Annotated in this window: 49 protein-coding genes and 1 pseudogene (2 of these 50 cut by a window edge); 17 read left to right on the forward strand and 33 right to left on the reverse strand. The window is 59.4% G+C overall.

The window, feature by feature from the left end; genetic code table 11:
* The 3 genes in view from ACWJJK_RS04800 to ACWJJK_RS04810 are tightly spaced (at most 7 nt apart) and all read left to right on the forward strand, a layout consistent with a single transcriptional unit that may run on beyond the window.
* On the forward strand, positions 1 to 367 hold the end of the coding sequence (locus tag ACWJJK_RS04800; protein ID WP_086133114.1) for an ATP-binding protein. The gene continues 1,157 nt to the left of window position 1, outside the view; 367 of the gene's 1,524 nt are visible here — the last part of the coding sequence; the start codon falls outside the window, past its left edge; it ends in the stop codon at positions 365 to 367.
* 7 nt (positions 368 to 374) lie between these two features.
* Entirely contained in the window at positions 375 to 947 is a 573-nt protein-coding gene (locus ACWJJK_RS04805) for a hypothetical protein (protein WP_077729321.1), read from the forward strand.
* 4 nt (positions 948 to 951) lie between these two features.
* Positions 952 to 2,313, forward strand: a complete 1,362-nt coding sequence (locus ACWJJK_RS04810) for a sigma 54-interacting transcriptional regulator (protein WP_077729322.1) — start codon at positions 952 to 954, stop codon at positions 2,311 to 2,313.
* Between the two features lie 214 nt (positions 2,314 to 2,527).
* Here the strand turns inward: ACWJJK_RS04810 and ACWJJK_RS04815 are convergent, their stop codons facing one another.
* From ACWJJK_RS04815 to ACWJJK_RS04830, 4 genes are all read right to left on the reverse strand, one after another.
* Positions 2,528 to 3,379, reverse strand: a complete 852-nt coding sequence (locus ACWJJK_RS04815) for a universal stress protein (RefSeq protein WP_077729323.1) — start codon at positions 3,377 to 3,379, stop codon at positions 2,528 to 2,530.
* Between the two features lie 14 nt (positions 3,380 to 3,393).
* Positions 3,394 to 4,866, reverse strand: coding sequence for a SulP family inorganic anion transporter (locus tag ACWJJK_RS04820; RefSeq protein ID WP_454128704.1), 1,473 nt, complete (start codon positions 4,864 to 4,866; stop codon positions 3,394 to 3,396).
* 663 nt (positions 4,867 to 5,529) lie between these two features.
* Positions 5,530 to 6,099, reverse strand: coding sequence for a nicotinamidase (locus ACWJJK_RS04825; protein ID WP_454128705.1), 570 nt, complete (start codon positions 6,097 to 6,099; stop codon positions 5,530 to 5,532).
* A gap of 56 nt (positions 6,100 to 6,155) precedes the next feature.
* Complete coding sequence (locus ACWJJK_RS04830) at positions 6,156 to 6,707, reverse strand: macro domain-containing protein (RefSeq protein WP_077729326.1); 552 nt, start codon at positions 6,705 to 6,707, stop codon at positions 6,156 to 6,158.
* Between the two features lie 433 nt (positions 6,708 to 7,140).
* Between ACWJJK_RS04830 and cysZ the strand changes: the two genes are divergently transcribed.
* On the forward strand, positions 7,141 to 7,911 hold the full coding sequence (cysZ, locus tag ACWJJK_RS04835) for a sulfate transporter CysZ (RefSeq protein ID WP_086133118.1): 771 nt from the start codon (positions 7,141 to 7,143) through the stop codon (positions 7,909 to 7,911).
* Here cysZ and mtaB read toward each other — a convergent pair.
* The 3 genes from mtaB to ACWJJK_RS04850 all read right to left on the reverse strand — a co-directional run bounded on the left by mtaB (position 7,854) and on the right by ACWJJK_RS04850 (position 13,060).
* Positions 7,854 to 9,173 (reverse strand): tRNA (N(6)-L-threonylcarbamoyladenosine(37)-C(2))-methylthiotransferase MtaB, encoded by a 1,320-nt coding sequence (mtaB, locus tag ACWJJK_RS04840; RefSeq protein WP_434130898.1) that lies wholly within the window; start codon positions 9,171 to 9,173, stop codon positions 7,854 to 7,856. The two genes, cysZ and mtaB, sit on opposite strands and share 58 nt — an antisense overlap.
* Positions 9,174 to 9,178: 5 nt before the next feature.
* Entirely contained in the window at positions 9,179 to 10,411 is a 1,233-nt protein-coding gene (locus ACWJJK_RS04845) for a nucleoside recognition domain-containing protein (protein WP_442777798.1), read from the reverse strand.
* Positions 10,412 to 10,657: 246 nt separating this feature from the next.
* Positions 10,658 to 13,060, reverse strand: coding sequence for a DNA translocase FtsK (locus tag ACWJJK_RS04850; protein WP_086133121.1), 2,403 nt, complete (start codon positions 13,058 to 13,060; stop codon positions 10,658 to 10,660).
* Positions 13,061 to 13,144: 84 nt separating this feature from the next.
* Between ACWJJK_RS04850 and trxB the strand changes: the two genes are divergently transcribed.
* Entirely contained in the window at positions 13,145 to 14,104 is a 960-nt protein-coding gene (trxB, locus tag ACWJJK_RS04855) for a thioredoxin-disulfide reductase (protein ID WP_434130893.1), read from the forward strand.
* A 102-nt stretch (positions 14,105 to 14,206) separates the two neighbouring features.
* Entirely contained in the window at positions 14,207 to 14,377 is a 171-nt protein-coding gene (locus ACWJJK_RS04860) for a rubredoxin (protein WP_077729473.1), read from the forward strand.
* 175 nt (positions 14,378 to 14,552) lie between these two features.
* Here the strand turns inward: ACWJJK_RS04860 and ACWJJK_RS04865 are convergent, their stop codons facing one another.
* Both ACWJJK_RS04865 and ACWJJK_RS04870 read right to left on the reverse strand, forming a co-directional pair.
* On the reverse strand, positions 14,553 to 16,232 hold the full coding sequence (locus ACWJJK_RS04865; RefSeq protein WP_077729330.1) for a GTPase: 1,680 nt from the start codon (positions 16,230 to 16,232) through the stop codon (positions 14,553 to 14,555).
* Between the two features lie 3 nt (positions 16,233 to 16,235).
* Complete coding sequence (locus ACWJJK_RS04870) at positions 16,236 to 18,143, reverse strand: GTPase (RefSeq protein ID WP_434130891.1); 1,908 nt, start codon at positions 18,141 to 18,143, stop codon at positions 16,236 to 16,238.
* 414 nt (positions 18,144 to 18,557) lie between these two features.
* On the opposite strand from ACWJJK_RS04870, the gene ACWJJK_RS04875 reads away from it, so the two are divergent.
* Together ACWJJK_RS04875 and ACWJJK_RS04880 are read left to right on the forward strand one after the other, a co-directional pair.
* Positions 18,558 to 20,009 carry an alginate export family protein gene (locus ACWJJK_RS04875; protein WP_156880659.1) on the forward strand — a complete coding sequence of 484 codons (1,452 nt, stop codon included), beginning with the start codon at positions 18,558 to 18,560 and terminating at the stop codon, positions 20,007 to 20,009.
* A 262-nt stretch (positions 20,010 to 20,271) separates the two neighbouring features.
* Positions 20,272 to 22,644, forward strand: a complete 2,373-nt coding sequence (locus ACWJJK_RS04880) for a tetratricopeptide repeat protein (protein WP_454128706.1) — start codon at positions 20,272 to 20,274, stop codon at positions 22,642 to 22,644.
* 268 nt (positions 22,645 to 22,912) lie between these two features.
* Here the strand turns inward: ACWJJK_RS04880 and ACWJJK_RS04885 are convergent, their stop codons facing one another.
* Both ACWJJK_RS04885 and ACWJJK_RS04890 read right to left on the reverse strand, forming a co-directional pair.
* Positions 22,913 to 24,373 (reverse strand): arylsulfatase, encoded by a 1,461-nt coding sequence (locus ACWJJK_RS04885; RefSeq protein WP_077729479.1) that lies wholly within the window; start codon positions 24,371 to 24,373, stop codon positions 22,913 to 22,915.
* Positions 24,374 to 24,546: 173 nt separating this feature from the next.
* Complete coding sequence (locus ACWJJK_RS04890; protein WP_454128707.1) at positions 24,547 to 26,241, reverse strand: sulfatase-like hydrolase/transferase; 1,695 nt, start codon at positions 26,239 to 26,241, stop codon at positions 24,547 to 24,549.
* 287 nt (positions 26,242 to 26,528) lie between these two features.
* On the opposite strand from ACWJJK_RS04890, the pseudogene ACWJJK_RS04895 reads away from it, so the two are divergent.
* The 4 genes and pseudogenes from ACWJJK_RS04895 (at position 26,529) to ACWJJK_RS04910 (ending at position 31,147) form a co-directional block, all read left to right on the forward strand.
* Positions 26,529 to 28,940: pseudogene (locus tag ACWJJK_RS04895) on the forward strand (arylsulfatase).
* A gap of 185 nt (positions 28,941 to 29,125) precedes the next feature.
* Positions 29,126 to 29,956: a substrate-binding domain-containing protein gene (locus ACWJJK_RS04900; RefSeq protein ID WP_156880660.1), complete on the forward strand. Its 831-nt coding sequence runs from the start codon at positions 29,126 to 29,128 to the stop codon at positions 29,954 to 29,956.
* A 128-nt stretch (positions 29,957 to 30,084) separates the two neighbouring features.
* Positions 30,085 to 30,336, forward strand: coding sequence for a GlsB/YeaQ/YmgE family stress response membrane protein (locus tag ACWJJK_RS04905; protein ID WP_156880661.1), 252 nt, complete (start codon positions 30,085 to 30,087; stop codon positions 30,334 to 30,336).
* Positions 30,337 to 30,556: 220 nt separating this feature from the next.
* Positions 30,557 to 31,147, forward strand: a complete 591-nt coding sequence (locus ACWJJK_RS04910) for a hypothetical protein (RefSeq protein WP_156880662.1) — start codon at positions 30,557 to 30,559, stop codon at positions 31,145 to 31,147.
* Positions 31,148 to 31,397: 250 nt separating this feature from the next.
* On the opposite strand, the gene ACWJJK_RS04915 is transcribed toward ACWJJK_RS04910, so the two are convergent.
* Positions 31,398 to 32,825, reverse strand: a complete 1,428-nt coding sequence (locus ACWJJK_RS04915; protein WP_240502442.1) for an amino acid permease — start codon at positions 32,823 to 32,825, stop codon at positions 31,398 to 31,400.
* A 417-nt stretch (positions 32,826 to 33,242) separates the two neighbouring features.
* Positions 33,243 to 33,692 carry an SRPBCC family protein gene (locus ACWJJK_RS04920; protein ID WP_077729339.1) on the reverse strand — a complete coding sequence of 150 codons (450 nt, stop codon included), beginning with the start codon at positions 33,690 to 33,692 and terminating at the stop codon, positions 33,243 to 33,245.
* A 687-nt stretch (positions 33,693 to 34,379) separates the two neighbouring features.
* On the opposite strand from ACWJJK_RS04920, the gene ACWJJK_RS04925 reads away from it, so the two are divergent.
* Both ACWJJK_RS04925 and ACWJJK_RS04930 read left to right on the forward strand, forming a co-directional pair.
* A complete protein-coding gene (locus ACWJJK_RS04925; RefSeq protein WP_280859364.1) occupies positions 34,380 to 34,754 on the forward strand; it encodes a GNAT family N-acetyltransferase in 375 nt (124 codons plus the stop codon).
* Positions 34,755 to 34,928: 174 nt separating this feature from the next.
* Positions 34,929 to 35,372 carry a UPF0158 family protein gene (locus ACWJJK_RS04930; protein WP_156880664.1) on the forward strand — a complete coding sequence of 148 codons (444 nt, stop codon included), beginning with the start codon at positions 34,929 to 34,931 and terminating at the stop codon, positions 35,370 to 35,372.
* Between the two features lie 143 nt (positions 35,373 to 35,515).
* Here ACWJJK_RS04930 and ACWJJK_RS04935 read toward each other — a convergent pair whose 3' ends face one another.
* The 10 genes from ACWJJK_RS04935 to ACWJJK_RS04980 form a co-directional block, all read right to left on the reverse strand.
* Positions 35,516 to 35,794, reverse strand: coding sequence for a hypothetical protein (locus tag ACWJJK_RS04935; protein WP_156880665.1), 279 nt, complete (start codon positions 35,792 to 35,794; stop codon positions 35,516 to 35,518).
* A 122-nt stretch (positions 35,795 to 35,916) separates the two neighbouring features.
* Positions 35,917 to 37,026 (reverse strand): CgeB family protein, encoded by a 1,110-nt coding sequence (locus tag ACWJJK_RS04940; RefSeq protein ID WP_077729344.1) that lies wholly within the window; start codon positions 37,024 to 37,026, stop codon positions 35,917 to 35,919.
* Between the two features lie 2 nt (positions 37,027 to 37,028).
* Entirely contained in the window at positions 37,029 to 38,213 is a 1,185-nt protein-coding gene (locus ACWJJK_RS04945; protein ID WP_156880666.1) for a glycosyltransferase family protein, read from the reverse strand.
* Positions 38,214 to 38,224: 11 nt separating this feature from the next.
* Complete coding sequence (locus ACWJJK_RS04950) at positions 38,225 to 39,361, reverse strand: glycosyltransferase family protein (RefSeq protein ID WP_156880667.1); 1,137 nt, start codon at positions 39,359 to 39,361, stop codon at positions 38,225 to 38,227.
* A 21-nt stretch (positions 39,362 to 39,382) separates the two neighbouring features.
* A complete protein-coding gene (locus ACWJJK_RS04955; RefSeq protein ID WP_347258470.1) occupies positions 39,383 to 40,543 on the reverse strand; it encodes a glycosyltransferase family 4 protein in 1,161 nt (386 codons plus the stop codon).
* Positions 40,540 to 41,568 carry a Gfo/Idh/MocA family protein gene (locus ACWJJK_RS04960; protein WP_156880668.1) on the reverse strand — a complete coding sequence of 343 codons (1,029 nt, stop codon included), beginning with the start codon at positions 41,566 to 41,568 and terminating at the stop codon, positions 40,540 to 40,542. The genes ACWJJK_RS04955 and ACWJJK_RS04960 overlap by 4 nt, the downstream gene beginning before the upstream one ends.
* Positions 41,565 to 42,572 (reverse strand): zinc-binding dehydrogenase, encoded by a 1,008-nt coding sequence (locus ACWJJK_RS04965; RefSeq protein WP_208110112.1) that lies wholly within the window; start codon positions 42,570 to 42,572, stop codon positions 41,565 to 41,567. Before ACWJJK_RS04965 ends, ACWJJK_RS04960 begins: the two co-directional genes overlap by 4 nt.
* 868 nt (positions 42,573 to 43,440) lie before the next feature.
* Positions 43,441 to 44,601, reverse strand: a complete 1,161-nt coding sequence (locus tag ACWJJK_RS04970; RefSeq protein ID WP_156880669.1) for an NAD-dependent epimerase/dehydratase family protein — start codon at positions 44,599 to 44,601, stop codon at positions 43,441 to 43,443.
* Complete coding sequence (locus tag ACWJJK_RS04975; protein ID WP_156880670.1) at positions 44,598 to 45,713, reverse strand: NAD-dependent epimerase/dehydratase family protein; 1,116 nt, start codon at positions 45,711 to 45,713, stop codon at positions 44,598 to 44,600. The genes ACWJJK_RS04970 and ACWJJK_RS04975 overlap by 4 nt, the downstream gene beginning before the upstream one ends.
* Positions 45,714 to 45,827: 114 nt before the next feature.
* Positions 45,828 to 46,820 (reverse strand): NAD-dependent epimerase/dehydratase family protein, encoded by a 993-nt coding sequence (locus ACWJJK_RS04980; protein WP_156880671.1) that lies wholly within the window; start codon positions 46,818 to 46,820, stop codon positions 45,828 to 45,830.
* A 557-nt stretch (positions 46,821 to 47,377) separates the two neighbouring features.
* Between ACWJJK_RS04980 and ACWJJK_RS04985 the strand changes: the two genes are divergently transcribed.
* Complete coding sequence (locus ACWJJK_RS04985) at positions 47,378 to 48,250, forward strand: SDR family oxidoreductase (protein ID WP_133717404.1); 873 nt, start codon at positions 47,378 to 47,380, stop codon at positions 48,248 to 48,250.
* A gap of 289 nt (positions 48,251 to 48,539) precedes the next feature.
* Here the strand turns inward: ACWJJK_RS04985 and ACWJJK_RS04990 are convergent, their stop codons facing one another.
* The 10 genes from ACWJJK_RS04990 to ACWJJK_RS05035 all read right to left on the reverse strand — a co-directional run bounded on the left by ACWJJK_RS04990 (position 48,540) and on the right by ACWJJK_RS05035 (position 56,258).
* Positions 48,540 to 48,962 carry a CBS domain-containing protein gene (locus ACWJJK_RS04990; RefSeq protein WP_205780699.1) on the reverse strand — a complete coding sequence of 141 codons (423 nt, stop codon included), beginning with the start codon at positions 48,960 to 48,962 and terminating at the stop codon, positions 48,540 to 48,542.
* A 59-nt stretch (positions 48,963 to 49,021) separates the two neighbouring features.
* Positions 49,022 to 50,044, reverse strand: coding sequence for a YihY/virulence factor BrkB family protein (locus tag ACWJJK_RS04995; RefSeq protein WP_133717405.1), 1,023 nt, complete (start codon positions 50,042 to 50,044; stop codon positions 49,022 to 49,024).
* A 182-nt stretch (positions 50,045 to 50,226) separates the two neighbouring features.
* Positions 50,227 to 51,444 (reverse strand): DUF3618 domain-containing protein, encoded by a 1,218-nt coding sequence (locus ACWJJK_RS05000; protein WP_156880672.1) that lies wholly within the window; start codon positions 51,442 to 51,444, stop codon positions 50,227 to 50,229.
* Positions 51,445 to 51,573: 129 nt separating this feature from the next.
* On the reverse strand, positions 51,574 to 52,023 hold the full coding sequence (locus ACWJJK_RS05005) for a DUF2383 domain-containing protein (RefSeq protein ID WP_077729361.1): 450 nt from the start codon (positions 52,021 to 52,023) through the stop codon (positions 51,574 to 51,576).
* A 48-nt stretch (positions 52,024 to 52,071) separates the two neighbouring features.
* Positions 52,072 to 52,494 carry a phage holin family protein gene (locus tag ACWJJK_RS05010; RefSeq protein WP_077729363.1) on the reverse strand — a complete coding sequence of 141 codons (423 nt, stop codon included), beginning with the start codon at positions 52,492 to 52,494 and terminating at the stop codon, positions 52,072 to 52,074.
* Between the two features lie 91 nt (positions 52,495 to 52,585).
* Positions 52,586 to 53,068, reverse strand: a complete 483-nt coding sequence (locus ACWJJK_RS05015; protein WP_454128708.1) for a hypothetical protein — start codon at positions 53,066 to 53,068, stop codon at positions 52,586 to 52,588.
* 596 nt (positions 53,069 to 53,664) lie between these two features.
* A complete protein-coding gene (locus ACWJJK_RS05020; RefSeq protein ID WP_156880673.1) occupies positions 53,665 to 54,696 on the reverse strand; it encodes an SDR family oxidoreductase in 1,032 nt (343 codons plus the stop codon).
* Between the two features lie 136 nt (positions 54,697 to 54,832).
* Complete coding sequence (locus ACWJJK_RS05025; protein WP_077729367.1) at positions 54,833 to 55,273, reverse strand: DUF2383 domain-containing protein; 441 nt, start codon at positions 55,271 to 55,273, stop codon at positions 54,833 to 54,835.
* Positions 55,274 to 55,316: 43 nt separating this feature from the next.
* Positions 55,317 to 55,835 carry a hypothetical protein gene (locus tag ACWJJK_RS05030; protein ID WP_077729368.1) on the reverse strand — a complete coding sequence of 173 codons (519 nt, stop codon included), beginning with the start codon at positions 55,833 to 55,835 and terminating at the stop codon, positions 55,317 to 55,319.
* A gap of 231 nt (positions 55,836 to 56,066) precedes the next feature.
* Positions 56,067 to 56,258, reverse strand: coding sequence for a CsbD family protein (locus tag ACWJJK_RS05035; RefSeq protein WP_077729369.1), 192 nt, complete (start codon positions 56,256 to 56,258; stop codon positions 56,067 to 56,069).
* 273 nt (positions 56,259 to 56,531) lie between these two features.
* Here ACWJJK_RS05035 and ACWJJK_RS05040 point away from each other — a divergent pair, with 273 nt between their 5' ends.
* On the forward strand, positions 56,532 to 56,690 hold the full coding sequence (locus ACWJJK_RS05040; protein ID WP_077729371.1) for a DUF1674 domain-containing protein: 159 nt from the start codon (positions 56,532 to 56,534) through the stop codon (positions 56,688 to 56,690).
* Positions 56,691 to 56,787: 97 nt separating this feature from the next.
* Positions 56,788 to 57,059, forward strand: partial view of a succinate dehydrogenase, cytochrome b556 subunit gene (sdhC, locus tag ACWJJK_RS05045; RefSeq protein ID WP_077729372.1) — the 5' portion only. 97 nt of this gene lie beyond the right edge of the window; the window shows 272 of its 369 coding nt (coding positions 1-272); it begins with the start codon at positions 56,788 to 56,790; its stop codon lies beyond the right edge, outside the window.

The following is a 57,059-nucleotide window of genomic DNA, read 5'->3' on the forward strand; positions in this document are numbered from 1 at the left end:
GCCGGTCGAACTCGACGGCAACCCGGATCAATTGCGTACCGTTGTTGATAACCTGCTGTCAAATGCAGTTAAATACTCGCCCGTCGGCGGCGAGATCTGCGTGACGCTCCGCCAAAACGGCGGCCATATGGAGTTGGAAGTAGAAGATGACGGCCCGGGCATAGAGCCCGACGAGCGTAAACACGTTTTCGAGCCGTTCTTTCAGGGAAAAGCTGCCCGAGAGGACGGCATCGCGGGGACGGGCATGGGATTGGCTATTGTCAGCGAATGCGTTTCCGGTCATCATGGCAAGGTCGAAGCCTTGGAGCCCCGCCCGAACAAAAAAGGCGCCCGTATTCGGGTGCAAATACCTTTACGGCTAGATTAAGCGATACATGAAATTCCCCTCCCGCGCTACAGCTCTGATCGTGCTGTTTGCTATCACGGGTTGCGCAGGATTCAGAAGCAAGGAGAGTGCTGATACTGCACCCAAAGCGTCCGAGCAGAAATACGCCAGCTATGCGTTCGAGGATCTCCTCAGTTTTGCCGCCGAGATTGCCCGCCTGCCTCCGGCCGAGCGGCTATCCGAATGTCAGCAACTGTTGCAGCGTTACCAGGCCGATCGCAGCTTAGGCGTACGTCTGCATTTTTTCTTTGCCCAGGCGGCGACCGAGGCCTGTGGCGACATCAGGAATGCCTCCGTGATCGTGGACGCCTCTTTGGCCGAACTTCAGGACGAACGGCTTAAAGCCTTGTTGATTTATCAGAAAGAAATTTTGAGCCGTCTCGACAACGAAATCGAGCGGCGAAAACACTCGGAGCGTCAGGTCTCTCACACCGTATCGAAAGAAAAGAAAGTGCACCGGCGGCTGAAAACGCAAGAGAGCGAGCTGAAAGAGCTTCAAGAGAAGCTGGATGCGCTCAAAGCTATCGAGCAGCGTTTAGACGAGCCAGACAGCGGACAATAATCCTATGAACACTGCACGTAAACGTGTCCTATTGGTGGACGATGATCCGGATCTGTTGCGCCTGGTGGCCCTGCGTCTCACCTCAGCGGGATTTGAACTGGAAACCGTGAACAGCGGACCGGCGGCCATTTCGAGGGTCTCCGTGTTTCGCCCCCATGTCGTCGTGACGGATCTGCGTATGGAGGGCATGGACGGCCTGGCGTTGTTCGACTTTCTCCATGAGCAATATCCGACGCTGCCCTTCATCATCATGACGGCCCACGGCACGATCAGCGATGCCGTCAGCGCGACCAAGCGGGGCGTGTTCGGCTTCGTGTCCAAACCTGTGGACAAGAACGAACTGGTCAAGCTGGTCAACCAGGCCATGCGGATCGGACTGACCAGCGGCGTCACGGTGGATCAGGACGCTTGGAGACAACACATCGTCACACAGAGCCCTCTCATGGAGGAGTTGCTGAGCCAGGCCAATCGCGTCGCACAGAGCAAGGCGAGCATATTTATCGGCGGCGAGAGCGGCACTGGCAAGGAGTTGCTCGCGCGCGCGATTCACGAGGCCAGTACGCGGGCGGACGGGCCGTTCGTGGCGGTCAATTGCAGCGCGATTCCGGAAAATCTCTTCGAATCCGAACTTTTCGGGCATCGCAGGGGCGCGTTCACAGGCGCCACCCGCGATCACAAAGGGCTCTTCCGTGCCGCGGACGGCGGCACTCTGTTTCTGGACGAAATCGGCGACATGCCCAAGTCTTTTCAGGCCAAGCTGTTGCGCGCGCTCCAGGAGATGAAGGTGCGCCCGGTGGGCGCCACCGATGACGAGCCGGTCGACGTGCGCATCATTTCCGCAACTCACGCGGATTTGGATAAGGCCATGGCGGAAGGGAACTTCCGCGAAGACCTTTATTACCGGCTCAATGTCGTCACCTTGATGCTTCCGCCCCTATCCAAGCGGCCCGAGGATATTCCTTTGTTGGCGATGCATTTCCTGAGGGATCTCGCGGAAACCTACGGCAATCGGGTCAAGGGATTTTCGCCGGAGGCCATGGAATGTTTCGTGAATTTCGAATGGCCCGGAAACGTGCGGCAACTCCGTAACGTCGTGGAGCAGTGCGTCGCGCTGTCCTCGACGCCACTCATCCCGGTGACGCTGGTGCAACGGGCGTTGCGGGACGAACCGGCGTCGTTCCTGTCCCTGCAGGAAGCCAGGGAACAGTTCGAGCGAAACTATCTGATCCGGCTGTTGCAGATGACCAACGGCAACGTAACTCAAGCCGCCAAGCTGGCCAAGCGCAACCGGACCGAGTTCTACCGCTTGCTCAGCCGGTACGGCATGAATCCGTCGTTGTTCAAGAGTTCCGACGTAGCGCCTTAGGGCAGTAGGATGGGTAGAGCGATAGCGAAACCCATCGATCGCGAACCGGCAGGGCAAGCAGGCAGGCCGGAAAGGTCTGCCCCGGGTCGCCCGAGAAGCGGAAGCTTCTTCGTGCGGGTTCCCAAACAGGAGTTTGCGAACGAGAAAAAAACTAAGAAAAAATAGCCTTATTTTTCTTCCTGCCGGTTCCATCGCTTACCTTTTCGATTTTTCGTTATCGCAGCACCAGCACGGGAAGCGAGGCATTGGTGAGCATGCTCGTCGTCGTGCTGCCCACCAGGAACTCGCGTATCCTGGAGTGGCCGTAGGCGCCCATGATCAACAGGTCGATGCCATGCTCTTGCCGGTACCGCTCGGAAACGTTGATGACGTCGCCCTCGCGGATTTCGGCCGTCACGTCCAAGCCGGCCCGCGCCAATGTGGCTCTGGCCCAGTCGAGGTGCTCACGCAGACCGGCACCGTCTTTGCCGGCCATCAGAATGTGACAGGAAAGCCCTCTGAATAGCGGGCTGTTGGCAACCATCTCTATGCCTTTGCGCGTGGTCGCGCTGCCGTCGAAAGCGAACATGACCCGTTCGGGCTCCCGGAATTGATGGGGCGTTACCAGAATGGGTCTGTGCATCGTTCTGATCACCGTTTCCAGGTGGCTGCCGATATGACGATTGGTGCCGTTGGTGCTTTCGCCCTGCTTGCCCATCACCAATAAGCGTATATCCTCCTCGAGTTCCAGAAGCGTATCCACCAGGCTGCCGTGGCGTTGAACGCAGGATGGCGACTCGACGCCGTCGGCCACCGCACGCTCTTTTGCCGCCGCCAGCATCAACCGGCCCTGTTCGCGTGCGAGTTTCCCGCGTTTTTCATCCAGAGCCGTCAGTTCTTCCAATAAGGATTCGCGGCTGCCCAACCCGATATTGCCGCTCAGATTGCCGTCCACCGGGTACTGCGACTTGTCCAGCACATGAATGAAAGTCAGCCGAGCCCGAAGGCGCCGACTGGCCCAGGCCGCATAGTCGCAGACCGCCGTAGCCGCCCTGGACCCATCGATACATGCCATTACCTTAGTCATACTGAAACCTTTCCTCAGTGAGCCATCAATTTTTCCACGGCTTCCGGTTTATCGTGCACCGCGAACCGATCCACGATGGTCGCGCTGGCTTCGTTCAAACCGACGATCTCGACCTCGATGCCCTCGCGCCGGAACTTGATGACGACTTTATCCAGCGCGCTCACCGACGTGACGTCCCAGAAGTGGGCGCGAGTCAAATCGATCACGACTTTATCAATATCCTCCTTGAAATCGAAGGCTGCGGTGAACTTGCCGGCGGAGGTGAAAAACACTTGGCCGACCACGAGATAAGTCCGTATCGAACCGTCATCGCTGGACTTCGAACGGACTTCGAGAAACTGACCGACCTTGTTCGCAAAAAACAATGAGGCCAGCAATACGCCGACGAAAACGCCGAGAGCGAGATTATGGGTCGCGACCACCACCGCGACGGTCGTGATCATGACGATATTGGTGCTCAAGGGGTATTTGCTCAGATTGCGGATAGAGTCCCAACTGAAGGTTCCGATGGAAACCATGATCATTACGGCAACGAGCGCCGCCATCGGGATGCGCGACACCCAGGGTCCTAAGAATACGACCATGATCAACAGGAAAACGCCTGCCGTCAGGGTGGACAGTCGCGTCCGCCCGCCGGACTTCACATTGATCACGGACTGGCCGATCATCGCGCAGCCCGCCATGCCGCCGAGCAGGCCCGCTGCGATATTGGCGATGCCCTGGCCCTTGCACTCCCGATTCTTGTCGCTGGGCGAGTCGGTGAGATCGTCGACGATGGTGGCCGTCATCATCGACTCCAATAGCCCGACGATGGCCATGGTGATGGCATAGGGGAAAACGATTCCAAGGGTTTCGACATTCAGCGGCAGATCGGGCCATAGGAACACCGGCAGACTGTCGGGCAGCTGCCCCATGTCGCCCACGGTACGGATATCCAGGTTGAACCCTATGGCGATTGCGGTCAGAACCACGATGCAAACGAGCGGCGACGGAACGGCTCTAGTCAGGGACGGAAACAGATAAATGATGGCCAAACCGCCGGCGGTCATCGCATAGACATGCCAGCTCACGCCGGTGAGTTCGGGTAGTTGCGCCATGAAGATGAGAATGGCCAAGGCGTTGACGAACCCCGTCACCACCGACCGCGACACGAACCGCATGAGGTCGCCCAGTCTGAGATAACCGGCAATGATTTGCAGAATGCCGGTCAGAATAGTGGCGGCGAAGAGGTATTCCAGCCCATGCTCTTTGACCAGCGTAATCATGAGCAGCGCCATGGCGCCGGTGGCTGCGGAGATCATGCCTGGACGGCCGCCCGCGAAGGCGGTAACGACGGCGATGCAAAACGACGCGTACAGGCCGACCTTGGGGTCGACCCCCGCGATGATCGAGAACGCGATCGCTTCTGGAATCAGCGCCAACGCCACCACGGTACCCGATAGCAGATCGCTGCGAATATTGGAAAACCAGTCTTGTCGAACGGACATTAGCATTTGACGCTCCAATCAAATAAAAACAACGAGGATAGTTATCGCGACGAACTCAACGATCTGAAGAATGCCGACTAACGGCAACGGCGAAATTGAAGATCTTTCCGTTGATCGTCCCGCCAACGGTGCAGTTCGTCCGATATCCGACGCCTGGCTGCTTCTTGCGTCCGGGCTTTCTTTATCAATCAGGCCCGTAAATACCCTCCCGGTATTTCGGGCCGCCGCCCAGGCCGGTAACACGCTTAGGCCGAGCTTACGCAGCTTGTCGCCGCGCTAAGGAAACCCTGCCCCGGATTAACCCGGCCTAATTTATAAGCCTGGTTAATAAACCGAGACAGACTTGATCAGGTTCCGCCCAAGCGTGGTTCTCGACAGCAAAATAGCCGGCGTCCGTCATTCAGGGCATCTGACGGCAAATTCGAAAAAGCTGGGTAGGAAGGGCGGATGTCCTGCCGAGTAGGACAGGGCAGGCGACGCTATGGCGGAGTCGGAGAGGTGTGGTAAGGCATCGGACAGATCAATTGTCGCTTCGCTTTTGTTTACGTTTGGTTGACAATTTAGTGGGTTGTGTCAGGCTTGTCCACGAAATGAATTGTTTCTGTGGAGCAATATAACTTCACAGTAGTCGCGAAGCGGGCAGTCCTGTGCTGCAACCGCGAGTCAGGAGGCAACGCCGGCGCCCGCATCCTGCATTTCCCGTCGGGCTTTCTCTCCGCCTTGAGGCGTGACCGGACGGGTGGCATCCCGGATCACCATGACCTCGAAGCCTTCCGTGCGTGCGTCCAGCACCGTGGCCAGCACGCAGACATCCTCCGCGAGACCGCCTACCCAGAGGCGTCTGATGCCTGCCTTGCGCAGATGTTGGGCAAGTCCGGTCTGGTCGAAGGCGGAATTTTGATCCTGGTCGAAGCGCACGCCCTTGGTCACGACGATGGCCGAATCGGGCAGTCTCAGCTCCGGATGAAAGCGGGCGCCCTCGCTGTCCTGGATGCAGTGAGGCGGCCACGGGCCGCCGCTTTCTTGGAAGCTGACATGCCCCACGGGGTGCCAGTCACGCGAGGCGTAGACCGGAACGTTTGCTTTAGTGGCGGCCTCAATCCAACGGTTGAGTACAGGCACCACCGCATCGCCGTTTTCGACAGGCAACGCCCCGCCCGCACAAAAATCGTTCTGCACATCGACCACGATCAAGGCGTCGCCGGGTGCAAATAGGCTGTCGATATTCGTCATTCTCGTTCACCTTTCATCTCGACGCTAAATCACCCATAAAAGGTGTCGACTTGAGATCACGTTTTGGACTCGTGTTCCGAAACGGTCTCGAGGATTCTGGCGTGCAACTGCAGGTCTTTCGCGTGGAACAGGACGAAGCGTATGTGTTCGACCGACGAGAGCTTCGTTGCTTCGTCGAAAATAGTCCTAAAGGCAATATGTGCCGCCGCTTCCATCGGATAGCCGAACGCGCCGGTTGAGAGCGCCGGGAAGGCGACGGACCGGATGTTGTTCTGCTCGGCCAGGTGAAGCGCGTTGCCGTAGCAGGCGGCGAGCAGTTCGCCGGCGGGTTCGTCAACCCCGTAGACCGGCCCAAGGCAATGGATCACGTAACGGTTGGGCAGGTTATGAGCGCCGGTGATGACCGCCTGACCGGGACGAATCGGGGCGAACTGCCGGCATTCCTCTTCGAGTCCGGGCCCTGCGGCCCGGTGGATCGCGCCGGCTACGCCCCCACCCGTGCGCAGCGCGGCATTGGCCGCGTTGACGATAGCCTCCATGTCGGGCTGATCGGCGATGTTCCCCTGTATGCATTCGATCGCTACGTCGTGGATAATTCGTTTGGTCATCGATGTCACTCCCTCAGTCGCGCTGTTGGTGACGACAACTTTGCCACGTGACCGGACCGTAAATCGCAATAATTCGCTCAGGTTTGACCTTTACTGCCGTCCTCGTGAACGCGAAATCTCGACCAGGAGACAGAACGGTGGCGGACTGGTTCCCGAACTCCGGTTTGGGAACCCATTGCGAGAAACTACAGCTTCTCGGGAATTGCTCCCAAGCTTGAAGCTTGGGCGCCAGCGGTAAGTTCGTCTTGAATCGTCAGTCGCGTGCCTTATGGCCAAGCGGCCTTCAGAGCCGTAGGATAATGGCATGGACTCGTCTCCTCGGAAAAAGTCTCGTATCAAAGCGGAAAACAAGACTACGCGGTCGAGCCTGTGGAGAACTCCCTGAAATCGACAGTCAGAAATGAGCTGTTCCTAATCCGGATTTAACCCATTCATGAATTACCCAGTAAACACCGAGAAACTCAATAACCTGCATCTTTCCGCCGCCTGTCTCCTGCGCGGATTACGCTTGCTCTCGACGCCCGGTCTGCGCCACCTGGTAGGAATTCCGCTGCTGATCAACCTGGTGCTCTACGGAATCGCCCTGGTCGGCGGGATTTATTATTTTTCGGCTTTCATAGACTGGCTGGTGCCGGCCTGGCTGGATTTTCTGCGCTGGCTGCTGTGGCCTCTGTTCGGACTGAGTTTTCTGCTCATCGTGTATTTCACGTTCACGATGCTGGCCAATCTGATCGGGGCGCCGTTCTACGGACGTTTGGCGGAAAAGACGGTCGTCTTGCTGAAAGGGCAGCCGGCGCTGGTGTCGGAAGCCTCCTTGGGTAAAGCGCTGGTGAGTGATTCGTTGTCGGAGGCGAAGCGGTTGCTATATTTTCTGACCCGCGCCGTTCCGTTGCTCGTCCTTTTTCTGATTCCGGGCCTCAACCTCATCGCACCGTTCCTTTGGCTGGCGTTCAGCGCCTGGTTCCTGGCGCTCGAATACATGGCCTATCCGCTCGAGGTCCATGGCTACAGGTTCGACGAGCAGCGCCGCATCGCGAAGAAACTGCCGTTCGGTGTATTCAGCTTCGGCGGCCTGGTCACGCTGGGTCTGACCATACCGGTGCTGAACGTGCTGATCCCGCCGGCGGCGGTGATCGGCGCCACGCTTTATTTCTTGGAAGGACAGATCAGGGATCGGCCGGATGCCGGTTCGGCCAAGAGATAATCGCCCGAATCGGCGACAGCCCTCAGTCGGGCACTGGTGATGCGGTTCGCCAAGGATTGTTCTGCTTCGGCTCGGGCCGCCACGCGCAGATAATTCGGCGTATAACCGAAAACCTCGGGGACGTCGTCCGACGCCGCTTTCTCGGTTTCCCAGAGAACCGGAAATTCGCGCCCCAGGAATCGCTCGAAGTTTGCCCGCTTCAGCCTTTCCGAAAGCTCGTGCAGCGCGCGGCTTCGGGCCTTCTTGAGCTCGGCCGGGACATGGCCCGGCATTTCGGCGGCCTTGGTGCCGGAGCGGGGCGAGTAGGCGAAGATATGGATGTGGCCGAACTCGATCGACTCGATAAACGCGAGGCTCTCTTGCCATTCCGCTTCGGTTTCGCCGGGAAACCCGACGATCACGTCGGTGGTGATATTGATGTCCGGAACGTCCTTCCGCAATCGGCCTACCAGCCGGGCGAAATCGGCCGTTTTGCAGCGACGGGCCATGCGTTTCAGTACCGAATCGGCCCCGCTTTGCAGCGGCAGATGCAGGTGCGGCATGAATCTCGGATTCTCGAAAAGTTCGCTGAAGGAATCCGGCAAATCCCAGGGTTCCAGGGAGCCCAGGCGCAGGCGCGGGATGTCGGTGCGTTCGAGTACGGCGCGAATTAGCCGATCGAGCCCGTAGCCGAGGTCGCTGCCGTATCCTCCTAGATGAACGCCGGTGAGCACCGCCTCCTGGACGCCTTGGGCGTGCAGGTCGTCGATCTCGGCGACGATGTCGTCTATGCTCCGGCTCCGCTCCTCGCCGCGCGCGACGGTGACGATGCAGAACGTGCAGCGGTAACGGCAGCCGTCCTGAACCTTGACAAAAGCGCGTTGCCGGCCGAGCCGGAATAAGGCCGATTCGCCGGGATCGGTCGAAAACGCCGGCATGACCGGCAGATCGAGCTCGTCCTTGGCGATATCGATCAGGTTCGCCTTGTTCTCGTTGGCGATCACCAGATCGACGCCCAGGCCTTCCGCTTCCTCCCGGTTCAGCGTGGCGTAGCATCCGCTCAGGACCAGCTTCGCTTTTGGATTTTCCCGCGCCGCGCGGCGTATCAGATGCCGGGATTTGCGCACGGCCTCCTGGGTGACCGCACAGGAATTGAGCACGACGAGATCGGCTTCCTCGGAGTCGTCGACGATGCGATGCCCCTCACGCTGGAGCTGCCGCGCCCAGGTTTCGAGTTCCGCCTCGTTGAGGCGGCAGCCCAAGGCTTTCAAATTAACGCGCATTGTTCTTAACCAAAAAATCGATAGGTAACCGCAATGGCCGCAAGCACCCCGGCCATATCCGCCAGAAGCCCGCAGCCTACTGCATATCTCACGTTTTTGACACCGACCGCTCCGAAATACACCGCCAGCACGTAAAAAGTCGTCTCGGTGCTGCCCTGAATGATGGTGGCGAGTCGTGCCGAAAAGGAATCGACGCCGTAGGCGCGCATGCTGTCCAGCATCATCGCGCGCGCCCCGCTGCCGCTGAACGGCTTGATCAGCGCGGTCGGCAGGGCGTCGACGAAGCGCGCGTCGATCTGGACGGCATCGCAAAGAAAACGTATTCCGGACATGATCGCTTCCAGGAGCCCGCTCGCCCGCAATACGCCGATGGCTACCAGCATCGCCACCAGATAGGGCAGGATGGCGATCGCCGTGTGAAACCCTTCCTTGGCGCCTTCGACGAAGGCTTCGTAAGCGTTGATCCGCTGGCGAACCGCGCCGGCCAGGAACATGGCTATCAGCGAGAACAGCAGCAAATTGCTGAAAGCCGCCGAGTTCCGCTGCATCTCGTCCTGAGCCAGGCCGCCGAAATAGAGCGCCAGGCCGGCTACCGCCAGAGCGAATCCGCCGAAATAAGCCAGGACGACCGGATCGCGAAGACCGATGTGCTGCCGCAGGGCGACGCTCGCGAAGCCCACGAACGTGGAGCAGAAGGTCGCCATCAGGATGGGAACCACGACATCCGCCGGATGAGCCGCGCCCATCTGCGCCCTGAACACCAGAATCGACACCGGAAACAAGGTAATGGACGACGCATTGATCACGAAGAACAGGATCTGGGCGTCGCTGGCGGTGTCCGGCTTTGGGTTCAGGCTTTGCAGCTCCTGCATGGCCTTGATGCCCAGCGGCGTGGCGGCGTTGTCGAGGCCCAGCACGTTCGCCGAGAGATTCATCACTACCGCCCCCATGGCCGGATGATCCGGCGGAACCTGCGGCATCAGGCGGCGGAGCAAAGGCGTCAGCCCACGGGTAAGCAGCCTGAGAAAGCCGCCGCGCTCGCCGACCCGGAGAATTCCCAGCCAAAACGCCAAGGCGCCGGTCAATCCCAAGGAAATTTCGAAAGCCGCCTTGGCGCTGTCGAACACCGCTTGCATCAGCCGGGCGAAAATCTCGGCATCGCCCAACCATAGCCACCGGGCCAGTCCGGAAACGAAGGCCGCCATGAAAAAGCCGACCCAGAGGTAGTTCAATAACAAAACGTAAGTATCGTAGGATGGGTAGAGCGAAGCGAAACCCATCGATGGTGGGTTAGGCGCGCATCGCACCGACTCTGGAAAGTTCCTTTGGTGTTTCCGCGCGCCGTAACCCACCGGTTCCGCGGCCTTGCCCGGTGGGTTACGGCGCGCAGAGAATCCAGCAGCGACGGCATGGTTGATGGCTGCGCGCGCCTAACCCACCCTACATCTGATACATGCATCGGAACTCTGGCTTCGGCGAGGTGCTCAGACGTCGGGCGGCGGCGGAGCCAAAACCTCGCGGCTTCCGTTGGTTTCGGCGGGACCTACGACGCCGGCCTTCTCCATGTCCTCGATCATCCGGGCCGCGCGGTTGTAGCCCACCTTGAACCGGCGCTGGACGCTGGAGATGGACGCCTTGCGCGATTCGGTGACGAAGCGCACGGCTTCGTCGTACAGCGCATCCAGCTCTTCTCCGTCTCCGCCGCCGGGGGACTTTGCACCGGAAAAATCGCCGCCATCCTCGGAGAAGCGGGTAATCTCGTCGATGTAATTGGCGCGCCCGGTCCGTTTCAGGAACTCGACGACATTATGCACTTCCTGGTCGGACACGAAGGCGCCGTGCGCCCGCATCGGCAGTCCGGTGCCGGGAGGCAGGTAGAGCATGTCGCCGTTGCCGAGCAAGGCCTCGGCGCCGCCCTGGTCGATGATGGTGCGCGAATCGATGCGCGACGACACCTGGAAGGCGATACGGGTCGGGATGTTGGCCTTGATCAGGCCGGTGAGGACGTCCACGGAAGGCCGCTGGGTGGCCAGAATCAGATGCAGTCCGGCGGCGCGCGCCTTCTGCGCCAGGCGGGCGATCAGTTCCTCGACCTTCTTGCCCACGATCATCATCATGTCCGCCAGTTCGTCGATGACGATGACGACATAGGGCAGGGGCGTTAGGGTAGGGGGCTCTTCGCCCTCCAAGGCTTGGTCGGCGGACCACATGGGATCGCGAATCGGTTGACCGGATTCGATGGCCTCGGTGACCTTTTGATTGAACCCCGCGAGATTGCGGACGCCGAGCATGGACATCAGCTTGTATCGCCGCTCCATTTCCGCCACGCACCAGCGCAGGGCGTTGGCGGCTTCCTTCATGTCGGTCACCACCGGCGTCAATAGATGGGGAATGCCCTCGTACACCGAGAGTTCCAGCATCTTGGGATCGATCATGATCAGGCGGATCTCGTCCGGCCGTGCCTTGAACAGCATGCTGAGGATCATGACGTTGACGGCGACCGATTTGCCGGAGCCGGTGGTGCCGGCCACCAGAAGGTGAGGCATGCGGGCCAGATTCGCCACCACCGGCTGGCCGCTGATGTCCTTTCCGAGAACCAGGGTCAGGGGCGAGCCGGAGTGCTGGTAAGGTTCGGACGAAAGCACCGAATGGAGCAGTACGGTTTCGCGCTCCTCGTTGGGGATTTCGAGGCCGATCACGGATTTGCCGGGAATGATTTCCACCACCCGGACGCTGGTGACGGACAAGGCCCGCGCCAGGTCTTTCGCCAGTCCGCTGATCCGGCTCACCTTGACGCCGGCCGCCGGCTGGATTTCGAATCGCGTGATGACGGGGCCGGGATGGACCTCGGTGACCTGGACCTCCACGCCGAAATCCGCGAGGATCGTCTCCACCAGTTGGGACATTTCCTCCAGCGCCGCGTCGGAGTAGCCCCTGACCTTCGGAGCGACATTGTTGAGCAAATCGAGCGGAGGCAGTTCGCCCTCGTTCGGCAAAGGCGTGCTAACCGGCTTCGCAGCTTTTCGGAACCGGAACGGTTCCCTGGGTTCCTTGGGCTCTTTGGTGTCTTTGACTTCCGGGGGCTGAGGTTTGCGTTTGACCGTGGGCTCGATTCGCTTGGGCTTGACCTTATCTCTCGGTGCGTCGATCCGAGGCTCGCTTTCTTCGCGCTGCCGTTCCGGTCGGAATGTTCCGGCAAGCGCTCGGAACGCGGCGAAAAAGCCGTTGGCGACCATCAAGCCGCCTTTCCCCACCGCGTCCAGCAAGCCCAGCCAGGAAAGGCTGGTATAAAGCGATACGCCTGCCAGAAAAAACGAGATGAGCAATATGGTGGCGCCGGTCGTGCCGAACGCGCCGGTCAATAGTCCGGCCGCTTCCTGGCCCAGGATGCCGCCGCTGGTCACGGGAAGAGGAAACGGCAGACGCAGTACGTGAATATCGGCCAAAGCGGAGCCTGCCGCCATCGCGGTCCCGAAACCGAACCAGCGAAACAGGTAGTTCGCGGCGCCGGAGGGTTCTTTCGAGGCGGGGCCTTTGTAGATAGCGTAGCCGTAACCGGACAGCAAAAAAGGAAACAGGAAAGCCGGTATTCCGAACAGGGAAAGGGAGAAATCCGCGAGCCAGGCCCCGACCGCGCCGCCGCCGTTGGCGATGGGATGGCCCGTGCCGGTATGCGACCAGCCCGGATCACTCGAGTCGAAAGTCATCAGGGAGATCAGGAAAAACAACGAAATAGCCAGGTAAATCAAAAAGGCTGCTTCGCGCAGCCCTCTGACCAGTACCGAGCCCAGATCCTGACCGATCGTGAGCTTTTTGTAAAACTGCGACAAAATTCTCACCAAATCAAATAAATAAATGACCGGGGTATTGTTCAAAATCGGCGTCATTTAATCAAGAGCCGGGGTTTACGCCCCAAAAACTTATCGTCATACTTGGTATTTTGTTGTTGCGATAACCCAACCGAGGAGCACATGACCGAACAAAGACATTGCCGGTTGTTGATCTTGGGATCCGGTCCGGCTGGATACAGCGCCGCCATATATGCGGCGCGCGCCAATCTGAACCCGGTCCTCGTCACCGGCATCCAAATGGGCGGACAATTGACCACGACCACCGAGGTGGACAACTGGCCCGGCGACCCCGAGGGACTTCTAGGGCCCGACCTCATGGAGCGCATGCGCCGTCATGCCGAACGCTTCGAGACCGAAATCATCTTCGATCACATTCATACGGCCGATCTGTCGTCCAGGCCGTTCCGGCTGAGCGGCGATTCCGGCGTATATACTTGCGATGCCCTGATCATCGCCACCGGGGCATCCGCCCGCTATCTGGGCCTGCCGTCAGAGGAAGCGTTCAAGGGCAGAGGCGTATCGGCGTGTGCGACCTGCGACGGATTTTTCTATCGGAACAAGCCCGTGGCGGTCATCGGCGGCGGAAATACGGCGGTGGAAGAGGCCCTTTATCTCGCCAACATCGCATCCCACGTCACCGTCGTGCATCGGCGCGATAAGTTTAGATCGGAAAAGATTCTTTCGGAAAAACTGCTGGAACGTGCGCGATCCGGCAACGTGACCATCGAATGGAATCATGTGGTGGACGAAGTGCTGGGCGACGACTCGGGCGTCACCGGGTTGCGCATCAAGAGCGCACAGGACGGCTCGACCAAGGATTTGAGGCTGGATGGTGTCTTCGTCGCAATCGGCCATACGCCTAACACCGAAATATTCGCCGGGCAATTGGAGATGCGCGACGGTTACATCATCGTGAAGAGCGGACTCGAAGGCAATGCGACGGCGACCAGCGTACCGGGCGTATTCGCCGCCGGCGATGTAGCCGATCCCGTTTACCGCCAGGCGGTCACATCGGCCGGTTCGGGATGCATGGCGGCGCTGGATGCCGAGAAATACCTGGACGGTATCGGAGGCGGCTGATCGCCGTCTCGCTTAACTCTTGAAAAAAATGCGAGCGGCCGGACACGTCGGCTGCCCGCAGGATTGCTCGAATAAGAAGATCAATTAATGGAGCCGTTATCCATGTCCCAATATCGAAAGTTCATTTGTTCCGCTTGCGGTTATGTTTACGACGAGGAACTGGGCGATCCCGATTCCGGTATCGCGCCCGGCACGCGTTGGGAAGACATTCCGGACGATTGGGTATGTCCCGAATGCGGGGTGGACAAAAGTTACTTCGATGCCATGGAGTAAGCCGGGCGAACTCGGGCACTTCGTCGGCAAAGGACTGTCGACCTACGAGTTAGCTGTAGTAGGTCGGGAATCCTTTCCCGACATGACGAGGCGGGAAACATGACGGGTCGTCGGCAACGGATTGCCGACCTACAACCTTCCCGATCCACACTGCTAAACCTTGATGAACAACGTTCTAGCCGACGGTCTTCTGGCGCTTTCGGACGGACGCCGGGAGAACCCGTTCCAGCAGTTTCGAACCCTGAACGGCTTCGGGAGCTTGGGTTGGCGATGAAAGGCTGGCGATCCGGCGGCCTTCTTCCATCAAGGCCTGACGTTCTTGCTCCATCTCCCGGAGCAGTTCCGTCACCCTATCGCCGCTCAGATCCAAAGCCAGTCCGATGCCGTCTCGCAGTCCCTTGATCGCGGTGCGTTCGGCCGAGGGCTTCAGCTTTCGATAAAGAAAATAGGGCAGCAGCCAGGACAGGGCGATGAGCAATACGCTGTGTATCGCGAAATCGGTTCCCAGATAGCCCAGGTGGTAAAGCGCGCTTTCGTAATAGCCTTTGACGACTTGGTAGGAAACCCATCCGATCGCGATCAGCGGTAGGAAAACCGTCAGGAAGCCGGAAAGTTTCAGGAAGAAACGTTGCAGCGCGTTTCCCGGATTGGCCAATGCCAGCCGCAGCGACCGCTGCCCCTCCGAGAGAACGGTGCGGCCCACTCCGCCCGCCAACTGGTCCAGCCGCGTCTTGAGCGGGACCACGGCAAGTCCCCGTTCGCCGGCTTCGACGATCAAATGATCCAGCGCGTCCCGATACCGACTTTCCGCCCAGTCATCCCACAAGATCGATTCGGGCGGCGCTTTTTCGGATCGGGGTTTCTCGTCGGGAGATTTGGTCAAATCGATGCGCCGGCGGAGCAAGCTGGTTTCATGGGTGACGAACGCGCGGGAGACCTCTTGGATCGGCCATTCCAAGCCCTTCATCAAATCATCGTGCATTTCCTGCCAGATCCCGGACCAATTCGGTTCTAGGCCGGCGTAACCGTCGCGGTTGCCGAGTTTTTCGAGACAATCGTGCAAAGCGTCCCGAAGCGCATCGAGGCGCAAGGTTTCCGCCCGCATCTCCAGCTGATGGATGACATGGCGGTCGGCCATGTCCTGGAGGATGGCCTGCAAAGTCTCGAAATCGTCGGGTTTTCGCTCTCCTTCGATTTCGCGGCTGTCGGTTCGGAGCAAGATGGGATTCCTGAAACCGGCCTTGGTCAGCAGTTTAGCGAAATCTTCGATCTGAGCGGGGTGGCCGTGGTCCCACTGGTTCATGACGAACAGCCAGGCGTGCTCGCCGCCGTGGGCCTGCAGCAGGCGCCAGCCTTTATCGTCGCGATAGCGCTCGGGGCTGACCACGTAAATCAAAACATCGATGTGAGGCAGCCAGTCCAGCACGAGTTCCCGGTTGCTCTGTTCGATGCTGTCGATGTCGGGCATGTCGATCCAGAGGATTTGCCGGCGCCGGTCATCGTGGTGATAGGCCGTGCGCACCCGGTCGATGGGAAAGTTCTTCGGGAGGTGTTGGATTTTCACCGAATCGTGGAGATAAAGGGACACCTCCCTAGAAGTAGGGCGCTCGACGCCGGTTCGGGCGATACCCTGGCCGGCAAGCCGGTTCAGCAGGGTGCTCTTGCCGACGCCGGTCCCGCCGAAAAAAGCCGCAACCAAGGGGCGGTGTGCGCCGGCTTCGAACAGGGCCGCCGGCGTTCCGATGTCCACTTCGTTTAGGGCGTGGATGTCCCCTGACGTGAGCCATCCTTCGGCTTGGGCTTTTTCCGCCCAGCCCTTTGCAGTCATCAGCAGTTGTTCGAAGGGTATTTGCATGGCTTAAACCAGTTGCGCTTCGGCCGACTCGATGGCCTCGGGGGAAATGTTGAACTGACGGGAGGTGTCCATCTGCCCCGGTAGACCGTTCAAATAGGCATGAACGGTTCTGTCGAATAATGCTTCCACGGCTTTGAACTGCTTCTGCTTGAGGTCGGCCGCCGCTTTGCTCATGTAACGCCCCAGCGCGCTCTCGGCGAGCATGGTCGTCAGCGAGAGCATGGCCGGTGCGATGATGAAATCCTGCACGCCGATGCCGCCGGTATGCAGGGCCACGGCCAGTGCTGCAGCGTCGGTGGTGACGCGGGTGGCCCTGAGGCCATTCAAGACTGCGGGATGTTCCCGCAGGCGATCGTACAGACTGTGCGCGGTTTTCTCGATCTCCGGTTGAAACGCCCGAATATATTGGTCGACAGCCAATTCGTAGCGGTTCGTCAGGACCGGTCTCGTGGTTCTGAGCAGTCCTGCCATCTCTTTCCACCAGGCTTGCCGGGACGGATCGTCGTCGCGTTTCAGAAGAATGGTTTCGCTGATGCGTATGAACAGGTGTTCGGCGGCTTGGTGCAGGATCGCAGCCTCGCCGCTGATGCTCTGCTGGCGGCGGCCGCCGACGGCCTGGCCGAGTTTTACGATCTGCCGCACCGGCCAGGTCACGATCTTGCGTGCCGTGAGCAGCGTGCCCGCGAGGCCTGGAATTTCCAGCAGCGTCAGGAGTTCTGCCAGCGCTCGCTGGAATGTCTCGTAATGGTGGGGATGGTTGAGATAATCCCGCTTGTAAAGATTCAGGCTGTCGCGGACGGCCTCATCGACCAAGCTGTGCCATTCGGTCTTGAGGCTGTGCTCGGCCTTGACCGGCGCCAGCCAGTCGCGCCAATGAACCTGGACAAAATGCTTCGCATTCTTCGCGTGCCGCTCGCGACGGACTTCCCGGATCGCCCGATCTACGGCGCCGAGAAGTTGTGTGCGCTCGCTGTGCAGCAGGGCAAAGTCGTCGACCTGAATGTTTTCCAGATAAGGGACGGTAATGATGGGCGGAGGCGGGTCCCGCCGGGCGTTTCGCCACTTCTCTTGGAGCGATCCGACCAAAGTCTGGTAGGACGTTTTCTCGATTTTATTCAAGCAGATCACGGTCGGCTGAGACAACGGCTCCAATAGATCGATCAGTTCCCAGACCGACAAGTCGGCGTACTTGTCCTTGCTCAATATTAGCAAGACCACGTCGGCCAAGGCCGCCACGCGCAGGACGGCTTGCCGGTACTCTTCGGCATCGACGGAATCGAAATCCGGCGTATCCCAGAGTACGGACCCGCTCAAGGCATGACGCGCATCGGCTGCGGTCTCCAGTAGCGCGAAGCAGTCGTAGCGGTCGGACGGAAGCACATCCCGAGGGCAGCGCTGGTATTGCCGGAAATAGCCGTCGATCCATTCCACGCGGTCGGGCGGGAGATTGATGCAAAACCCCTGCGGATGAACGGTAAAACCGGCGAGCGGACTGACTTCGGCAAGCTTCTTCTCGAGCAGCCAGTTGATGACCGAGCTTTTTCCCGCTTGCGTGGGGCCTAAAACGGCAATCTGTAGCGGATGATCCTTCCTCGACCGATTCAATTCTCCCTTTTCCAGTACCGCCTCGCCGAAGCTTATGGATTGCAAGTTTCTTCGCAATTCGAGGAAGCGTGCCTCATCGTCCGGCGGGACGTGCTTCGAGACACTTTCATAGCTCTGCTTCAAGCGGCGGATAAAGGAAAGCATGGTCTGGGGAGCTAAAGAGACATCCACGTTGCTGAAAGGCAGATTGTACACGATGGCATTGCGCACGCGCTGGTCCTGAAATTGGAAGGCGCTACCTTCCCGATTGCTGGAGGACATGGGCTGTGTCAGGAAATTGTAGTTCTGTTGGTGAAAGCGTTGCATGTCCACACTATTTTGGCCGAGGAAAACTGTAAGAGTTCGGCTGGTTTCGCGTGGAGACGCATCTCTAAGAAGCTGTCTTCAAACTACTGCGCGCCGCCATGCCGGCGTTGCTCAAGGGCTCAAAATGCTGATGAAAAACATCCCTGTTTTTCACTCACCACATCCCTGGGGCTCGCCCTGCGGGCCAGCCTAACGGCTGTTCCCTCCGCGGGTCCCGTGGCTTCGGGTCGCCCTTTCGCGCCTTGGCCTGACGTCGCTCGTGACGTTTGAAGACCGCTTCTAAGCATTCGATTTTACACGTTATTTCGGCGCTGCTCCGATGTTGGTCGTATTGCATCTTTATGTTGTAATTTCATAACAAATTTTGTGCTGGGGCCATTCGTGAAGAGAAGCATAAAAATAGCATGCGGCGTTGTGCTGATCGCAGCATCCCTTCAAGGTCAGGCTGCCGTCGATCAAAAAGAGGAGAAGCCGAAGACGGGCGGTCGTCCGCCGTTCAGTTGCTTCGGCAGCCAAATGAACGATTATTTGGCCGGTGTGGTGCCGGCGCGCCCCGCTCATAATGCGCACGATATGTTGGGTTTGCCGGGCTGGTTGAACTTCAGCATAGAGCATCGCACCCGCTATGAAGTACTGGACGGACAATTCCGCGCCGGAGCCTCGGGCGGCGACCAGCAGATTCCTATGCAAACTTGTGTGTTTCTGGAGGCGAATTTCGAGCCTTTCAGAATCGGCGCAGAATTTTTGGATGCACGGGAATACGGGGCCGACGAAGGCTCGACGCTCAATAACACCCATGTCAACGAAGCGGACTTTTTACAGATCTACGGCGCCTGGTCCGACGAGGACGTGCTGGATTCGGGACTCGGAATGGAAGTCAAGGCGGGACGGCAGACCATGAATTTGGGCAGCCGCCGTCTGGTCGCCCGCAACGTTTTCCGCAATACCATCAATGCCTTTACCGGCGTGACGTTCCGATTGAGGGATGGCGAGGGGAAATGGCAACTGCGCGCTTTCGCCACTCAGCCGGTCAACCGGCTACCCACCAGCCAGGCCGATCTGCTGGAGGGGGTACACGAATTCGACGAGGAAGAATACCGTACCTATTTCTCCGGCCTGTTCTTCGAGGCCTCCGACTTGATTTGGGGCATCAACGGTGAGGCCTACTTATTCCACTTGCACGAAGAGGACCGGCCCAACGGCGCCACCACCAACCGCCGTTTGTTCACGCCCGGCGTGCGCTTAATCAGGCCGCCGCGAAAAGGACAATGGGACATGCAGGTGGAGACCATCGCCCAGGTCGGCGAATCTCGGGCGACGACCGGCCGCAACGACACGCGGGATCTGTCCCATGAAGCCTGGTATCAACACGCCTCCTTGGGCTATACCTTCGATATGCCCTGGTCGCCCCGGTTCTTAGCCCAGTACGACTACGCCACGGGCGATGAAAATCCCAACGACGGCAAGAACCAGCGTTTCGACACGCTATACGGGGCGCGCAGGTTCGAGTTCGGTCCCACCGGGATTTTCGGCGCCTTCGCCCGCAGCAATATCAATTCGCCCGGTTACCGGCTTTTCGTCAATCCGCGCAGCGATTTGTCGGCGTTCGTGTCCCACCGGATGTTCTGGCTCGCATCGGACAAGGATCAATGGACGCCGGCGAGACTACAGGATAGAACCGGCCGCTCCGGCGATTTCATCGGCCATCTGGTGGAAGTCTCGGCGCGCTGGGATGCGTTTTCCAACGTGTCGTTCGAATCCGGCTGGGCGCGCCTGATCAAAGGCGAATTTGCGAAAGATGCTCCGAACGCGCCGGATCCAAAGGACGTGGATTACTTTTACGTACAAACTTTGCTGCGGTTCTAATCCGACGCGTTTGTCGGCTACGGATTGTTTAGCTACGACATCGTATTCGGGTCTATCTCTCGGTCCATGGAAGCCTTGTGCGGAGCGCCCCCCGCTCTAAAATCATTGGTGCGGCGGTCTAACTGACCGTTAAGGAACGGCAATCATAGTGGAGCAAGGAATGCGAAAACGGAGCGACAAACACCGATCAGGCCGGAATGGCCAATCCCACCGAACCCAGTCCCCCGGTCGAACGGTCAAGAACGGATCTTTGATATCCCCAATGAAACCGCGACGCGCGATGTTTCTGCGGGCGCTGGCCGTCGCTGGCACAGTCGCGGTGATCGGCATTGCGCTTTGGCAGGGACGGCCCGAGCAAACCGTTCCGGAACGCTCGAGGAAAACCGTGGAGAAGGCCGTTGCGCCGGCGCCGACTTACGTCGGGGAACAGGTCTGCGCGGATTGCCATCAGGAAGAGAATCGGCTCTGGCGGGGCTCTCATCACGAGCTGGCCATGCGTCCCGCCAGCGAAGAGACGGTTGCCGGCGACTTCGACAATGCCTCGTTCACCTATGCCGGGGCGACTACCATCTTTTTTCGCCGCGATGGCCGCTTCATGGTTCGCACCGACGGACCCGACGGGCAGCTTTGCGACTATGAAATCCGGTACACCTTCGGCGCGACGCCGCTGCAGCAATATCTGATTCCGCTGCCGGGCGGCCGCCTGCAGGCATTAGGGATCGCCTGGGACACCCGGCCCAAGGCGGAAGGCGGGCAGCGCTGGTTTCACCTCTACCCGGATCAGAACGTGACCCATAGCCATCCGCTGCACTGGACCGGCCTAAACCAGAACTGGAACTACATGTGCGCGGAGTGCCATTCGACGAACGTGAAGAAGAATTACGAGCTCAAGGCGCGGCACTATTCGACCACGTTCTCGGAAGTCAACGTGTCTTGCGAAGCCTGTCACGGCCCCGGTTCGAATCACGTCGCGTGGGCAAAGAAGGAAGGCGACGGACAGCACCACGACGATGGGAGCAAGGGTTTGGTCATTGCGCTCAACGAGCGCAAGTCCGTTCAATGGATGCCGAATCCGGAAAGCGGCAATGCCGTGCGCTCGGCGCCGCGTCGGTCTACGCGGGAAATCGAAATGTGCGCTCGCTGCCATTCGCGGCGTGGTCCGATTTCCGAAGACTATGGTCATGGTCGTCCGCTGGGCGACACCCATCGGTTGGCGCTGCTGGAGGACGGTCTTTATTACCCGGATGGGCAGATGCGCGACGAGGTGTATGTCTACGGCTCGTTTCTGCAGAGCAAGATGTTTCGGCACGGTGTGACCTGTAGCGATTGTCACGAGCCGCACAGCCTTGGGTTGCGTGCTCCCGAGGGCGAGGTGTGTCTCCAGTGCCATGAGGCTGGGAAGTACGAAAGCCCCAAGCACCATTTTCATCCGCTGAATTCCCGCGGCGCGGACTGCATCGAATGCCATATGCCGGCGACGACCTACATGATCGTCGATCCGCGACACGATCATGGCTTTCGCGTGCCGCGGCCGGATCTGTCCGTCAAATTGGGAACGCCGAACGCCTGCAACCGATGCCATGCAGACCATTCGCCCGCTTGGGCGGCGAAGCGGGTAGAGCAGTGGTACGGGCATACGCCCGAGGGCTATCAGCGATATGCCGAAATACTGCACGACGGTTCCACGGGAGCGCCCGGCGTGGTCGAGCGCTTGCTCGGCCTCGCCGAGGATAAAAGTCAGCCGGCGATCGCCAGGGCGAGTGCGCTGGCTCGCCTGGACCGTGTTCCGAATCCTCGCTCCCTCTCGGTAATCGGCAGGCAGTTGCGCGACGACGACCCGCTGGTTCGCGAGGCGGCGGCCGGTGCGTTGGAAGGCGCGGAACCACAAACCCGTTTCCGGTTTCTGGCAGATTTACTCCGGGACCGGGTCCGCGCTGTGCGCATCGAGGCGGCACGGGTGCTGGCCGATGTTCCGGCGGAACACCTGATGTCCGAACAGCGGACTGCGTTGACTCGGGGTATCGCCGAATACATGGCGGCACAGCGGCTCAATGCGGATCGTCCTGAAGCGCACCTCAATCTCGCGCAGGTGCATGCGGCCCAGCGCCGGTTCGATCGGGCCGAGGCGGCCTTGCGCACCGCTCTGGAGCTGGACCCGGGCTTCGTGCCGGCATCGGTCAACCTGGCGGATCTTTATCGCGCGCTGGGCCGCGATACGGAGGGGGAATCGGTGTTGCGGGAGGCGTTGCGACGCAGTCCCGAAAGCGCCGCCCTGCACCATGCGGTCGGATTGCTGCGGGTGCGCCAGAAGCGCATGTCCGAAGCCTTGGCGGAGTTGAAACTGGCGGTTAGCTTCGACCGCGGCAACGCCCGCTATGCCTACGTCTATGGCGTAGCCCTGAACGGCGTCGGGCAGGCGCAAAAGGCCATTGCGATGCTTCAGAGCGCACTCCGGCAACACCCTTTCGATCGGGATTTGCTTTTTGCGCTCGCGAGCATCTACCGAGACAACGGGCAGCCGCACAAAGCGCTCTCCTACGCGCGGACTCTCGCCGAATTGGAACCCGAGAATCCGGAGAGGGCAGCCCTGGTAGCGGAGCTCCAAGAACAGGGGCGGCGCAAGTCGAGGGATTGAGCGGTGGCTTGTTTTTACACACTTTAGGAATATATCGCGAGACGCTTCCGTCGGCAAAGGATTGCCGACCTACGCCGCTGGTGGAGGTGTTGCGAAAACAGGTTCAACCAAAGCCGAGCGATTGATCTGCGGCCTGTGACTACACACTTGGAAAATGTTTAGTGTTGTCGTCGGCAAGGGATTGCCGACCTACAATCGCTGAGTAGGTCGGCAATCCCTTGCCGACAAATGCGCCTCTTCGTGCGCATTCGAGGCCCTCTCAGCCGAATTACCTCGATACTCCCCCCAAGGCGCATGAGGGAGGCGGTTTGTAGGAGTCCAGGGAGCCCACCGGCACGTTCGGACACTGTTCGACGCTGCGTCGGAAATCGGTCGTGATGGTGTTCGCATAAAAGATCCAGGTGTTGTAGGGCTCGGCGGCCTGCCGCTCTTCCCGCGGATCGCGGGTCAGGTCGACTACCTTCGGCGCGGTCGAGAAGCGCTCGACCGGACTGTATTTCGTCTCCTGCCAGGCGTAGTGGATTTTCCAGTTCCGCCACTTCACCGCCCTCAGGTCGTCGCCCACATAGATCACGAAACCCTCGCGGCCGGAGTCTTCCCGTTTTCCCAGAAAGAAATCGGCCATGTCGATGCCGTCGATGGGGCGGTCATCGGGAACCTTGGCTCCGGCGAACGCCGCCAGCGTCGGGAAGATATCCACCAGGTGCACGATCGCGTTGTTGACGGCGCCGGCAGGCACTTTGCCCGGCCAACGCATGATGAAGGGCACCCGTATGCCGCCCTCCATCGCCGTGACGTAGGTGCCGGCCCAAGGTCCGCTCCAGCCGCTGAATTGGCCGTCTCCGGCATCGGGGTCCTCCACCCCGTTATCGGAGGCGAAGATCACCACCGTGTCGTCCTCGACGCCGAGTTCGGTGAGGGCATCGAGCATTCGGCCGACGTAGTGGTCGGTCTGCACCAGCATGTCCGCATAGTCGCCGTGGCCGCTCTTTCCCGCGAAGTCGGGATGCGGGAGAGTGGGATAATGGGTCGCCGTGAGCGGCACATACGCGAAGAACGGCTTTCCGCTTCTGACGTTGCGTTTCATGAAATCGATCGCCCGCCGGGTGAGTTCGGCGTCGATCAGCCGGCGCTCGTTCAGATCGTAGAGCTTGACCCGCTGAGGCTCGCTTCCCTTGCGGCCCTCCATGATCCAGGGCTGGTCGGCTTCCGGAACCTGGGCGTCCGCCGGGACCGAATACTCCTGAAGCACTTCAGGCGTCGTCCAGACGGCTTCGTCGGTACTGTTGGGGATGCCGTACCATTCGTCGAACCCCTGATCGGTCGGCCAGCGTCCGGGCGTGCGGCCGAGGTGCCACTTGCCGAAGGCGCCGGTGGCGTATCCGGCGTCGGACAGCGCCTCGGCAAGAGTCACCTCCCATGGCACGAGGCCGTAGAAGGAAGTCCCGATCGGCACGTTCTGCGCGCCGCTGCGGACGGCGAGCCGCCCGGTCATCAGCGCCGCGCGGCTCGGCGTGCACTGGGCCTCGGCGTTGAAATTCTCGAGCCGCATGCCTTCCGCGGCGAGCTGGTCGATCCGCGGAGACGGCGCCCCGCGCAGCGCTCCGCCGCCATAAGCGCCCCAGTCCCCCCAGCCGGTGTTATCGGTGAGAATCAGCAGAACGTTCGGCTGGGCGGCCTGTGCCTCCGCGCAGATGAGGGGCTGGAGCAGAGCAAGGCAAAACGCCATCAGCAGCGGTCGCCTTGTGAGTGGAAACGTGTGGCGTTCAATCATTCGATGCCTCTTATCGGTCGTAGGGCGGCGCCGTTCATCCCCTCGAGAGTGTGGCCGCGACGCCGCCCGTATCGGGAAAAGACCGATCCCGCCGCATTGTGGCGGGACGCTTCACTATCGAGCCACCTTCAGAAGCCTATCTTGATGTTGGGCGGGTACTTTTCCAGGACGGCTTCGTAGCGTTCGGCTTCCTGGCTTATCACCGTCGTGACGGGGAGGTGCCTGATGCCTTCGCCGACATCTTCGCCCGGGTTGGTGTAGAGATTGACGACCGCGCCTCCGGGGATCGTTTCGACGATGGCACCGGTGAACCCGCCCGTATAGCCCCGGTCGAAGACCGCCTGCTCGAGCTCGACGACCATATACATTTTGAATTCATCGAGGCGAATCGCGGACATTTGATCACCGAGGGTATAGATGATACTGCGGCGATTCGATTCGCCCTCGTCGGCCAGCAGGAACGAGGTCTGGTCGATGCCGTCGATATAGTACCCGGTCGCGGGCACGTACTTGGCCACCTCGGCGCCGGGCGCTCCGGCCAGAGATGCCGCGGTGTTGAAGAGGTCGGTCAGATCGAACAAGCCGTCCGAGATTCTGGGCTTGATCACCCCTTTCCAGTAGGCGAAAGTCGGTACCCGTACGCCGCCTTCCCAGGTCGAGCCCTTGCAGCCGCGGAACGGGGTGCGGCCGTGGGGCGGCACTTCGCATTCGGGTCCGTTGTCGGAGCTCAGGATAATCAGCGTGTTTTCGATTTGCCCACTGTCCTCCAGGGCCTTGTACAAGCGGGCCAAAATATCGTCCATTTCCACCATGCAGTCGCTGTAGACGGTGCGCGCCGGGGACTTGCCCGCGTACTCCTCGTTGGGATAGTTGTCGAAGTGACAGCCTCGGGGCGCATGATAGAGGAACCAGGGCTGGTCGTTGTCGGCTCTATCCCGGATGAATTTTTCGCTGTAGGCGGCCCAGTCCTGATCCAGGTTCTTGATCGTCGTCAGGTTGATCTCGTAGGTGTTTTCGCACTGTTTCTGACCCTTCACGCAGTGCACGTTGTTGCGGTTGAAGGGCAGTTTTTCCATCATCTCGGTCCGCGAAGGACTCAGGGCGATTTCCGGGTTGAAGTACACGTCCCGCCACTCTGTGTACATGTCCGACACCGACAGGAAGCCGTAATAGTCGTCGTAACCCACATTTTGAGGCAGGGACCCTTCGTTCTCGCCCATGTGCCACTTGCCCACGCCCTGGGTGAAATAACCCAAATCGTCGAGCACGTCGGCGATAGTCACCGCCCCGTCCAGTCCGCCGGGTTCGGCGTACAGGGCCGGCCGCAAGAGCCCGTGGTGCAGGGGGTTCTGACCGGTATGAATGCTCGCTCGGGTCGGGGTGCAACTCGGCGTCGAATAGGCCGAGGTCAGGATCAGACCTTCCCGGGCCAGCTTGTCCATGTTCGGGGTGGGGTTGCCGACCGCGGTGCCGCCGCCGTTGAACCCTGGGTCCATCCAGCCCACGTCGTCCATCAGGAAAATAAGGATATTCGGCTTCTTACCGAATTTCTGTTCCAGTTCGTCGAGCTTCTGCCGGGCTTCCCGCTCCTGGTCGGCGTGCGGGATCACCGGTTCCATGTTTTCCGCGATGCTTTCCGCCTGAACGTGAAGGTATTGGTTGGGATGGTCGTACCCCGGGGCGTCGGTTTGGCCCGTGGTCGATCCGCGGGTAATGTCTGCGGCAGTCGCAGCCCCGGCAGTCAGCATCACGCTCGCCGCGAACGCGCATGTCAGCACGATCGAGTTGCCGCCGCTGGGACGTGGTGGTTTCCTACCGTACATGCTGTGCCTCCTTGTCGGCGTGTCATGCTCGTTCGACTCTCTCGCCGCTCAAGAACGATCGAGAGCCAGCCGACGATGCGCAAGATAACGCCTATTTGACAAGGGACGCGGACAACGATTCACATTTGAATCACGTTGTCGAACTTCGAAGGCGAAATCATCCTTGAGAGGAACGCACAGGATCGTTCTTCCGAGGCAATTCCTGTCTAATTGAGGAAGGAAAGGAAGCGAAACCACGAAAGGAGATCGAAATGGACGCACCCCGTTTTCAGAAGCGGCGCTTGGGCATGTTCCCCTGGTTGCCGTTCAGGGTGATCATACTGCTGGCGTTCTCGCTTGCCGCCGCATGGGCAGAGGGCCCGCGCGGCACGGTGCTGCCCGCGCCGGAGCCTGCCTTCAAGGGCAAGATCGGACGCACTTACAAGGACTCTCAGCCGGACAAGATTCCGGTTGTCAAAGCGCCGGCCGGTGCTCCGAACGTCCTGGTGGTTTTGATCGACGATTCCGGGTTCGGCCAGTGGGGCACCTTCGGCGGGCAGATTCCGACGCCCAATCTCGACCGGCTGGCGAAGGCCGGGCTAAGCTACACGCGTTTCCACACCACGGCTCTCTGTTCGCCCACCCGCGCGGCTCTTCTGACCGGACGCAATCACCACTCGGTCGGTACCGGCACGATCACGGAGACCGGCACCGCCTATCCCGGCTACACCGGCCAGATTCCCAAGAGCGCCGCGATGGTCTCCGAGATTCTGCGCCAGAACGGCTATAGCACCGCGTTCTTCGGCAAGAACCACAATGTCCCGGACTGGGAGACCAGCGTATCGGGCCCCTATGACCGCTGGCCGGGACTGCAAGGCTTCGATCATTTTTACGGCTTCCTCGGCTGAGAGGCCAACCAGTGGGCGCCGGCGCTCTACCGCGACCATCAGCGGGTGGAGATGCAGGTTCCGAAGGGCCGAGAAGGGCGCTACACGCTCAACGACGCGCTGGCGGACGAGGCCATCGACTACATCTTTCAGCAACAGTCGGTCACGCCCGACCGGCCGTTCTTCGTCTATTACGCTCCGGGCGCGACGCACGCCCCACATCATGTGCCGAAGGAGTGGCTCGACAAGTTCAAGGGACAGTTCGACCAGGGCTGGGACAAGTACCGCGAAGAGACCTATCAGCGCCAGCTCAAGCTGGGCGTGATCCCGCCGGATACCAAGCTCACACCCAGGCCGAAGGAAATACCGGCCTACGACTCGCTGACGCCCGACCAGAAGCGGGTGGCCGCGCGGCTGATGGAAGCCTTCGCGGCCTACACCGCCCAGACCGACTACGAGGTGGGCCGCGTGCTCGACGCCATCGAGCAGGTCGGCCAGTTGCACAATACCGTCGTCTTCTGGATCATCGGCGATAACGGCGCCTCCATGGAAGGCACTCTCTACGGCGCTTTCAACGAAATGGCGGCCATCGGCGGTTTATCCGAAGATCCGGCTTTGCTGGTGCAGCACCTGGACGAAATCGGCGGGCCCAACGCTTACAACCATTACCCGGTGGGCTGGGCCTGGGCGATGAACACGCCGTTTCAATGGGGCAAGCAGGTCGCCTCGCACCTGGGCGGCGTACGCAATCCGATGGTGGTTGCCTGGCCGGATCGCATCAAGGACAAAGGCGGCATTCGCACGCAATTCCACCACGTCATCGACATCGTGCCGACCATTTTGGAAGCGGCCAAGATCCCGATACCCACGGAGGTGAACGGCGTCAAGCAGAAGCCGATGGAAGGCGTCAGCATGCTGTACGGCTTCGATAATGCGAACGCAAAAGGCACGCGGCAGGTACAGTATTTCGAAATGTTCGGCAACCGGGCGCTGTACAGGAACGGCTGGATCGCCGCCGCCCGTCACGGCCGGCTGCCGTGGACCACCGGGACCTTCGATTTCGACGAGGATCAATGGGAACTTTACGACCTGGATCGCGATTTCAGCGAAGCCGACGATCTGGCCGCGAAACATCCCGACAAGCTCAAGAAGCTTCAGGACGAGTTTTGGGTGCAAGCCAAGAAGTTCCAGGTTCTCCCACTGGACGATCGCTTGACCGAGCGTACCGATCCCGGCTTGCGGCCCAGCCTGATCGAGGGACGGACACGGTTCACCTACTACCCGGGCGGTGTGCGCATTCCGGAAGGCTCGGCCGCTCCGGTCAAGAACCGCTCGCACATCATTACGGCAGAGATAGAAGTGCCCCAGGGCGGAGCGGACGGCGTACTCGTTGCCGAGGGCGGCGTGGTGGGAGGCTTCGCCCTCTACGTCAAGCACGGACGGCCGGTTTACGAGTACAACTACGTCACCCAGGCCCGTTACAGCGTAACCGGCTCGGAGCCGCTGTCTCCGGGACCGAATACCATACGCATGGAGTTCCGCTACGACGGTGGCGGCATAGGCAAGGGCGGCACGGCGGCGCTTTTCGTCAACGACAAGAAGGCCGGCGAAGGCCGGATCGAACATACCACCTGGGGACGTTTTTCCGCCGACGAAACCTTCGACATCGGCGAAGACTCGGGATCTCCGGTAAGCGCCGCCTACGCTTCGCCCAATCGGTTCACCGGCACCTTGAAGAAGGTGGAAATCGATGTTCAGCCCGCGAACCTGAGCGCCGACGATCGGGAAAGACTCCGAAGCATGGCGTCAAAGGCGAGGCAAGTCATGGACTAAGGGCCGGGGAAGGCGGGTCTTGCGATACCCACCCTCGGGGAACGTCATTTGGTCGTTTCAGGCTGGGCGATATTCGTCTGACTTTTGCGTTTTCGCGATGATGAGCAAAAATAGCCGGGACGTGGATGGTGCTCGTCCATGAATTTACCTACGTTTCCGATCGGTTCTTCAAAAAAGGATTCAACATGCTAAGAAATCGTCTTGTTGTTCTCGGCCTGATCGCCTCGGTTGTTTTTACCCCCCTGGCCCTGGCCGAACAGGTGCTGAAAATGGCGACCACGACGAGTACCGAGAACACGGGGCTCTTGCCGGTGCTTAATGCGCCGTTCGAGAAAAAGCACAAGGCCAGGATAGACGTGATCGCCGTAGGCAGCGGCAAGGCGATGAAACTGGGCGAAAGCGGCGATGTCGACATCGTCTTCGTGCACGACCCCGATGCGGAAGAGAAATTCATGGCGGCGGGACACGGTGTCGACCGCAAGCCCGTGATGCACAACGACTTTGTCGTCGTCGGCCCGGAAACGGATCCCGCCGGTGTCAGGAGCGCAAAGACCGCGGCCGAAGCTTTCAGGAAAATCGCCGAGGCCAAGGCGGGCTTCGTTTCCCGCGGCGACGAATCGGGAACGCATGTCAAGGAAAAGACTCTTTGGCAGAAGGCGGGGCTGCGGCCGGAAGGCGAATGGTATCTGTCGGTAGGGCAGGGCATGGGAGCCGTGCTGCGCATGGCCGACGATAAGGCCGATTACACGCTGACCGACCGGGGAACCTTTCTCGCGGACAAGGACAAATTGACCGTGAAGCTTCTATTCGAGGGAGATCCGGCGCTGTTCAATCCCTATCATGTCATGGCCGTAAATCCGAAGAAGCATAAACACGTGAATTACGAGCTGGCCAAGAAATATATCGACTACGTCACGGGCACGGAGGGGCAAAAAACCATTGCCGACTTCAAAGTCGCCGATCAGCCGTTGTTTTATCCGGATGCGATTCCGAACGCCGAAAAATCGAAGAAATAGTTCGGAGGAACCAAAACCCTGAAAATGTGCCCAATTTAGAGGATTGTCCGAATCCGGATACCGATATCGCGGGAACAGTTGCGCCACTGATGTTCCTGATTTTGTTATCGTAACAGGGAGATATCGATATGTTGCTTTGGATTATTTTCGGCGGGATCGCCGGCTGGGTAGCAAGCCTGATCGTCGGTCGGGGAGACGAGATGGGAATGCTGGGTAATATCGCCGTGGGTATTATAGGCGCCTTTCTCGGCGGCTGGATTGCCGACCGTTTGGGATTCGGAGGAAAGCCGGGTGTGGAGCGTCCGACATCTTTGATAAGCTTCGCGACAGCGGTGCTCGGTGCCGTTATTTTTTTAGCCATTCTCAATGCCTTGATTTAGTGCGGAGTTCCGGAGAATCCGGTGTGTCTTGCCCGCCGATCGTAGGCGGTGGAGTTCTCCAGGACCATGTCGTTTTGGGGCGAGTACGAGAAACGGCTAAGGCGATCGCTGCAACCGGAAGTCTTGATGGTTCCGAAGGCGGTGTAAACCGCTGAGCGAGGCAAAGGCCTCATGCCCGAATAGAGAGGCAGACTCGCATAGATTTTCGCGGGGGATGATAGTGAACAATTGGTCAGTGAAGGCTTTGGGGGGATTTCTCGTCATATGGGCGTTTTCCTGCCCGGCCACGGCCCAGAAGTTCGGTCCGGAGCCGGACGTTGACGAAGGATTCGAAGAAGTGGAATCGGCCACCCTCAATGACGTCGATCTTGAATTCAGCGAGGACGAGCGGGTGAGGCTGAAGGAGCTGAGAGCATGGCTGCATCAGCGTAGTCGCGAAAGAGCGCGAGCCGCGGCGTTAAGTTCCGGAGACGTGGATGAAGCAAGCCGATTTGATTCGAGTGCCACATACCGAACGGTGCGCCCGCCGCAGCTCCTGCACGATGCACGAAACTGGCAAGGCCGGCCCAAGCTGCATATCGGTCGGGTACCCGACGATCGAGTGCGCGGCAGCTACGAGCCTCTCGATCCGAAAACCATCGTTTCTCCACGGCGGCAACCGACTCTAGACCCGGCCTCCGGGCGTCAAGCCGGCACTGCGGCGCCGCTGGTAACCAAGGCCAAAAAAAGCCGCGTCAGGCTGGTCTGGACCGCCGATGTGGCCCGGCACAAATCCGATTCATCCCCATCCTCCTCCAACGGCCGCCGCTGACATTGGCGCAGTTCTCGATCGGACCGGCTTGTCTATCTCTGGCTATGGCAGGCTAGAGCATTTTCCGATTCGGTGTCAGAGAGCCCGATAGGTAGGTCGGCAATCCCTTCCCAATCGCAAACGGCCGTCCTGGGAGCGCCAGGACGCCCCTTCCCACAAAGTCCTTTGCCGAGCCGATAAGTCGGCAAGGGATTGCCGACCTACGTTCTTCCCGCCCGACACGAAGCCGTACACCGGGATGAAAAACGCTCTAGATCTCGCTAGTCTGCGCTTCGTCCGCTTTCGCGAGCTTGCTGTGGCGTACCGAGTAGACGAAATAGACGATCAGCCCGATACCGAGCCAGATTATGAACCGGTACCAGGTGGTTGTCGGAAGAAAAACCATCAGTGCTCCGCACGAGAGGACGCCGAGTATCGGGAGCACGGGGTTGGCCGGCGCCTTGAAAGGACGGTGCATGCCGGGGTCGGTGATGCGGAGAATCATGACGCCGAGGCAGACGAGTACGAATGCGAACAGCGTACCGATGTTAACCAGTTCGGCAAGCTCGCTCAGCGGCACGAAACCCGCTACGGATGCGATCAGAAAGCCGCACAGGATGATGACTCTCACCGGCGTTTGGGTTTTCCGGTTGACGGTCGAAAACCACGGAGACAGGAGACCGTCGCGGGCCATCGCGAAAATGATCCGGGTGAGCGCGTAATAGAGCACAAGCATGACCGTGGTCAGCCCGGCAATGACGCCAGTCGCCACCAGTGCGGATGCCCAGTTCAAACCCAACAGCTGGAGCGCATGGGCCACGGGAGAGGACACGTTGAGTTCCGTGTAGGGAACGACCGCGGTCAGCAGGCCGGCGACCAGGATATAGACCAAGGTACAGAAAGCCAGCGCCGTCACGATGCCGACCGGCACGTCCTTTTTCGGGTTGCGCGCTTCTTCGGTGGCGGTCGAGACGGCATCGAATCCGACATAGGCGAAGAAAACGATGGACGCTCCCGCGAAAATGCCGATAGGTTTGCCCTCGGCCGTGTGGTCGAACCAGCCGAAAGGCATGAAGGGCTGCCAGTTGGCCGGATCGACGTTGAACAGCGCGACCGAGACGAATATGCCTATGGTCAGCAGCTTGATGAAAACCATCAGCGAATTGAGCCGGGCGCTTTCCTTGACCCCGATGATCAGCAGGATCATGAGAATCAGCACGATGCCGGCCGCCGGAAGATTGATGATGCCGCCCAGCTCCGGCGCATGGGTCAGGTAATCGGGCAGCGGCAAACCGATGGCGGTCAAGGCGTTATTGAAATAGCCGGACCAGCCGTTGGCCACGGCGGCTACCGATAGCCCGTATTCCAAGATCAGGTCCCAGCCGATGATCCAGGCTGTCAGCTCGCCGAACGCTGCATAGCTGTATCCGTAGGCGCTGCCGCATCCGCCGACGCTCGAGGCCAGCTCGGCATAGGCCAGCGCGGCGAAGGTGCAGGCGAGCCCAGCGATCACGAAGGAAATGATGACCGCGGGCCCCGCCTGAGTCGCGGCGGCAATGCCGGTTAGTACGAAGATTCCGGTACCGATGATGGCGCCGATGCCGAGGAGAGTCAGATCCATCGCTCCGAGGCAGCGTCTCAGTCCACTGTCCTGGAAGTCGTCCGTGGTGGTTCTTTTGGTGCGGAAAATCTGCATCATCGAATTCTCGCGGGCTGGTTTTATTAAAGGAATTATGCCTGATAAATTCGACCGATGACGATTTCTGCCGTCCAGCGAGCGGGAGATCTCGATTGGAGCGGAGGGCCGCCCCGCACGCGGTTGTCGTGGCCAAACCTGTCGTTGATCGACAATCCCTTGCCGACAAATGCGTCCGTTCGCCGGGAACGGCCAAGCATTCTCGCCCCGCCCTCCCCAAACTCCTTATTCGGCCAAACAGGAGGGCGAATTGGGGAGGACGTAGCGAGAGGGGACAAAGCGGGTTTGGAATGGGGAGCGCTTCATCTCGGCTTGCTTGGACTGCGCTCCTTTGGTTTTCAGTCGAAAGGCGATGGCCGATCGGGACTTGAACGATGACGCGGCAAGCCGTGTTCCGCAGCCATCTCTCGGAGCCTCGCTTTAGTGGATTTCACCGCGCCAGGCGCCGGTTTCGTGTCCCCGTGACTCGAGAAAGTCCCTGAAGTTCTCCAGGTCCTCTTCCACGTTGGAAGACACCATTCCGAGCATATCGCCGACCTTCTCCATCGTGGTCTCGGGCTGATATTCGATATCCACGCTGACACGGGTGCGGTCGCCGCCCACCGGCTCGAAACTCACGATCCCGTGGTTCTCCGGTCCGGCCGTGGTACGCCATGCGATGCGCTGATCCGGTACCTGCTCGACGATTTCGGTGTCCCATTCCTTGTGTTTTCCGCCGATCTCGGCATGCCAATGCACATGGCTATCGTCGATCTGGCGCACCTCCACGATGTTCTCCATGAAACTGGGAAAATCCTCGAACTGGGTCCACTGGTTATACGCAACTCTTACCGGCACGTTGACCTCTATGGATTTGTGCACGCTTGCCATTTCACACTCCTTCGGATCTGGTCTATTCGGTTTGTCCGGAATGCACCGGTCGAACGATGCATGGGTTCAATAAGTCGTTACCGATGGTGCCCAAAACGCCGCAATCGCCGCCGTTCGATCACTCATCAGCTCAAAAATTAGACACCGGGCGATTGGCACGGTTCGAAAGGAATCCAGAAGCCAAGGGCGGCGTATGCCCGGATCACATCCGTGTGTTTTGGATACCGGCATCCAGAACAAAGATCTGCAATTCGGTCCGACGCCATCCTTGGCCTCTTCGGCCAGTTTTCCACAGAACGCCGAATCTTCGGGAAAACCGCTTCGGTCATCGCGTATCAGTCTTATCAGGCCGAGTTCGTAAGCTTTTTCTGACTTGACGCGGGCAACAAGAACAATTCAGCATTCCGGCGCTTAACAGGATGGCGAAAAACTCTGACTGGTGCGCCGGGCGTCAACGGCGTGACCATATGAATGCCCGTCCGGCTTACCTGAAACAGTCCGTAGGGCGGGTTAGGCGATAGCCGTAACCCGCCTTGCCGCGGAATCGGCGGCTATCGCCTAACCCGCCCTACGAGCTGACCCATTCACGATTGGGCTGTGTGGCATAAGCGGTGAACAATGGATTACGAACTTAGACCTGCTACTTCTGATGACTACGCATACTGTTACCGTCTCACCAAGAGGAACATGCATGATTTATTCTGTAAACACTGGGGAGGCTGGGTTTCAACCGAGTTCCGTAACGGATTCGTCGTTGAGAACATAACCATGGTGATCATTGCCGGTAAACGAGCTGGTTACCTCAGCGTAATCAAAGAACCCACATCGATTTACATCGACAACATCCAGTTATCCCCTGCCCGGCAGGGCCAAGGTATTGGCACAAAGCTCTTGAACCGTCTACTTGCTACTTATTCAAAGGTCAGCATTCGTCTTACGACCTTTGAAGACAATCCGGCCAAAAGGCTGTATGAGCGAATGGGGTTTGTCGTCGTAGAAAGAAATGGCATGACAGTTAAGATGGAAAAACAGCCTAACGAGGCGGTGCACCGGAGCTGCTAACGCGGCCCGATTACCGGTGACGTTAGCAAAACGGCCCACGCTTTGGTTATTCGCTTTGATTTTTTTACGCAAAATGACGAAGTTCACTTAGCTGAACCAAGCCGAAGTTAAAACAACAAAAGCTTGACCCAGTCACCAAGCGCCGATTGTTCGGCACATGAGGCCACGTACCATATGTCCATCGCAAAGCTCAGATACTCAGATCTCCTTGATGCCTTCGAATTCGTGAGTTCCGGCGCGCCCTTTGACAGCAGGGCCTTCATTGATCGGGACACCGGAACGATTCACTATTTGTCACCCGAGTTCGACTTCGAAGAAGAAGTTCCCGACGATCTCGAAACATCAGACAGGTACGTCGAAGTTCCTCACAAGCACGATCTGGACTTGGGGCATAACCTGGTATTGTCATTCGTAGAGCAAGAACTCCCCGGCGAATACGAAACCGTTTCCGAGTTTTTTCGAAAGAAAGGCGCTTACGGTCGCTTCAAAGATTTCTTGAATAGCCGAAACCAGCTTGAACGCTGGTACGAATACGAATCCCGCGAGACTGAAAAGGCGTTGCGCCTTTGGTGCGACGAAAACGCCGTTGAGCTCACCGATGATTCATCTGTGGCCTAACCTCTCGGTCAACCGGGCCGTCTGCTGGTTGCGCTTGCAGGTTCCCGCCGCCTTATCGGCTGCTGCCCGGTCCGGGATTCCAATTCCGCACGGTGCGGCCGGCGACAAAGGAAGGTATTTTCTTCCGTCTTACGGGTCGACGATCAGTCGCGCCGCACCAGCTTGAAAAAACGGCTTACCTCTCCGCTCTGGGTTCTTTCCTGATAAAGAAAAGCCAGCTTTTGCTCTTCGAACTTGTCGAAGAACGCCTCCCAGGAGATCCGCTCCAGCGTTTCACCGCCTTCGGTGAACCGGATGCGCAGGATGCCTGCCTCGTCGCCTTTGCCGGCGGTACCCTTAACGGTGGCGGGCCAGCCTCCCCGTTCTTCCACCCAGCGGCGAATCTCCTCGTGATTCGTCGTTTTTTTCGATTCGTGCGACATGACGACACCTCCTGGCATTGATCATTCGGTAATGAAGCCTTGCGGCGAGAACATTTTTTAGTTCGGTGTAGGGTGTGACGGTTTCGTATGCCGCCCGTTCCTGCACCCTAGTAAAAAACGTTCTAACCGTAGCTATGAATGATGCGGGGTCTAGGGAATCCCCCGCGTGCCCGGCGCACATGGTTTTCCAACTCTATGGCCCGATGAATCGAGGTATGGGCCGAAAGCACCTTGGCACGCGCCCGCTCGCCGATGCGGGTCCGTTCGGCATCCGAGGTCTCCTGGAGATGACGCAGAACGTCCTCGGCGCGTTCGGCCACCAGAATTTCTTCACCGATCTTGAAGAAGCTGTTGAGACCTTGCCAACGATCCGAGATGACCGGCGTCCCGCAGGCGGCGGCTTCGAACAGGCGCACGCTGGGCGAGTATCCGGCGCGCACCATCTCGTGGCGGGTGACGTTCAGCGTGAAACGCTGCGAGGTATAGAAGCGCCGGTGAGCGGCGGGCGGCAAGTGTTCGATGCGGTGAACGTTCGGAGGCCAGGCTATCGTTTCCGGGTATTGCGCTCCGACGATCGCAAATCGCCCCTGTGCCCACTGACGCGCGGGTTTCAGCAGCAATTCCTCGACCGCCGGCTGCCGGTCTTCGCTGTAAGTGCCCATGTAGCCGAGGTCGTACTCGATGGGGCCGAAGTCTGAAGAATGTAGATCCGGGTCTACCGAGCAGTAGAGCGGTTCCACCCGTTGAGCGCGGTACGAGCGTTTGAGCCAGGACAGGAGCGGACCGCCGGTGAAGGATAGATAAAGCTCGTAGCGGGGGATTAGATCCGGGTGCAGATATTCACAATCGCCGTGCACCAGTTTAGCCAGCGTGATCGGCGTATCGATGTCGTAGAAAGCGGTAAGGCCGCGCGCCGTGGCGATCACCCATTGTCCGACCTCGACGCCGTCCGGAACGTACGAGCCGACGATGACCAGATCGGCTTGCGCCACCTCGTCGGTGAACCGATCTTTCAGTTCGTCAAGATCGGCATAAAGGCGGGTCGTGCCGTAAGGCGGGTTGGGCAGGTCGCGGTTTTTCGCATACCAGGGCTGGTCGCGTTCCAGAAACAGTACGCTATGGCCGCGCGCGCTCAAGCCGTGTACCAGCGCCCGATAAGTCGTGGCGTGGCCATTGCCCCAGGATGACGTAATCGAGAGTCCCAGTATGACGATGTTCAATGGCTCGGACATGATCAAGCTCCTGTGTGTGGGTTTAAGGAGGGGTTGAACCGATCGGGAAGAGAGTTCTCCTCAGCATTGGATCGAGGCGCGGGCGTATTGCTCGAAACGCCGCCATCCGCCAGTCCGGTCAGAATACGGTGGACCAGCGCCGCCCGGTGCGCATAGGTATGCTCCGCGATCACCCGCCGCATGGCGGCGGCGCCGATCGCCCGAGCACGTTCTTCGGACGTCGTTTCAAGATGCCGGACGACATCGTCCCCGGTCCGGGCAACCAGAATTTCCCGGCCGGGTTCCAGAAACTGCTCGATGCCCTCCCAGGCGTCGGTGACGATGCAGGCGCCGGCACCCGCCGCCTCGAATACTCGGGTGGCGGGGGAGTAGCCGAAGCGCGCCATGCTGCTGCGGTTGATGTTGAGGACCATGCGCGAGCTGCAATTGAACGCGTTGTGATCCTGGGCGTATACATGGCCGAGATAGCGGAGATTGGGGAGTTCCGGTATGTTGCATTCCCACCCGTTTCCGCCGAGCAGGAAATCGGCTTTCGGGAGTTTCGCCGCGGGACTGAAGAAGAATTCGTGCACCCGCGTTTCCCGGTCCGGGAGGCGGTTTCCGAGAAATCCCAAAGTGGCGGCAAACCGGGGATCCGGTGTCACGGGATAATGAATGGCCGGGTCCAGCGCGTTATAGACCGGCACGCAATCGCGTGCGGCCAGTGCCCGGTAAGCCTCTACGACAGGCGGTCCGCCGCCGTAGGTCAGGATCAGGTCGTAATGGGGAATCAGGGTACGGAACGGATCGTTGGGATTCTGGTGAACCCGCTCCAAGGTGGCCGGGGCATCGACGTCCCAATAGATGACCATTCGGTTTGGCGCCCGAAGGCCCGGAATTTCGCGTTCCAGCCAGTCGTCGAACACGCCGACGCCGCTTGCCTTGACCAGGATATCCGCCTGCCGGGCGGCTTCCAGCGCTTTCGAAACGCCCTGTTCCGTGGCTGGATAAACCACGACGTTGGCCCAGGTCGGATTGGCCATATCGCGATGCTGCTGCCGCTCGAAGGCATCCGGCTCGTAGAAGGTGGTGCGGTACCCCAGCACGCTCAAGGCGCGAATCAGTCCGCGGTAGTACGTGGCCGCGCCGTTCCAGTAGGACGAGACCAGACTGGAGCCGAAGAATGCGACTTGCGGCCGGTGTTTCATGAAGACGTCTCCTATGTGACAGCGGGTTCTTTCCTCGATTTGTGTTCCGCGGAGCGGGACAGGCGCAGTTCGCGGCAGATGTCCAACAGCTCGTCGATTCGGTGCGCGCAGGTGTGGCGTCTGAGTATGGTGGCGCGTCCCTGCGCGGCCAGACTCTGCGCGAATTTGCGGTCGTGCAGAACCGCTGCGACGGCTTCCTCCATTTCGTGACGGGTGCGGGCGACCAGGAAATCCCGGCCGGGCGTAAACAAGCCCTCGACATCGTCCCAGGGCGCGCTGACCAGCGGAATGCCGCAGGCCAGCGCTTCGAAGGGGCGTATCGTGGGTATGCCCGGCAGCGCCCTGCGATAAGGCCGCCGCGGAATGTGTACCGTCACCTTGAAACGGGCGAACATTCGGGGAACCTCATAATTCGGCAGCCATCCGCCGTATTCGATTCCGGCGTCGGACAAGACGTCGAGCGCCCGTGCCGGGTAGCGCACGCCGTAAATGCGCGTCCTCAGCTTGAGCGTCTTGACCGGATCGATGAGAAATTCCTTGAGCTCGCGGGTGCGCTCGTCGTCGCCCCAGTTGCCTATCCAGATCAAATCTCCTTCGTCGGGCTCGCGCGGCATCGGACGGAATACGCGGGTATCGGCGGCCTCGTGCCAGGTCCAGGCCCGCGAGGCCCAGCCCCGGTCCAAATAGATGTCGCGCAGTACCTTGCCGAAGGCCAGCACCCCGTCGTAGTGTTCCAGATCGTATCGGGCGATCGATTCGGGATCGGTCACCGCCCGATGATGGGTGTCGTGGAACAGCAAGACGTAGTGCCCCGATCGGGCGCGATGGCGTCCGATCTTTTTGACCAAAGCGGGATCGTTCCACTCATGCACGATGACCACGTCGGCATCCGCCAGAACGGCGCCGATGTCGATATCGTCGACGTTATAAAAGCGGCTGAGCAGCTGTGGATAGGCCTCGAAAAAGCCCATCAGCGAGCCGGGAAGCCGCTCGGCGCGGAGGTTCTGAAGACTCCAGCCGTCGGTCGGTTCGTAAACCTCGACGCGGTGGCCGCGCTGCAGCAGTTCGGTGGCGATGCCCCGCAGGAAATGGGCATTGCCGTGGTTCCAGTCGGAGATCAGAGAGTGATAGAAGAGGACAAATTTCATTCTAAGATTCCATTGTTTTAGTTAGACGTGGTGATCGGGTCGCACCGGCGCTCCCGGCGATGCCGTTTGCGAGTGAAAAGAGACGTTCGTCGTCTTGCCGGCCCGGCGTTTGGTCGTCCGTCGGTCGGCGATCAGATCGTGATAAGCATTCCAGTACGCGGCGGCCATCCGTTCCGGCGTGAACCAGGCCGCTCTGATCCGGGCCTTGGCCGCCCAGTCGTGCCGCAGGTCCGGCCGGTCGATCAGTTCCTGAAGCGTCGAGCGGAGTTGCTCGGTATCGTTCGGCGATACGAACAAGGCAGCGTCCTGCCAGATTTCGCGAAGGCTGGGGATGTCGCCGAGCACCAGGGCGCATCCCGCCGAGGCCGCTTCCAGCGCCGATAAACCGAATGGTTCGTAGCGGGCGGGCAGGGCGTAGATAGCGGCATGGGCGAACCAGTTCGCGAGTTGCTCGGGAGAAAGCCGCCCGAGGCAATGGGTGTCCGCGAAGTCGGACGTTCCGCCGTCGGGATGTCGGGCTTCGCCGGCGATGTAGACGGGCCATGACAGGCGCGGGGCGATTCGGGCGAGAGCGGCGATATTTTTGGCCGGGTCCCATAATCGGCCGGCCGAGAGGATAAAGGGCTTTTTGTTGCTCTCGGGCTGGCCGGCGCGCCCATTGGAGATCACGCGGGCTGTCGGCAAAGGACCGTACAGCCTGCGCAATTCGGCGAGCATGGCCGCGGTCGGTGCGACCAGGCAGTCCGCCGCCCGCAGCCCGGTTCGAACGACGTCCCGATAGCGGTCCAGGCGCTTCGGCGCCGGCTCGCCGTATACCGCTTGCCACCACGACAGCACGCAGGAGTGGCCGACCATCAGGACCGGAGCCGGCCAGGCCAGATGGCCGTGGGGGTAATCGTTCAAATGAATCAGCGACGGATTGGCGTCCTTCGCCAGCTTCAGCAGCCACCGGCCGGCTGCTTCGAGATCCTCCCAGGGATCGTCCATCCAGACCAGTTTGTAGCGGCTCTCGGCCACCCGGACATGGTGAAGGGCCGCGGCTTCGCGCCGCTGTTCGGCGGACAGGGGGGCGCCCATCGTGGCCAGCACGATGTCCGCCCCGAAAGCTTCCAATCCGCGGGCCAGCTCCAGCGCGTACCGCCAGACGCCTCCGATCGTGTCGGCCGTCATGAGGATTTTCATCGTCCGTAGATCCTGTCGAGTACGGTTGCGATTTCGACGAACTGCCGGGCTTCCGGGGCGAAGCGCCCTTCTTGGCCGAGCCTCCGTGTCCAATCGATGAGCGCCCTCCCGCCCCAGGGGTCGGGAGGGCTGGCGACGGCTTCGCGCCGGGTTCCGTGGAAGCGTTCGACGATGAAGTCGTAGAAGGAGCCGTCGACATTGCGGAGCGCGGCCCCGCCCCCGGTGCCGTGGAAAGAGAAATCGATCGCCGCATCGCGGCCGGCCGAAAGCCGCCAGGAACAGGCGATGCGAGCGACGGCGCCGCCTCGGAATCCGATCTCCGCGACGGCATAGTCTTCGATCTCGGCAGCCGGTTTTGCCAGGAGCCTCCCGCGGGCGTACAGGCGGCTGACGACCTCGGTGACGTCCGGAAAATCCAGCATCCACAGCGCCAGATCCACGAGGTGGACGCCCAGATCCATGACGCAGCCGCCGCCCGCCAGGGCGAGGTCGTAGAACCACGGCTTGTCCGGGCCATAGGCGTTGTGGAAGGTCAGGTCCACGGCATAGATTTCGCCCAGATCGCCCCGGCGGATGGCGTCGCGAATTTCCGCCATGCCGCGTACGTAGCGGTAGCTCAAATCCACGCCCAACAGCCTGTCCGCACGGCGCGCCGCATCGACGATGCTTCGCGTTTCCTGCCGGGTCCTGGCCAGCGGTTTTTGGCAGAACACCGCAAGGCCTCTTTCGAGAGCGGCCATCGCTTGCCGGGCGTGAGCGGCGCTGGGCGTGGCAATGACTATCCCGTCCACAGAGTTCTCGAAGAGGCTCTCCGGACGTTCGCTCAGGGCGGCTCCGGGCGCGAGGTGCGACGCTTCCTTCAGGGCTTCCGGGGACGGATCGGCGAGGGCGACGATCTCGGCGCAACCCTCTTCCGCCAGGGCGGCCATCCGGTTGCGGCCGATCCAGCCGACGCCGAGAAAGCCCAGCCGCGGACGGTTCGGCCGAACTTCCGTAGTCGCGTTTTGTACCGGAGTCGCGTTCATAGCAGCACCACCGCTTTCAGAAAGCCGTCCGGGCGCGACCGCATCAGCTCGAAAGCCTGGGGCAGTTCCTTGAGGGCGAATCGGTGGGTGTAAAGCGGCGACGGATCGATGCGTCCGGTGGCCACAGCCGCGATCGCGGCGTGCAGACCGTCGGCGTATCGCTGCGGGTCGCGTTCGTGGGCGTTGATGACGTCCAGGCCGCGCCAGTTCCACAATTGCATGTTCACCTGGCGCGGCCCGTCCTGATGGTAGCCGGCGATCACCAAGCGACCCCGTACTCGGGTCAATTCGGTGGCCAGATCCAGGGTGTACTGTTCTCCCCCGACCTCGATCACGCAGTCGCAGCCGACATCCCCGGTCAGTGCTTTGACGCGGTCGACGGCAGCCTGAAAATCACCGATCGACAGGGTTTCGTCGGCGCCTTGGCGGCGTGCGACATCGAGTGCGTAGGGACGGCGGGACAGTGCGATCACGCGGGCTCCGGCCTTGGCCGACAGGCCGACGAGCAGGGCGCCCAGAAAGCCGATGCCGACGATGGCGACCGTTTCTCCGGACTTGATGCCGCTGCGGTGAAACACGTTCATCGCGCAAGCCAGGGGTTCGCCTGGGAAGATCTGGTCGTCGAGCACGGCGGGAAGAGGAATGGCGGCGCCGGCTTCGACCAGATCGTATCCGGCGTAGGCGTGATAGGACAAAACCGCTACCCGAGTGCCCACCGCCGGACGCTCGACGTCCGCGCCCACTGCCTCGACGCGGCCCCAGCCTTCGTGTCCGGGGGCGCCGGGCGGGAAGGGGTAGTCGAACCAGGGGCGTCCTTCCCAGACCGGAAGATTCGAACCGCAGACGCCGCAGCCTTCCAGCTTGACGCGCACCTGCCCAGGACCCGGTGGGGGCACCGAGACGGGCATTACTCGAAGGTCCTTCGGTCCTCTGAAAACCGCCGCCAAGCAGCGAATCTGGGCGACGGTTGCCTGTAAGGGAGCTTGTTCCGTTGCCGGTCTCACGCGTTGATGTCCTCCTTGTGCTCAGCCATCCGTGCTGAGATTGTCCCGTTCCGGAAGCGGGCATCGGCCGGCAAGAGATCAGATGTTCATGCTGCTGACCGCTTCGCTATCGTTCCCTGTTTAAGCACTCTCGGATTCCACGCATCGGTCGGATTCCAAGGGGTGTCCAGTGCTAACTGTCGTGTTATTAACCCGGCCTATAAATATAGGCCGGGTTGATCCGGGGCAGGGATGCCCCGGCGCGGCGACAAGCCGCGTGAGCCCAGGCCGGGCGTGTACCGGGCCTGGGCGGCGGCCCGAAAGACCAGGAGGGTATTTACGGGCCTGATTAATAAGTAAAGCTTTGAAAAAAGCCATCTCCCTCTGACCAAAGGTATCTACACAAGTCCGCAAAACCGTCATTCCGGCAGGGAAGGGTTGCGACTAAAGCAACCGTTTGCGATTGGATGCCGGAATCCAGAACACATGGATGTGAGAGGCCGTTGCCGTCCTTAGCCTCTGGACCCCGGCAATCCATGCCGGGGTGACGATTTGTACAGATACCTCTACTCTCCGGGAGAGGGTTGGGCGAGGACCCTTTAAGTCAGTCAATTACGCAAGTTTTTTACTCCGAACAGAGATTTACTGCGCGTAAATAAAGTTGCGTAAAGTTAAGCCCTATTCAACTCACCCGCACCCTAGCCCAATCACTCCGCACATTCCCTATGCGGAGCCGCAAGCGGAGCTCGCGCGTGCAAATCGGCCTCGCCACGCTACGCTGTCCCGCTTCGCTCGCGAGTCCGGGGCAGCCCATCCCTGGCCTGCCCGCTCGTCGCGTTGCGCCTCGCCCTGCCGATTTTTCCCAGAGGGAGAGGGAGTGTTTGTGGCTTTACTTTCCCGGCCATTCGTAATCAAAGCTTCCTTTTAGTCCCTTCGACCGCACTGCCGCTGTCTTGCCGGGGTTGTACCGCGTCTTTTGGTCCGAGTACATTAGTAACCATTCGTATGTCGCCGCCACCCCGTCGCGCACGGCGGTTTCCGGTCGCCAGCCGATGGCGCGGTCCAGCTTGCGGATGTCGGAGACGTAATATTTCTGATCGCCGGTGCGCCAGGGCGCGAATGTCAGCTCAGGCCGGCGGCCGTGCAGCTCCTCGATGAGGTCCACCAGTTCGATCAGGCTGGTCGTCCTGGCCGGTCCGCCGCCGACATTGAAGGCCTGTCCGCGCAGCCGGCCGATGTTGTCTCCGGCGAGCCGCAAGGCTCTTACCAAGTCTTCGACGAACAGCACATCCCGGACCTGAAGGCCATCGCCGTAGATGGTAATCGGCCGATCCTGCAAGGCTCGAATCAGAAAGTGAGCCACCCAGCCCTGGTCCTCGGTGCCGTACTGGTGCGGCCCGTAGATGCAGCTCATGCGGAATACGGCCGTAGGCAGCCCGTAGCTGCGCGCATAGTCGAGGACGTATTGGTCGGCTCCGCCTTTCGAGCATCCATAGGGGCTGTGAAAATCCAGGGGCCGGTCTTCGCCGACACCGTTTCGGGCGGTTTCCTCGTCGCGCGGCATATAGCGATCGCCCTGGCGGCGTACGCCGAGATCGCCGAGATCGCCGTACACCTTGTTGGTCGAGGTGTAAACCAGCGGCGGCGGATTCTGGGCCGAGCGCAAGCCTTCGAGTACGTTGAGCGTGCCGCGGAGGTTTACGTCGAAATCGGCGGCCGGATTTTCGATGCTGGTGGTGACCGCCACCTGCGCGGCGAAGTGGAATACCTGCCGGGCCCGGTGCACGGCGTTCCGGACCGCGTGAAAATCCCGGATATCGGCGATGTCGACCTGGACCCGGTTACCATGGGTGGAGCGGAGCCACTCGAGATTGCGCTCGACGCCCGGCCGACCCAGATTGTCGAAGATCAGCACCGGAATGCCGTCGTCGAGCAGACGATCCGCGAGATTGGTCCCGACGAACCCCGCTCCGCCGGTGATCAGCACCGGCCTCAGGTCGTTTCCGGTAAAACCTTGTTTCGGATTCAACGTTTGGTGCTTGTCGTTCATAGCCGCAGTCCCCGCTGCGAAAGTTCCTCGTTCGCCGCCTCGAACCGGTCGAAAGCGGGCTGGGTTTGCAGCCATTCCGCCAGTTCGGCCATGCCGTCTTCCAGCTCGATACGGGGGCGATAGCCGAGGATGTTTTGGGCCTCGCCGATATCGGCGAAGCAGTGGCGGATATCGCCGACCCGGTATTGCTCGGTGATTACCGGCCGAATCTCCTCCCGACCGAGCAACCGACCCATCTGCTCGGCAATCTCGCGCACCGTATAGCTGCGGCCGCTTCCGACATTGAGTGCCCGACCGGCGGCCTCGTCGCGCTCGAGCGCGAGCACACAGGCCTGCACTACGTCCCGGATATTCACGAAATCGCGTCTTTGTTCGCCGTCCTCGAAGATCGACGGGCTGTTGCCGTTGAGATAACGCGAGGCGAAGATGGCGAGCACGCCGGTGTAAGGGTTGGACAAGGCCTGCCGGGTCCCGTAAACGTTGAAGAAGCGGAGCGCGACGGCCGGAATGTTGTAGGCTTGGCCGACCAGCAGGCATAAACGCTCCTGGTCGTATTTCGACAAGGCGTAGACCGACGCGGGCGAGGTCGTCTTCGATTCCGGCGTGGGCAGGGGTTGCAGCGGATCGCCGTTGTTGTCGGTCAGTTCCCACTGGCCGTGCTGAAGCTGCGTCAGCGGCCGTTCCGGGGGGGTGCAGGTCTGACCACTGGTGGTCCGGTAAAGTCCTTCGCCGTAAACGCTCATACTGGACGCCACGGCCAGCTTTTTCACCGGTTGTTCGATCAGAGATTGCAGCAGCACGGCGGTGCCGCGGTTATTGATGTCGGTGTATCGCTCGATCTGATACATGCTTTGGCCCACACCGACCGCGGCGGCAAAGTGGAACACGGCATCCACGTTCCGTAGCGCCTCTCGGACTGCGCCGGCATCGCACACGTCGCCGTGCATGAATTCGACCGCGGGATTGAGGTATTGCGGCGGCTGTCGGTTATCGCCGTGGACTTGCTCGCTGAGAGTGTCGAGCACCCGGACCCGGTAGCCTTGGTCGATCAACCCATCGGCAAGGTGCGAGCCGATGAACCCTGCTCCTCCGGTAATCAAGATCCTTTCCATGGTCACTCCTGTCGATCCATCGTTTCGGTGATGCTCCGGTGTCGTCGAGACGTGTTGTCGGCAAAGGATTGCCGACCTACGAACCCGTATCGCCGGCCGGGGGCCGGAACGGAATCAGCTTCCGGTCATGGCTTTCGAGGACGTATGTCCCTTCGCCGTCAAGGTGCTCTCGAAATAGTCTATGGTGCGTTTTAAGCCGTCGACGAGAGACGTGGATGGCGTCCAGCCGAGTTTTTCGCGGGCGTGGCTGATGTCCGGACAGCGCCGGATGGGATCGTCCACCGGCAGCGGCCGGAAGGTGATTTTCGAACGCGAGCCGGTCAGATCGATGATAGTGTCGGCCAGTTCGAGCATGGTGATTTCGGCCGGGTTGCCCAGATTGAGGGGGCCCGGCACATCGTCGGACGTTGCCATGAAGCGCTGCATCGCCTCGATCAAGTCGTCGACATAGCAGAAGGAACGCGTCTGGTTGCCGTCGCCATAGATGGTCAGCGGACGGTTCCGGAGCGCTTGCCCGATCAGGTTCGGAACCACGCGGCCGTCGTTGAGCCGCATATAGGGTCCGTAGGTATTGAAGATGCGGCCGACTTTGACGCGCACCGTGTGCTGCCGGTAATAGTTGAGAAACAAGGTTTCGGCGCAGCGTTTGCCCTCGTCGTAACAGGCCCGCGGCCCCACGGGGTTGACCGAGCCGCGATAAGCTTCATGTTGAGGATGGGTTTCCGGATCGCCGTAAACTTCGCTGGTCGACGCCTGGAATATCTTGGCTTTCGAGTAACGGGCCATTTCCAGGAGATTGAACGAGCCCTGCACGCAGGTCTTCAAGGTGTGGACCGGATCGGCCTGATAGTGGACCGGCGAGGCGGAGCAGGCGAGGTTATAGATTTCGTCTACGTTTTCGACGTGCAGCGGCAGGGTAATGTCCTGATTGATGATTTCCAAAGCACCCAGATCCTTGAGTCCGAGGAGAATCTCCTTGCCTCCGGTTCGAAAGTTGTCGATGCAGGTGACCGCATGACCTTGCATAAGCAACCAGCGGCAGAGATTCGTTCCCAGAAACCCGGCTCCGCCGGTCACGACAACGTGTTTCCTTCCACTCTCTGTCATATCCATGATCTCCGCTTTTAGAGTGCATCCTTGACGTTCTTGGACGAATGACCTGCCGACTTCGGGATCAGCGGACCGTTTTGCGGATTTGCCTTATGCGTCGTTGTTCATTCCGGTAGCACACGGCTGTGCTCGATACTGTTCGGCAGCGGATAAACCCACCGCAGCAGTTGCTTAATTGGGCAGCAAAAGGCGTCGCATTCCTTGCGGTCTGTTTATGGTTTGACTGGGTAACTGAAAGCTTGCGGATGACCCTTCCCTGCTGAAAGCTTAAAACTATCCATGTCCCAGGCGTATTACCGGCTACTGATATTTTGGTCCGTGCTGTTTGTCAAAAGTTCAATGACATCTAAGTTGATGCTCGACTTCGGTAGCGGCAGTGTCTATCGGTCGTGCGTTTCGTCACCGGGATATCTATCGCCATGATCTATCGACGGTCTTCGCCGAAATGCCGGATAAACAAGCGACGCTCGGAGTCGAATATTTACATTTGAGGTTGATGTTCTCGGTTTGAGTCCGGGCGAACACGGGCCGATATCAGGCAAAGGAGCAAGCGTATGACGGGCGAGTTGCAAGAACCGAAACCGCCGTTTCCGGAACAACATCTGGAGCGGCCGGAGCTGGAATCCGAGCTGGAGCCCCGGCCGAGATATTCGGCGCCGCTCTACAAAGGAGCGGGCAAGCTCAAGGACAAGGTCGCGCTGGTGACGGGGGGAGATTCGGGAATAGGCCGGTCCGTCGCCGTGCTGTTCGCTCGGGAGGGAGCGGATGTCGCCATCGTTTATCACGAGGCGCATTCGGACGCCGAGGAAACCAAGCAGGCGGTCGAAGCGGAAGGGCGCAGGGCCATCGTCATTTGCGGCGACATCAAGAACTCGTTGTTTTGTCGACAGGCGGTGGAAAGAACCGTTCAGTCGTTCGGCAAACTGAACATTCTGGTGAATAACGCAGCCTATCAGAAACACTGCGACAGCCTCGCCGAGATTTCCGAGGAGCAGTGGGATCTGACGTTCAAGACCAACATCTACGGTTATTTCCATATGACCAAGGCGGCGCTGCCTCACCTCAAGGGCGGCGATGCCATCATCAACACCGGATCGATCACCGGTCTGGAAGGCAATGCCGGGCTTCTGGATTACTCGGCGACCAAAGGCGCGATCATCGCCTTCACCAAGTCGCTGGCGCAGAATCTGGCGGAATCGCGGATCCGGGTGAATTGCGTCGCTCCGGGGCCGGTTTGGACGCCTCTGAATCCCGCCGATCAGCCGGCCGAAAAAGTTGCCAAATTCGGCATGCAGACCAAGTTTCAGCGACCGGCCCAGCCTGAGGAAATATCGCCGGCTTACGTGTATTTCGCGTCCGAGGCGGATTCGAGTTACGTGACGGGCGAAGTGCTGACCTTATTGGGAGGGAATGTTCGCGCCGGTTGAGTTAATGCGGTCTTCACGCCGGTCTCGCGCCATGCACTGGAAAACGTCCCGCCTATTCAAAAGGCAGGCCGAACCGAGTGGTCGTCGGTCGGCCATCGTTTGCCGAGCAATCCGTGATGTCGGGAAAGGATTCCCGACCTACCCGGAGTGATTGCCTGAGTTCGTAGGTCGGCAATCCTTTGCCGACTGCAATGTCGGGAACGGGGCGACTCGAGGTCCGTTTGCTATCGATCCGGCGATACCGACCTTGAATCCAACGGCATCGCCCTCCGTGCTTCGACGGGTCGCTTTAGGGCGCGGCGGAAATCGCCCTGACCAAGTCCCCTACCTTGGAGGTGTCTATGCTCGTGGCCAAGTCGCCTTGGCTCACGACGCCGACCAGCTTGTGCTCCTCGATGACCGGCAAGCGCCTGACTTTATGGTCGATCATCTTGCGCAGCGCATCGTCGATGGAGTCACTGGCATGGACCATGACGGGAGTGCCCTGAGCGACTTCGCCCGCGGTAGTCGTTGAAGGATCCCGATCTGCGGCCAGAACCTTCACCACGATGTCGCGGTCCGTCAGCATGCCCTTGAGGCGCTTGTCGTCGCCGCAAATGGGGAGTGAGCCGATGTCGAGCAGTTCCATTCGCTTCGCGGCTTCGATGATTGTTTCGTGCTCGCCGATGCACTCGGCGCCCTTGGTCATAACATCTCGTACCTGTTTGTTCATACCGTTTTCCTGCGCTCCAGTGATTGACCGGACGTGAGTCGCCGCTGCGAATGCAGGCCTCATCGTCTCGGATGTTGCCTCGAATCGTCCGTGTTGTCCCTTCCTTTGTCCCCATAGGCTTTGCCGATGGTGTCGGCCACGTATGCACGACGTTCGCCCAAAGGCTCGGGTTCGCCTATGGTGGTGTCCTCCTTGGTTTGATGCTCCATTTCGGCGTTGAGCTCGGCGCCCAGGAGCACCACGTAAGCCGTGAGGTAAAACCAAGTGAGCAGAATGACGATGGCGCCGACCGAACCGTAGGTTTCGTTGTAGTTTCCGAAATTGGACACATAAAAAGAAAACAGCCCCGAACCGATCAGCCACAACACTACCGCCAGCACGGCACCGGGGCTGATCCATTGCCAGCGGGGCGCATTGCGGCAAGGGCCGTAATGGTAGACGACGGCCAAACCGAAGATGAAAGCCAGCGCCAGAAGCGGCCAACGCAGGAGAGAAAACAGGAATGACAGAAATCCGCGGAGGCCGGTAAAGCTCAGAAAAGCAGGCAAGCCGGCAATGAGGCCTATGGCGACCAGAGCGAAGAGGATTCCGCCGAAGGTGAAGGCTAGAGCCAGGCCGTTCAATTTCAAGAAGCTCCTTTTCTCCTGCTCGTTGTAGACGATGTTCAGGGCGGTGATCAGGGAGGTGATGCCCTTTGTAGCGCTCCAGATCGCCACCGCTAAACCGATGAGGACACTTAAGCTCAGCGCGGTGTTGGCATGACTGGCGATGTCGTTCAACTGCCGGCTCAGCAGCGCATGGGCCTCCGCAGGGACGATGTTCGCCAGCGCTTCGATCTCTTTCTGAACGTCGGCGGGATCGGCGACCAGACCGTATAGGCCGATCATTGCCGCCAAGGCGGGGAAGATCGCCAGCAGGGCATAGAACGCTACGCCGGCCGCGACGATCGAAATATTGTCGTGGACGACCTCGTCCTTGACACGGTAGGCAATGTCCCGCCAGCCTGCGAGCGGGATATCCCAAGGACGCACTGCCGAGCGGCCTCGGTCGTTGTAAGCGGAAGCGTCAGTCGATGTGGGCATTGGGAAGACCTCCCTGACTGATTCGGGAAAAGCGATTTCCGGCGCGGAGACGGCATCGACTGTGCAATCTCGACGCCGTCGTTCATGGCGCGCGCCGTCGTCGCTTTTTATGCGAATTCGCCATGACGCGTCGAGCGCGCCATGGCGTTTTTCCAATGATTAACCGGCTTGAGGACCGTCGCTTACGGCGTGTTCGGAGACTCGTAGCCGGGTCCTCGGCTCATGGAGCCGGACATCCGGCGATCGGGCATGCCGTGCCGCCGCTCTCCGGCAGGCGGTACTCGCGTGACGTTTCCGATCGTCTCGGCCAAGAATCCCTTGCGGCGGTCGCTTACGCCTCCGCGGCGCTCGCCCATCGGTGGCACGCCTTTCATGGATTCGGCGGCGGCTGCCTCACCTCCCGTGGCTCGTGTAACTCCGCCCATACCTTCGGTGGTCGTACCGCCGGCCGTGGTGCCTACCACCGTAGTTCCACCGGTGCCGATGCCGGTTTCGCCGCTTTCCATGCCATGAAGTATTTCGCCCGAACTCGAGCCAGCCGTAATCGGGCTGCTCTCGGCTTCGGTCGGACCCTCGTGCATCGGGCCGGCGGTAGCCGGTTCGCGTTCGGCTTCGACGGCGCCCTCATGCATGATTTCCCGGCCGGTTTCGCGAGCTTGACGCGCCAATCGGTCTCTCGTCTCTCCCATCATTTCGTCTTCCATGCGTGTGCGGGGCACGGCGGCACCGAGCGCCGCTCCGATGGCGATCCCCAACACGCCCAGGACCAAGGGTTGTTCCTGAACGATGTGCTGATACTGGTCTTGGGCCGCATGGCCGAGTCGTACCGCCTGATCCTGCGCTCTGTGAGAGACTTCTCCGGCTTTTTCGCGGACGCTGCTCATGGTGTCGCCGACGGAGTGCCGAACATGGCTCGCCTTTTCGCCGAGCGTTTCCCGGACATGGCCGACGGTCTCCGATACTCTGCCTTTGGCGTGTCCAAGCTTTTCGCTCATGGCGCCTTCGCCCTTGGTTCCGCCCATGCCGTGGGAAACGGACCGTTCTATCTCGCCATGGCTGCTATGCAGACTTTCCATGCCGTGAGAAGGCTTCATGAGCCCAGAAACGGATCGGCCGCCTTTGCCTTTGGTTCGGCCCGACAGCGCCAGCCAAGCGAGCCCGGCGCCGAGCAGAGTCATCGGAATCGGATTTTCCTTGACGACAGTCCCGGCACTGGTGCCGAACCGTCGCAAATTTTCGTTTATCTGCTTCTCGTCCAGATAGTTCAAGGCTTGATCCAGGAGCTGTCCGGGCGAAAATCGCTCTTGAATCGTGTCCAGAGTCTCCGCCATCTGGCTTCGTGTCCGTTCGATATCGGTTTCGATTTGTTCGGGACTTCTGGTCTCGTCATATGTAGCCATAACATTCTCCACTATGCTTGCTAGAGAGCACCCGTCCCAGTCGTAGCCTGGGGGGACGCTCTTTAGAACTATGCTGATAGGATGTCCTCAAAACAGTCGGACTACCCATTAATCGCCATCGAAATACGGTCACATCAGTGTCAATCGCTCTTCGATCCAGGCCCGGTGCCTCCGTTCGTCCGCCAGATTGCGCTCCAGCAGCGGACGGGCTTGAGGCAAGATATCGGTCCGCTGGAGTGCCTGGCTGTACGCCTGGTTGGTGTCGTCCTCATTGGATTTCATGGCCTGGAGAATGCCTTTATCGCCGGCAATGTTGCCGATGATGACCTTGCCTTGCGTCAAAACGGCTTTGAAGTCGGCCTCGGTAGGCGGCATTTGGCCAAGATCGCGTACGATGCGACTCAGTTCCTGGATATGGCGCTGGTGATCGCTCATGAATTCACCGAGCCGATCACCGACGGCACCATCGTCGATCCTTTTAATGGCGGCTTCGTATGCGGCGACGGCATCGAAGTCGAGCTCGATCAAATTGCAGAGCGTTTCGATGAAGGATTCCTCATTTCCGATTAGGGTAGGCATATGGTTCCTCGCTCGTCCGAGCGGTTCTCTTTTCTTAACGATGACGAGTTACTTGATATGCTCACGCAAAACTTCCGAATCTCTGCGGAGTGACTCGCCGGACTTCTTTGGCATCAAGTTTTTCGCCTTGAGATTGCTGCGGCCTTTTTGCAGCAATACCAAGCCGATGATGAGAACGATCGATCCGACGATCAGCGGCGACAGCCACGGGTTGTCGACAGCGACGGCTCCCATGATGTCGTTGAGGGCGGCGACCGCTGCGAGCAAGAGAGTCAAAAACCCTGCAAACACGATCGCACCGCCCACCGTCAGCGAGCCGACCCCGGCACCTGCTTCCGACACTTTCTCGGAAAGCTCCGCCTTCATCAATTGTCCCTCTTGACGGACGAGAGTCGACAACTCCCGCGTAAAGTCCGTTAGGAGTCCGGCAAGCGAAGAATCCTTCTTGCCTGTAACTTCATCTGGTTGCATGACAGCACTCCTCTCATAAATGGTTGTGCCGGCGCCTTTGACGCCGGATGTTTCGCGTGTCGGATATGTAGCCCTTTCGGAATCGGAAACCTCAGTGGGTATATCGGGTTTCGGTTCCCACGCGCTCCGTGGAGCCATGCGCCGGCTCGGTTTCTCTCCGTTCTGCCGAGCTCTTGAGAAATCGTGAAAGCATGAAACCCACGAGTACGCTTCCACCGAAGAAGACCCCCGGATTTCGGCGGGCGAAGTCCTCCGTCTTTCTCATCATGGTGCGAAGATCTCCTTCGCGAATGGTATCGACCATTCTGTCGAGAGCTCCCGCCGCACGATCGACATAGCGGGCGGTCGTACCTTGTTCCCGCTCGTTCAACTGTTGAGCGGTTCGATGCAAGGCCTCCGCCATGCCGCCGACTTCCGAGGCCGCGGCGTTGCGCTGACCCCTGAACAATGATTCACCTCTTTGCTTGGCTTCTTCCTTCAGCCGTTGCATTTCGTGCTTGATTTCGCCGGCTACTTCCTTGGCTTCGGTCTTAATATCCGACGAACGCATTTCCGCGCTGCCTGTGGTACCCATTCCAGTACCGGACTGAGTCGAGGAGGCAGGTTTGGTGCTATCTAAATCAGTATCTACGTTAGCCATGACATCACCTCGCCTTCTGATGGTTGATAATTGACAAATTATTCTTCGAGATACCAGGAAAAAACAGTCGTATTAATTCGTATTCTTAGTTAAAACTCATGGTTTTCCGATAAACTAGAACTGCTGGTATATTCCTTTGGGCAAATCGATCTAAATACCTTGACGATCTGTGAGAAGGTAAATAAGACCAGGTTATGAATGTTTTTAAGAAGATGCTCTAAAGCGGCTGGCGAATACGTACTTGAAGGGTGATATGGAATAGTATAAGAACGAATATATTGCCCTTATGAACAACAGGCGGCCTGTTGTTTTGTCTCTTGTCTACAACAAGTTGGGAAAAAGACTAAAAATACAAAGCTAAGTTGCCGATCTCCAATGATGGTTAAACCGAGGCCCGCCTAGATACCGAGTCTTGATATAGGTTTAAGACCATTGATAGGGATTGAATATCCCTGATGTCGAGGTAACGATGGCTCGTACGTGCGGACATCTATTTCCGAATGAGACCCCGCCTCCGGGAGAGGTTCAGGCTATTTATCGGGATTCGGTAGAACGTTGCCGGCTTCGGCAGTTCGTGGCGTCGAGCGTCTGGAGGAGTTCAGGTAAAGCGCCGCGCCAAGACCGGCGAGCAGGGCCAAGGTGCCCGCAGTCCAGGCCGACTTTCGATAGCGTTGTTGATGGGGTTCCAGCCAGCCGCCGCGCACGGTGTCGAATTCGGGCATGGGTTCGAAAAGGTTTCCGGGCGAATCCGGTCCGGGCCGGTCTTGAAAGTGACGTCGCTCCACCTTTCTTGCCACCATCCGTTCCGCCAGCGGCGGCGCAAGATTCCACATGGCGATCATGCGCCCCGCGTTGCCCACGGTGACCTCCCTCTTCGGATGGCGAATCGTCTCCAAGATCGCCTCCGCTACGTCTTCGGGCGCATAAACCGGCGGCATCGCCTGAACCGCTTTTCCGGAGTAGTTGGCGGCATGTTGGAACAACGGGGTATCGATGGTTGCAGGCAGAATGGTGCACACGTGAATGTCGGGCGTATCGCGAAGCTCCATGCGCAAGCTTTCCGAGAATCCGGTGATGGCGAACTTGCTGGCGACATACGCGCTGGCATACGGCGCCGCCACTTTCCCCACTACCGACGCCACGTTGACCAATACACCGTAACCTTGCTTGTGGAAATAGGGCAGAACCGCCCGTGCACCGTGAACATAACCGAAGAAGTTGGTTTCGATGACGCGTCTAAATGCATCCGCAGGCGCGTCCTCGAACCGGGACAGCATGGTAACGGCAGCATCGTTGACCCACACGTCGATTCGCCCGTAAGTCTCGATGGCACGGCGCGCCAATTGCCTGACTTGCTCTTCGTCGGTGACGTCGGTCCTTACCGCCAACGCGCGTCCGCCGATTTGCTCGCATTCCCGCACCACTTCGTGCAATACGTCCGCTTGGCGGGCCGCCAGCACGACCGTTCCATGCTGTTCGGCGACCTTCATCGCCGTCGCTCTGCCGATGCCGCTGGACGCTCCGGTAATGACGATCACGGAGTCGGCAATATTCAATCGCATGGAAACGTCCTCTCATTCCAGCCGGGCACCGACTCGAAGATCGGTATAAATCGCCGAAACAAACGAGGCGCGGTGGACAGAGCGCCGCAGCGAGATTCCCTCTCTATCGGCTCTCTGCGGCCGCGCCGCAACAGGATCAGGTGGTCCCGATGAGCCTGTTCAGAACGTTGAGGTGTTGCTGTTGTCTCGGCAACAGCGTGGTTTGAATCAAGTTTCGGACATCGGCCGGAATATCCGCATCCAGCAGGGCTTCCTGGTAATCCTGAATACCGTTTTCCTCTCCTTGGCGGAGGGCGGTGAGAGCCGCCTTATCACCTAATAATTTGGCGCCGCCCATGACCATTTTGGACCAGGTTCCCCAGGCTCCGGAGTCCTCCGTGGGTTTGCCTCCGGACTGAATGATCCGCTCCCTGAGCTTGTTGGCGGAGTCTCGATGATCTTCGCAAATCGAAGAAATCTGCTGCACTTCTCCAACCTGCGGCTCATTACGCAATTTATCCAGAGCCTGTTGATAGGTTTCGACGGCGGATATTTCGTCTCGCAATAGGGTATTAAGTTTGGATTCGTCCCATGGCATATACGTCTCCTGATGTTTGCTCCGAAGCGAATTTGTCCGATGGTTAGGTGACGCTCGCTTCTCCGCTCACTGCGATGTCTTCCGCATTAGCCTGTTCGAAAATCTCTTTGGCTTTGGACCTTTGGTGGCTGTCAGTGGTATGCACGGAAATCAGAATGTTCCCGCTCTTGATCTTGCCCTCGTAACGTTTGGCTTCGTACTCCGGAATTCCCATGCCGACCAGAGCTCCGATGATTCCTCCGGTTGCTCCGCCGATAGCTGCGCCGGTCAGTGCCGCCGCGATAGGTCCGGCAGCGATAAAGGGGCCGACACCAGGTATTGCAATAGTGCCGATTTCTGCAAGCCAACCGAGCACGGCACCCACGCCCATGCCTGCGACTCCTCCGGCGGTAGCTCCCTCCGGTGCCTTGGTGTGCTGCTCGTGGGCGAAATCTTTGGTCGTGGACTTATCGGGAAAAAGGACGGAGATATCGTTGTTTGAAAATCCCGAGGATCTCAAACGATCGATAATCAACTCGGCTTGTTCTCTCGTCTTGGCGACACAAAATACGGCTTTTTCCATGTCAATCTCCTTATGAAAAGTGCGTGATTAGAATATATTGACGCAAGAAGATACCGAAATGGCTTGAGTTATATCTTGAATTTATCAGCAAAAGGTAACTACCTTAAAAGCGGCAATGCCCCACTTATTCTATTCAAGTAGTCGACGCGCTAACTGACGGTACATCCCTGATTGGTGGCGCTCGAGGAGCGTGGAAAGACGGCGTTACCGTCAGCTAGCCAAGTATTCGATTTACATCTTCATACCTTCTACTTGCCTTTCCGCTTCTTCACGGGCTATCCCGTATCTTTCCTGAATCTTGCCTATCAGTTTTTCTCTTTCGCCATTAATCTCGTCGAGCTCATCGTCGGTCAACCGACCCCATTGAGCTTTAATCGTGCCTTTGACTTGTTTCCAGTTTCCTTTGACTTGATCCCAGTTCATGACATTTCTCCAAATATTCGCCATCGACAAAGCATCTGCCCTGACTGGCTCATAACGTTGCGTACATATACGTATTGACGAAATATGTACCTTTCTTCGACCGTATTTATTCCACCGGTCGAAAGTTTGTAAAAGTTCGACAAAACCTCTCGCGAAAGATTCCTTACTGATAATATTTTCGGACGCCAGCCGCGAAGAGTGTCGCGAACGGCTTGTGATCACTTCCCTGCCAAGGTATAAAAGCCATAAAACAGGCTTCGGAGGAGTTGTGTCATGACTGAGGAACTCAAGTCCTCAAACAGCGATCAAGAATTGGAGAATGGGCAAGCGACAAAATCCGAATCGCAAGCTGCTCCGCGCAAGGACGCAGAGCGCCCAGAGCCTACCCGCTACGGAGATTGGGAAAAGGACGGACGGTGTATCGATTTTTAGTTTCCATGCACGCGGTTCTCGGCGCGTCCGGCAAAGATTGCTGGGCGCAGGTTTGCCATCGCAGCCAGGAACAAGACCCTAGGTGTTTCGCCAAGTTATGAGTGAGCGTCCGCTGTCGCCCCATCTTCAGATTTACCGCTTGCCGCTGACCGCGGTCTTGTCGATCACGCATCGAATAACCGGAGTGTTATTAAGCGTCGGCCTGGTTTTTTGGGCAGTGTGCCTGATGGCCGTCGCCGAGGGAGAGGCTCAGTTCGCCTGGATACAAGCCGTTCTGCGCTCGTTGCCGGGGCAATTACTGTTGTGGGCCTGGCTTTTTTCTTTGTTCTTTCATTTTTCCCATGGCGTCAGACATCTGATCTGGGACAC

Source organism: Methylocaldum gracile (genome assembly GCF_053646815.1).

Excerpts from the sequence above, each read along its gene's own strand:
- ACWJJK_RS04805 (WP_077729321.1), top strand. The coding sequence starts at position 375 with ATGAAATTCCCCTCCCGCGCTACAGCTCTGATCGTGCTGTTTGCTATC.
- ACWJJK_RS04810 (WP_077729322.1), top strand. The coding sequence starts at position 952 with ATGAACACTGCACGTAAACGTGTCCTATTGGTGGACGATGATCCGGAT.
- ACWJJK_RS04815 (WP_077729323.1), bottom strand. The coding sequence starts at position 3,379 with ATGACTAAGGTAATGGCATGTATCGATGGGTCCAGGGCGGCTACGGCG.
- ACWJJK_RS04820 (WP_454128704.1), bottom strand. The coding sequence starts at position 4,866 with ATGTCCGTTCGACAAGACTGGTTTTCCAATATTCGCAGCGATCTGCTA.
- ACWJJK_RS04825 (WP_454128705.1), bottom strand. The coding sequence starts at position 6,099 with ATGACGAATATCGACAGCCTATTTGCACCCGGCGACGCCTTGATCGTG.
- ACWJJK_RS04830 (WP_077729326.1), bottom strand. The coding sequence starts at position 6,707 with ATGACCAAACGAATTATCCACGACGTAGCGATCGAATGCATACAGGGG.
- cysZ (WP_086133118.1), top strand. The coding sequence starts at position 7,141 with ATGAATTACCCAGTAAACACCGAGAAACTCAATAACCTGCATCTTTCC.
- mtaB (WP_434130898.1), bottom strand. The coding sequence starts at position 9,173 with ATGCGCGTTAATTTGAAAGCCTTGGGCTGCCGCCTCAACGAGGCGGAA.
- ACWJJK_RS04850 (WP_086133121.1), bottom strand. The coding sequence starts at position 13,060 with ATGACGCCGATTTTGAACAATACCCCGGTCATTTATTTATTTGATTTG.
- trxB (WP_434130893.1), top strand. The coding sequence starts at position 13,145 with ATGACCGAACAAAGACATTGCCGGTTGTTGATCTTGGGATCCGGTCCG.
- ACWJJK_RS04860 (WP_077729473.1), top strand. The coding sequence starts at position 14,207 with ATGTCCCAATATCGAAAGTTCATTTGTTCCGCTTGCGGTTATGTTTAC.
- ACWJJK_RS04865 (WP_077729330.1), bottom strand. The coding sequence starts at position 16,232 with ATGCAAATACCCTTCGAACAACTGCTGATGACTGCAAAGGGCTGGGCG.
- ACWJJK_RS04870 (WP_434130891.1), bottom strand. The coding sequence starts at position 18,143 with ATGCAACGCTTTCACCAACAGAACTACAATTTCCTGACACAGCCCATG.
- ACWJJK_RS04880 (WP_454128706.1), top strand. The coding sequence starts at position 20,272 with ATGAAACCGCGACGCGCGATGTTTCTGCGGGCGCTGGCCGTCGCTGGC.
- ACWJJK_RS04885 (WP_077729479.1), bottom strand. The coding sequence starts at position 24,373 with ATGGCGTTTTGCCTTGCTCTGCTCCAGCCCCTCATCTGCGCGGAGGCA.
- ACWJJK_RS04890 (WP_454128707.1), bottom strand. The coding sequence starts at position 26,241 with ATGTACGGTAGGAAACCACCACGTCCCAGCGGCGGCAACTCGATCGTG.
- ACWJJK_RS04900 (WP_156880660.1), top strand. The coding sequence starts at position 29,126 with ATGCTAAGAAATCGTCTTGTTGTTCTCGGCCTGATCGCCTCGGTTGTT.
- ACWJJK_RS04905 (WP_156880661.1), top strand. The coding sequence starts at position 30,085 with ATGTTGCTTTGGATTATTTTCGGCGGGATCGCCGGCTGGGTAGCAAGC.
- ACWJJK_RS04915 (WP_240502442.1), bottom strand. The coding sequence starts at position 32,825 with ATGATGCAGATTTTCCGCACCAAAAGAACCACCACGGACGACTTCCAG.
- ACWJJK_RS04920 (WP_077729339.1), bottom strand. The coding sequence starts at position 33,692 with ATGGCAAGCGTGCACAAATCCATAGAGGTCAACGTGCCGGTAAGAGTT.
- ACWJJK_RS04925 (WP_280859364.1), top strand. The coding sequence starts at position 34,380 with ATGCATGATTTATTCTGTAAACACTGGGGAGGCTGGGTTTCAACCGAG.
- ACWJJK_RS04930 (WP_156880664.1), top strand. The coding sequence starts at position 34,929 with ATGTCCATCGCAAAGCTCAGATACTCAGATCTCCTTGATGCCTTCGAA.
- ACWJJK_RS04935 (WP_156880665.1), bottom strand. The coding sequence starts at position 35,794 with ATGTCGCACGAATCGAAAAAAACGACGAATCACGAGGAGATTCGCCGC.
- ACWJJK_RS04940 (WP_077729344.1), bottom strand. The coding sequence starts at position 37,026 with ATGTCCGAGCCATTGAACATCGTCATACTGGGACTCTCGATTACGTCA.
- ACWJJK_RS04945 (WP_156880666.1), bottom strand. The coding sequence starts at position 38,213 with ATGAAACACCGGCCGCAAGTCGCATTCTTCGGCTCCAGTCTGGTCTCG.
- ACWJJK_RS04950 (WP_156880667.1), bottom strand. The coding sequence starts at position 39,361 with ATGAAATTTGTCCTCTTCTATCACTCTCTGATCTCCGACTGGAACCAC.
- ACWJJK_RS04955 (WP_347258470.1), bottom strand. The coding sequence starts at position 40,543 with ATGAAAATCCTCATGACGGCCGACACGATCGGAGGCGTCTGGCGGTAC.
- ACWJJK_RS04960 (WP_156880668.1), bottom strand. The coding sequence starts at position 41,568 with ATGAACGCGACTCCGGTACAAAACGCGACTACGGAAGTTCGGCCGAAC.
- ACWJJK_RS04970 (WP_156880669.1), bottom strand. The coding sequence starts at position 44,601 with ATGAACGACAAGCACCAAACGTTGAATCCGAAACAAGGTTTTACCGGA.
- ACWJJK_RS04975 (WP_156880670.1), bottom strand. The coding sequence starts at position 45,713 with ATGGAAAGGATCTTGATTACCGGAGGAGCAGGGTTCATCGGCTCGCAC.
- ACWJJK_RS04980 (WP_156880671.1), bottom strand. The coding sequence starts at position 46,820 with ATGACAGAGAGTGGAAGGAAACACGTTGTCGTGACCGGCGGAGCCGGG.
- ACWJJK_RS04985 (WP_133717404.1), top strand. The coding sequence starts at position 47,378 with ATGACGGGCGAGTTGCAAGAACCGAAACCGCCGTTTCCGGAACAACAT.
- ACWJJK_RS04990 (WP_205780699.1), bottom strand. The coding sequence starts at position 48,962 with ATGAACAAACAGGTACGAGATGTTATGACCAAGGGCGCCGAGTGCATC.
- ACWJJK_RS04995 (WP_133717405.1), bottom strand. The coding sequence starts at position 50,044 with ATGCCCACATCGACTGACGCTTCCGCTTACAACGACCGAGGCCGCTCG.
- ACWJJK_RS05000 (WP_156880672.1), bottom strand. The coding sequence starts at position 51,444 with ATGGCTACATATGACGAGACCAGAAGTCCCGAACAAATCGAAACCGAT.
- ACWJJK_RS05005 (WP_077729361.1), bottom strand. The coding sequence starts at position 52,023 with ATGCCTACCCTAATCGGAAATGAGGAATCCTTCATCGAAACGCTCTGC.
- ACWJJK_RS05010 (WP_077729363.1), bottom strand. The coding sequence starts at position 52,494 with ATGCAACCAGATGAAGTTACAGGCAAGAAGGATTCTTCGCTTGCCGGA.
- ACWJJK_RS05015 (WP_454128708.1), bottom strand. The coding sequence starts at position 53,068 with ATGGGTACCACAGGCAGCGCGGAAATGCGTTCGTCGGATATTAAGACC.
- ACWJJK_RS05020 (WP_156880673.1), bottom strand. The coding sequence starts at position 54,696 with ATGCGATTGAATATTGCCGACTCCGTGATCGTCATTACCGGAGCGTCC.
- ACWJJK_RS05025 (WP_077729367.1), bottom strand. The coding sequence starts at position 55,273 with ATGCCATGGGACGAATCCAAACTTAATACCCTATTGCGAGACGAAATA.
- ACWJJK_RS05030 (WP_077729368.1), bottom strand. The coding sequence starts at position 55,835 with ATGGAAAAAGCCGTATTTTGTGTCGCCAAGACGAGAGAACAAGCCGAG.
- ACWJJK_RS05035 (WP_077729369.1), bottom strand. The coding sequence starts at position 56,258 with ATGAACTGGGATCAAGTCAAAGGAAACTGGAAACAAGTCAAAGGCACG.
- ACWJJK_RS05040 (WP_077729371.1), top strand. The coding sequence starts at position 56,532 with ATGACTGAGGAACTCAAGTCCTCAAACAGCGATCAAGAATTGGAGAAT.